The sequence below is a fragment of the Coleofasciculus sp. B1-GNL1-01 genome (genome assembly GCF_040220235.1).
In the GTDB taxonomy this organism is placed as follows: domain Bacteria; phylum Cyanobacteriota; class Cyanobacteriia; order Cyanobacteriales; family Coleofasciculaceae; genus Coleofasciculus.
The window spans coordinates 1-57,671 of the sequence record NZ_JAVJTO010000080.1 but is presented as its reverse complement, the minus strand read 5'-3'; the positions used below and the strand labels follow the sequence as shown (position 1 = coordinate 57,671).

Below are 57,671 nucleotides of genomic sequence, written 5' to 3'. Positions count from 1 at the left end.
TTTCATCGCGTCCGTGAACTTCAGCCGGAGGACTGGTGGCTTCCACGGCGGTGAAGGGTTCCAAAATTTTGTAGGTATGGGATGCTCCCTGGGGAACTAACCAAGAATCACCCGGTTCTAGGACAATTTTCTGCTCCTCTAAATGTAACTCAGCTCGACCTTGAATTACATAGCCGACGGTTTCATAATCCCGTTGGGTTTTGGGTTTGGGTTCACTCGGTTGTTCATCTTGCCAAAGGCGCATCGATAGGCTTTTACCGGACACCAAATAGGTTTGACCCATTTCACCGCTGGGTGAATGCTGGGATTGAACTTTTTTAACAGTGGTATCTGTGGTATCTGTCATGATTAATCTCCTTATGATGTAAACTGATTGGCATTGAAAGTGGACATTTGCCGTTCCCTGTTCCCCGTTCCCTTAAACTGCTTTACAAAAGAGGTGGCGGCTCTTGATTGCGCCAACTTCGCAGCCGAAAACCGAGAGTTAACAGGAGTATCCCGAAAACGATCGCATAACCTCCGATTAGCCAGATAATTGCTAACGCACCTGCAAGGGGCCAGATCGTTAAGAGCAAACCGAAAAGCACAGAAGCAACACCCGCGATCGCTAATAGCCACTCGTTGCGAATTTCTTGACGCATTTGAATCGCTGCAATAATCTCAAAAATACCCGTGATAATTGCCCAGGCTGCAATTACGTACAGTAGGAGTAAGGCAGTAAAATTGGGCAACACAAAGACAACGATACCTGTGGCGATGCCGATTACCCCTTCTAGCAACAGCAGCCACCAGCGCGGATCGGCTCTCCATTCTCGTAAGCCGACAATTAGAGCAACCACCCCACCTACCAACGCAAACGCCGCAAACAGCACGATTAACACGTCCAGGGTAATCCGGGGCCAAATCCACACCGCCAAACCAAACAGCAGCGCGATCGCACCCCGTAAACATATTGTCCACCAGTTTCGAGCCAGTAGGCTTCCCATGCCTTCTCTCCTGTTTCAGAGTTATACCAAGTGGCATTCAAAGATATAACGTTCTCTCCCCCAGCTCCCCCATCCTGTTTCAGAGTTATACCAAGTGGCATTCAAAGATATAACGTTCTCTCCCCCAGCTCCCCCAGCTCCCCCGGCTCCCCCAGCTCCCCCGGCTCCCCCAGCTTCCCCAGCTTTTCCTATCTACTACGGAAAGAACGCAACTCGGTATTAGCGGATTGTCTGAGTTTCTTTGTTCTTTAACCCCTCTTTTTCGTGATCCAGACGCAGTTCCCCGGCTGGAGGTTGACGCAGGGATTCGGGGGTTTGTTGACCCACGGCACCTTTAGCAACCGTTACTCCCCCATCCACTAGCCAAAGCGCCCCGGTGACATAGCTGGCTTGTTCCGACGCCAGAAATGCACAAACATTGGCAATTTCCTCCGGTGTACCCCGTCTTGCCATTGGCGCCGCCATAACCAGAGTTTCCTCCATCTGGGCATCCATCGGACCAGTTTCTTTGTGCGTCCAAGCCGTATCAATCGCACCGGGACAATAACAGTTTGCCCGCACTCCATACTTGGCTTGTTCCACAGCTACCCCTTTAACAAAAGCGTGCATCCAGCCTTTGGTTCCGCCGTAGGGAGAGTTTTTTGCCACTCCATTAAATCCGGCTTCTGAGCCAGCACAAACAATGTTACCCCGCGTTTTTTGCAAATGAGGTAGGGCATATTTGGTCATCAGGAATGCCGATCGCAGATTCATCTTCAGGGTTTGATCAAATGCCTCTATCGGATACTCTTCCGTGGGCGCCGTTGCCAGAAAGACACCTGCATTATTCACCAAAATATCCAGCGTCCCGTATCGGTTAATCGTCGCTTCCACACAGGCTTGAGCGGGATTCATGTCCGAGACATCGCCTTGATCTGCGATCGCTTCCCCACCAAAATCGTTGATCGCTTTTGCCACTTCTTCGACTGGATCATCCGGTAATCCGTTAACAACAACCTTAGCGCCTTCTTTGGCAAATTTATGCGCGATCGCTTCTCCGATACCTGTTCCCGCACCCGTCACAATGGCGACTTTTCCCTCTAGGAGTCTACTCACAAGCCTAACCTCTTCCCACGACTAATTTTTACTTCTGTTCCTGTTGTCTTCTGGAATCCAGGGTCTCTACATCTATCTGTGGTAGGGTTTCAGTTTCGCAGAACTTGGTCAATGTCTAGCATTGCGTGTTAATTATTGATAGAATTTTTTTCAAATAAACAAATAAAATTGATCAGAAACTTTCTCTCCATGGTTATAAAATTTACAAAAAGTAACGTATAATTATTTTTAGTCAATCCATTTTTTCAGACAAGGAAAGCAAGAGAGAGTTGAGCGGGTTAGCGTATTTCGGCTAACCCAAACAAATCGCCAATTCTTAACCGCCAACAGCCGCCAAGGTAGTCGGTTCAGCAGGCGTAGCTTCTTGTTCTCCCAGACGATTGTGATACAGGCTGGCTAAACGCTGTTCATAGTCTGCCAAGTCGGTTTCAATCTGAGTAAACAGGACAGTTGACGTAGGATCTGTAAATTGTTTCCGCAGATTATAGGCATCGACAACACCCGTTTGAATGTCACCCAATGCATGGCGTAAAATTGATAAACTATCGTTGGGTTGCAGCCAATTTTGTAAGGCAGCATAGGCATCTGTCGCTACTTCCGGAATCGATTCAAACGCCTGCAAATCTCTCAACCGATTCTCCAGCATGATAATATGATGCTGTTTATTTTCGATAATTTCTTGCAGTAGCGATCGCAACTCTAAATCGGTGGCTTTTTGGGCATAATACTCAAACACTTTTCGCCCATATCGTTCCCCAGCTAAAGCAGTATTTAATCCATTCACAATATCAAGCTTGCTACTTCCTCCCCACGCTTCTGCCAATTGCCACCATTGAGCCGTCAGATCCGTTTCATCCGGTAATGCTTGATCTGGAATACCTAACCCTAAGCGGGTGAGAATTGCCGTGGTAAATATTGCCAAATCACCAGGTTGACGAGAGGTAATCAGATTCCCATCCACGACTAAGGGTTCATCCACATAGTTAGCCCCAGCATTGGTCATATCCTTGCGAATCGAGAGAAACCCGGTGGCATTTTTGCCCTGAAGTAAATCCGCTTCAATTAACACTTGGGGACCATGACAAACCGCCGCGACGAGCTTATTCAACTCCATTGCTTTCTGTACAAATTGTACGGCATTGGGATTATTTCGCATCGTATCCGGTGCCATCCCGCCGGGAATAATCACGGCATCGAAGGTGTCTGGACGGGTTTCGGTTACGGTACCATCAGGTTTAATCGAAACTTTGCCTTGTTTCCCCTGATAGGTGTCATTCATGCGCGAACCCAGAACCACAACCTGCGCCCCCGCTTGTTGCAGTGCTTGATAAGGAATTTGAAATTCGGCATCTTCAAACTTCTGGTCGATCAGAATGGCAACTTTTTTGGGCGTATTATCGGTTATCATCATTGGAATTGTTAACGACTTTATTACTTGATCGAAGGTAGAATTTTTCTGGGGTATTCTTTCAGCCACGAAAATTCTACGGGCTAAACAGGTAGTATTGATAAGCATTTTCAGCTTAGGGATGACTCATAGAGATGTCATCCCTCAAAAGAAATAAATTAGGATTCGCTCTGGGGTAATAAACTGATCTGCCTGCGAAAGGTTAAGCTGTGAGTGCGGATAGTCATATACAAGACAATATGGAACCTGAAAACATTAACCAATCTCAGTCCAACCCCCTATCAGAATCAGACACACGTAAGGAAACCAACGAAATAGAACTGACGTATGAGGGACTGAGCGATCGCGACACGGCTGATGGTAGACTGATTGAAGAATCAAGAACCCGTATGGCAAGCGGTGAACCCACCACGAGCGATGTTGATGCCAACCTCTACCAGGCAAAAGTAGGCGGCGAGGAAGCCGTTGGTGGTTTAACACCGACACCCGATCAAAATGTGACCCAAGAGATGGAGCGAGCCGTTGGTGTCGAAGGCGCTCAAAAAGAACCGGTGCAAGTCACCAATAAGCTAGAACGACGGGATGAGCAGCGCTGGGAGTTAGATCCCAAGTCCTCTGAAGACTATCAAGAACACGGGAACTAGTGCAAGAAGGCTCCAAGGCAAAAGGCAGTTCAAGTAGGTTGGGTAGAGCGATAGCGAAACCCAACGGGCTAACCGTAGTTAAGCCGGATTTAGTCTAATTGACCCAAATTTAGGATTCAGCACTAATCGTATGAATCTTGAGCAAATTAGTCCCGCCTGAGACTTTTGTCGGAATCCCAGCGATAATCAAAATTTTATCTCCTTCTACCACTAAATTCCGTTTGAGTAACTGAGTTTGGGCTTGATTCACTAACTCTTCAAAGGACTCAACTTCTTGCTCGAGTAACAATGGTTTTACCCCCCAAACCAAATTCAAATTGTGGTAAACTTTCCGATTAGGCGTCAGAGAAATAACAGGGACTCCTGGACGCTCAGCGGCGGCTAATTTGGCGGTGTGACCGGTACTGGTGAAAGCAGCAATACAGCGCAAATCCAGAATTTTATCAATCGTGTTGAGCGCTTCACTTAGGGCATTGGCTTCATTGGTTGCGGCTGGGGGATAGTTAACAAACTTAATTTCCGGTTCCACATCTGTGGCAATACGGGCTAGCATCGTCACCGCTTTCAGGGGATATTTACCCACGGCTGACTCCCCAGAAAGCATCACCGCATCGGTGCCATCGATAATTGCATTCGCCACATCACTGGCTTCAGCACGAGTTGGACGGGGATTATTAATCATACTATCGAGCATTTGGGTGGCTGTGATTACCGGAATCCCCTTTTGGTTACAAATCCGAATAATTTTCTTTTGCAGAAACGGCACTTTTTCCGGACTCATTTCTACACCCAAATCGCCCCGTGCTACCATGATTCCATCGCTCTCATTGATAATGGCTTCTAAGTTCGCGATCGCTTGAGGTTTTTCGATTTTGGCAATCACAGGTAGGGATGAGGCATTGTGTTGCTGGAGAAATCCTTTGAGAGTACGAATATCTTCCGCAGAACGAACAAAGCTTAAGGACACCCAATCAACCCCTTGAGCAATGCCAAATTCTAAATCTTGTTGGTCTTTGTCTGTCATCGAGGGTAGGCGATTTAGGCTCAATCCGGGCAGGTTAACCCCTTTACGGCTTTTGAGTATCCCCCCTTCGACAACTTGACACTTAACGGTATTGCCCTCAATGTCCTCAACCCGCAGTTCCAAGAGTCCATCATCCAGGAGAATCTGCACTCCAGGTTCCGCTTCTTGAGCCAGGTGGGGATAGTCGATAGCCACCGTTTTCGGTTGATGATTGAATTCAGAAACGGGAACTAAGGAAATGGATTCTCCTTGAACCAAGTTAAGTCCTGCATCGGGCAGTTTCCCGACTCTAATTTTTGGTCCTTGTAAGTCTTGGAGTAAGGTAATCGGTGTATCTAAGTCCTCTTCAATAGAGCGTAGCAAAGAAATGGTATGAGCATGGTCATCGTAGCTACCATGAGAGAAGTTCAACCGAGCCACATTCATGCCCACTTGCACCATTTGCTTGAGGATGTCCGGTGAATTACTCGCAGGACCAATGGTAGCAACGATTTTAGTGCGATTGCTTAGAGGTTTCATTATCAATTATCCCTAAATTGTGGTAGGGGCACGGCATTGCCGTGCCCTATTATCTTATTTATCTCGTCCCGTCTATTCACGCTGGTTTCATCGTCACAATACCATAAGCATCCGTTGCCAGATAATCTTGGGCAGCCTGTTGAATATCGTGAGCCTTGACCGCTTGAATGCGAGCCGGATAATTTAAGGCTGGGGTTAAATCCCCTAATTGGGAGTGATAATAGCCATATAGACTGGTGCGATCGCTCGGTTTCTCATTACTAAAGGTAAAGCGATTCGCCACTTGGGTACGAATGCGGGCAATGTCCGCCGCCGCGACAGATTCCGTTTGTAACTGACGAATATGTTCCCCAATCGCTGCTTCCACAATGTCCAAGTTCTCTGTGGGAAGCTGGGCAGAAATATAAAATATCCCCTGTAATTGCTGAGTCATATTACTCACCCCAATATGAGTCACCAGTTTACGGTCTTCGCGCAAATCTCGCACCAACCGCGACATCCGCCCCTGTCCTAAAATAGCGGCTAAAACATCTAATGGATAGGTACTCTCCAACTGTTTTAATCCCGGTACTCGCCAAACCATGACCAATCGCGCCTGCTGTAATGTCGAGTCTACGTACTCTCGGCGCACAATATCGGTAAACGGCGCTTCTGGCTTATAGGTGAGACGGGAGGTATAGTCCGAGTCATGCTTAACCCCAGCTTGAGCAAATCCCTGCGCCACCGTTTCAATCAACTCCTCCACGGGTAAATTACCTACCGCGACGGCTGTCATCGTCTTGGGCTGATACCAGGTGTTATGAAAATCCCGCATCTGCTGAGAAGTTAAGCTTTCAATCACAGCAGTTGGTCCAAGTACCGGGCGGCGGTAGGGGAGGTAATCAAAGCTGGTTTCTAACGCCCGCCGAAAGGTGCGACGACGGGGACTATCTTCCGAACGCCGAATTTCTTCTAACACCACTAGCCGTTCCCGTTCAAAGGCGTCATCGGGAATCAGGGGATTTAACACCACATCCAGTTGCAAGGGCGCGAGTTGGGCGAAATTCTTGGGTGCTGTGGTGATGTAATAATGCGTGTAATCATGACTCGTTGCCGCATTAGTCACCGCACCACACTCTTCAATCAGCCGCTCAAACTCGCCACTGTTCAAGCGTGGTGTTCCCTTAAAAACCATGTGTTCGAGAAAATGTGCCATCCCGTTAATCGGGTCAGGTTCAACGGCGGAACCCACATTCACCCAGACATTCAGGTTAACCGCATCGACAGGCATCTGCTCTGCCACAATGGTTAGACCATTGGGTAATGTCTCAATAGTTGGGGCATTTAGAGGTGGAGTTTTGAGCAGAGTTGAAGTCATCAGTCAATTACTCGCTTACTTTGCAGGTGTGCCATGTCTCTCTATCTTAATGGGTTTGTCCGATTCCATCCTGTATACAACTGATGCTTCCCGATTTGATAGAACTGGCGATTTATTTCCTAAGCAAGAGGAGGCGATTGAAATCGCTGCTACACAAACAAAGTCCGCCTGCGCGGACTGGGTTATAACGGGGGTCGCTAATCCGAATTTGGTCTTAATTATTATCGCGGCTTTCTGCATTGACGGAAACAGCATTTGGCGTTGATTCAGGGGGGTTACGGTTAAATTTTATGGCAATTCGTGAGAAATTTTGGCTTATTGGGTATTCTTTCCTAGGATATCTGAATTACTCTAAGCCAGCCGCTATATAGGTTTTATGGGTATGCTCTTGAGGGTGCGATCGCGCTGATCAACCCTTTGAGCTTTTATGGCTCAATTTTTATCGATTTTCAATTACTATACTCCTTACCTCAATCGCTTTTTATCTCTATTTTATTTCTTTGAAAAGACTGCCGAGAAGGGCGGGTTTTGCAATTAATAGTATCGGTGATGTCCAAATTTAAAGGCTAAACCCGCCCCTACAAGCGCTCTTATAGCAGTACCAAGACAGGTTAGGACATTTTTATCTGTTCCCTGTGACACACCGAGCGTGTTACCGAGCGTGTTACTGAGCGAAGCCGAAGTAAGTCGAGGTAAGCGATGCCCTGAGCCTGTCGAAGGGTCGAGGTGTTCCCTGTTCCCTCTTGGAATCAACTGATGTCCTTTCCGTACCTCGTAGCGCTATATGTGCTTCATTTTCTGCAAATGCGATCGCATTTCGCCATTTACCCCAGCGTCAACATTTCGGCTGCAAAATTCACCGCCAGTGGTAGCATCTTCAACCACTGCAAACCAAGTAGAGGTTCAGATATACCTGACCCCGCTAACACGGGAATAATATATTCCCTTTCATCCAGGAAAACCCTACCCTCATATACATCAAAAAAATCCTCCCCTTGTACCATTCGCATCGCACGTTCACCTTCAATCATCGACCAACCCAAGCTTTGGACATCTTGAGCATCAAGCGCTAAGTAGCCCGTTGTAAAGCCTGTATCTAGTAACACATCAATGGGGTATCGTTCTGTATCAGCGCCAACTAAATCAATTTCAAAGATCAGTTCACCAATCTCACCAAACTTGCCTGAAATCATATCTTGCCACAAGTTCCGGTTTCGTTAAGGCGCATGATTCCCACCATACCGCTTGGGTATTTTTGACGCGCTTTTTGCATCGCTATGTCTTCATCCGGATCAATAAAATAATCCCCACTGTTTGGCTCAATAATCATAAACCAGTTGTAATGATCTTGGATAAGTGGAGGACTGACTTGAGCGAAAATCTCTCGATAGCGCTTTATCCGGGCATTTTTTTCCGCTTCCCGTCTGGCTAACTCCTCTGGGGGTATCGTATATTCCGGAAATATTCTGCCTTGACGACGAGGACGAACGGGTTTGGTGTGAGTCATCGGTTTAATGCTTAGAGAGTCACGAGGATACGACTATTTTACAAGACTGTCAACCAGCCAAATGGATACTCCCCGCTTTAGCAAAGCGAGTGCATAACAACGTTTTAAGCATCAAGCGTGCAAGTTAGGGTGAATGTTACTTATTTAAGGCTGGTGGGGTATGTTTGGTGGGCAATGCCCACCCTACTTAGCACAGACAGATAGGAGAGAACGATTATTATAGATGATGGCAACAGAATTAATCGATATCGGTTTCCTCCAGTCAAAGTAAATTCTTATGTCAGTTTTTAGTAAAATTCTCAGTGTAATTATCGCCGTAATTATTGGCTGTGGCGGTGTACTTGGCGTATTTTATGCCATGAATTACCTAGCCAACACCTTACCTCATAAATGGCGATCGCGAATTCTGCCTTGGATCTATCTCGCCCCCGCCCTGCTGGTGCTGACGGCGTATTTGATTCTACCGACGTTGAATACAATTTACATCAGTTTTCTGGATCGGCGATCGCAAAATTTTGTCGGCTGGGAGAATTACCAGTTTGCGTTTACCAGTGAGGCGATGCTGGTGGCGTTTCGCAATAACCTGTTATGGCTGGTTCTGGTGACGGGGTTTAGTGTCGGGTTTGGCTTGATTCTGGCGGTACTCATGGATAAGGTACGCTATGAACCCCTCGCCAAGTCGCTAATCTTTCTACCCATGGCAATTTCCTTTGTCGGCGCGAGTGTGATTTGGCGGTTTGTCTATGCCTTTCGTCCAGCCGGAGCAGCGCAAATTGGTTTGCTTAATGGTATCATCACCAGCCTGGGATTTGAACCCGTGGGGTGGTTAGTGGAACGTTCGATTAACAATTTTGCCCTGATTGCGATTATGATATGGTTGCAAACGGGTTTCTGTCTGGTGTTGCTTTCCGCTGCGGTTAAAGGGATTCCCAAAGATATTATCGAAGCCGCCCGCATGGATGGCGCGAGTGAGGTACAAATTTTCTGGCGGATTACCATCCCGATGATTCGTTCCACCTTAGCGGTGGTGACAACAACGGTGGTGATCATGGTACTGAAGGTGTTTGATATTGTCTTTGTAATGACGGCTGGGAATCAGGGTACCGAAGTAATTGCCTCGCGGATGATTAAAGAAATGTTTAACTATCGCGACTATGGCAGGGGGAGTGCGATCGCGGTTATCTTATTACTGGCAATTGTACCAATCATGGTGGTTAATATCCGCCGCTTCCGTCAGCAAGAAACAAGCCGATGAAATCTAAACGTCGCCGTAAATCGAATTCTGTGAAACATCTGTCTCATCAGTTACAAAATGCCTTTAATAGCCTTCCGGTTCACTTGAGTTTAATCGTCATTTCCTTAATTTGGACATTACCCACCGTTGGCTTATTGATTAGTTCCCTACGCCCAAAGGATGATTTATTAGAGAGTGGCTGGTGGATGGTGTTTCAACATCCCTTTGATTTTACCCAATATCAGTTAGGGAATTATATCGATGTTTTGACGGCGGAAGGAATGGGACAAGCATTTCTAAATAGCTTTACCATTGCCATTCCCGCTACTGTTATTCCCATTGCGATTGCCACGTTTGCGGCTTATGCATTTTCTTGGATGGAGTTTCCAGGGCGTCAGTTGTTATTTATTTTAGTCGTAGCGTTGCTGGTTGTTCCCTTACAGATGACGCTAATTCCGGTACTGCGATCCTATAATCACTTGGGATTATCGGGTTCGTTTTTGGGTGTGTGGTTAGCCCATACGGGGTATGGGATGCCGTTGGGGATTTATTTACTCCGGAATTATATTGGTTCTCTACCCAAAGATTTAATCGAAGCGGCGGCGGTAGATGGGGCGTCGCATTTGACCACATTTACTCGCTTAATTGTACCGCTTTCCCTGCCCGCGATCGCCTCCTTTGCCGTGTTTCAATTTTTGTGGGTATGGAATGATTTATTAGTCGCCTTAGTCTATCTGGGCGGAACACCGGATGTCGCCCCCTTAACCATGCGCTTAACCACGTTGGTAGGTTCTCGCGGCGAAGCGTGGCATTTACTAACAGCCGGGGCATTTATCACGATGATTGTACCCCTGATTGTATTTTTTGCCCTACAACGGTATTTTGTCCGGGGGATTTTAGCAGGTTCGGTTAAGGGGTAATGTTATTTGTCCTTTGTCATTTGTCCTTTGTTAGTTTCGCTTGCGCGAGTATGACGTAGCTTGCTTCTTGCGATAGCGAGTATGATGAATGACGTAGCTTGCTTCTCGCGATAGCGAGTATGACGGATGACAAATGACGAATGACACTAAGTAATGAGAATTAAGGTTTGGCTAAGACAACTATGGCGATTCTTAAATCGCGAAAATATCATTCGTCTGCTGCTGATTATCATTATCATTGTTGTCCTTAGTTCCCTGGGTATCTACTGGCTAGAACCTGATGTATCCTTCGTCGATGCGCTGTGGTGGAGTATTGTGACTATCGCCACTGTTGGCTATGGGGATATTGCCCCCGTTACCATTGGTGGGCGACTGATTGCCATCATTGATATGTTTTTTGGTATTGGCGTGTTAGCCATATTCAGTGGTTCTCTTGCCAGTATTCTCGTAGACAGAAAAATCCGCAAGGAGTTGGGAATGGATTCCTATACCTTTGAAAATCATATTATTTTATGCGAATGGAATTCTCGTTCACGAGTGATTCTCCATGAATTACGCCTAGACCCCAAAACCCAAGATGAGTTAATTGTTTTAATTTCCGATATCGATAGAAAACCCATCGCGGATGATAATTTATATTTTATTCGCGGTGAAGTGTCTGATGAAACCCTAAAGCAGGCTAACTTAGCTAAAGCGAATACAGTGATTATTTTGGGTGACGATGAGTTAACCTACACTGCCCGTGATGCTAAAGTGATATTATCAACGCTAACCGTCGAGAGTATTAATCCTGCCGCTTATACGATTGTCGAATTAGTGAATGAAGCCTATGTCTCAACCTGTAAACGAGCTAATGCAGATGAAATCATTGTTAGCAATGAGTTAAATAGTCGGCTGATTTCCCAAGCCGCCCTGAATCATGGGATTACCAAAGTTGTGTCTGATTTGTTAAGCTTTCAATATGGCAATCAGCTTTATAAAGTCCCCCTACCTAAATCGAAAATTGGGCATTCTTTTATTGACCTGTCAATTTATATGAAACAAAACTATCAAAGTATTGTTATGGCAGTGCAGAAAGGCGACGAAGGAGATGTAATTTCCAATCCACCCGCTGATTATCAGTTAGAGGCGGATGACCATTTAATTGTTATCGCCCCAGAAAAACCACGACTTAGACAGAGGCGTTGAGCGACCAAGACTGTCAAACCCCCTTCAACCAATAAGCTATACTATTTATACATCAATTATTTATAGTTTAAAATCCTAGACTTGGGGTCTCTACAGCTAAATTACCAAATCAGGTTCTAAAATGGCTAGTGTTGTTTTTGAAGACGTCAGTAAAAAATTTTCTGATTTTATCGCGGTCAATGATTTAAACCTGACCATTGACGATGGTGAATTTCTCGTCTTTGTCGGTCCCTCTGGCTGCGGAAAAACCACCTCCCTGCGGATGCTAGCGGGACTTGAGGATATCACCGAAGGCAGTATTTATATTGGCGATAAGCGAGTCAATGAGATTCCGCCCAAAGACCGGGATATTGCCATGGTTTTCCAATCTTACGCCCTGTATCCTCACATGTCCGTCTATGAAAATATGGCATTTAGCCTAGAGTTACAAGGGAAGCGGAAAGGCGAAATTCAAACCCGTGTTGAAAGTGCCGCCAAGCAATTAGGAATTGACCATTTACTGTACCGAAAACCCAAAGAACTCTCCGGAGGACAGCGCCAGCGAGTGGCGGTGGGTCGCGCTATTGTGCGTAATCCGGCTGTATTTTTAATGGATGAACCCTTATCCAATTTAGATGCGAAATTGCGGGTACAGGCGCGGGCAGAAATTAATAAATTGCATAACGAATTAGGCACCACGTTTATTTATGTCACCCATGACCAAGTGGAGGCGATGACTATGGGTAGCCGGATTGCGGTGATGAATCATGGCGTTTTGCAGCAAATTGATACCCCCCAAAAGCTGTACAATTATCCGAATAATGTCTTTGTCGCGGGGTTTATTGGCTCCCCAGCGATGAATTTTTTTGAGGCTAAATTAATCAGCAAAGAGGATAATTTATATGTAAAAACCGACTCATTTGAACTCCATATACCTCCAGACAAAGCCCTATTTTATCAACATTATGCTGGGGAAGAGGTAATCTTTGGCATTCGCCCAGAAAATATCCATGATCCTGACTATATTCCCCCAGATATTCGTCCAGCTTCTATCAAAGCGACAGTATCCGTTACGGAGATGATGGGGAATGAAATCATTGTCTATTTAACGACGCCAAGCAATCACGAATTTATCGCCAGAGTCGATCCGCGATCGCGCATGGCTGTGGGACAATCAATTAGTGTGGTGTTTGATCGGTCTCAGTTTCACCTGTTTGACAAGCACAGCCAACAAGCGATTACCTGATTCTCGGTTCCCTTGAACAGGACAGGGGGAACGTCTGTATAGAGGCAAAAACTGATTATGTCTAATCCATTGGTCAATCTCCAAATCAACAATTTTCGCTGTCTGGCGAATGTTCCCATTACCACCAATCCCCTCAACGTTTTATTTGGACCCAATGGATCAGGAAAATCAACGTTTCTAGATACAATCTGGTTTGTTCGAGACTGTGCAATTCGAGGAGTGTCCTTAGCGGCTTCTGATAGAGATCATGGAATTGGTTTACTGTGGGATGGTGCTGAGGATGGAGAAACGATATCGATTACTATTCAGACTCACTCCGCTACCTATCAAATTACGTTTGGTTATTCATCGGGGAGGATAGAACCCTTTGTGGGAGAACAGTTGTATACAACTGATGACAATATTTGTTTAATTGACCGCAAAATAGGAAGTGATAAGGCGTCGTTTTATCAGGTTGGACGAGGACAATCCCAATACATTTCTCTCAAAGATCCCGAAAAACTGGCTTTAACGCGGTATGTAGACTGGGAAGATAGTGCATCAGCGGCGGCTGATATTGAAAACTTACTGCGCCTTGTCCGTCGCTATGACTCCCGTTCTGCGTCTCTATTTAAACTGAAACGATTGGGTTCGGAATCCGATTATGGCGATAGATTACAGGATCGGTGTGAAAATTTATGGTCAGTCTTGCGAAATTTACATGATCGGCGAGTGATTGATGACCGATATGACACGATTATTCATTTCATGAAAGAAAGTTTTCCATCGTTCAATGGTTTAACCTTTGAGCAAACAGGTCGATATACAGTTTATACTAATTTTTTAGATGAAAGGCGTCAAGGTTTAATTCGAGCATCAGGCGTATCCGATGGTCATCTTCAGATGCTGATTAATCTCACCGCCTTGTTTTCTGAAGGGTCAAACCGATATTCATTAATTTTACTCGATGAACCGGAACTATCCCTTCATCCTTGGGCGTTAGCGGTTTTAGCTAAAGCGGTGAAACTGGCGACCCAAGAATGGAATAAGCAAGTTTTTATGGCTACGCATTCTCCTGTATTAATTAGTCAATTTGAGCCAACGAATATATTAGCAGCGGAACTTGACAGGCAAGGAAAAACGGTGATAAAACGGGTCAGTGAGATAGAAGATATTCAAGATTTACTAGAAGACTATGCCACAGGTTCGCTGTATATGGCTGAGATGATTGCACCTCAAAGTAAGTCTCCGTTTGAGGAGGAGAGGTGATGAGTCGTCAAATTAATACTGAGGGTCAGCCGTATCATTATTTTCAATTCGGATTGCTGGTTACAGGCGAAACAGAAGCCGAACATCTGCCTAAATTATTTAAATCTCTAATGGAATCGGGTTGGTGTACGTTTAAAGTCCTGCGCCGTGTTCCTCAACTTCCGCCCGACTATTCACAGAAAAAGAAGAAAAAACTTAAAGCGACTGGAACGAATAAAGGAATTCCGGATAAATATATTCAACAAATTGCCTGGGAAGCGAGAAAACATTTAAACAGACCAGATACTTATGTCATCATGGTGGACGACCTAGAGCATGATCGTAGGCAACAAGCACAACAGGTTTTTGAGCGATACCGAGAAATCCTTGATACGCTTCCGGCGACCCAAAGAACTCGTGCTTCTGTTCATTTTTTGGTGAATATGCTAGAAGCTTACTACTTAGCTGATGCCAATGCTATTAACGCCGTCCTAGGAACATCTTTAGCCGATTATCAAGGGGATGTGGAAGATATTCGTCATCCTAAAAATTATCTTGGAGATCTATATCCTAATTTCAAGGAAAAGGAACATGGTGGAAAGATACTTCAGCGACTTAATGTCGAACATGTTTTGTCTTGTCCGGATACCTGTAAATCTCTAAGGACTCTATTCAAATGGTCTGTTTTGTGTATGGGACAACCGTTGAGTGATCAGTATCAACTTCTTAATGGGAAAGTATTTGATATCACGCGATCGCAACTTGATTATACTGATCAATGAACCCTAATATCCCTGATTGAGTAAAGGGCGACCCGATCTTATTGAAAGGACTGGTGTTGTTAATTGATGAAGCGGGTCGCCCCTACAAGCTTTTATAGGTTTCTTCTATCCAGAAGGGATGCGATCGCGTTCGTAGGACACACCCTCATTCACAAATGACAAAGGACAAATAAGATAAGACGAATAACAACTATCAAGACTTCCCACTCCCCATCAGATAAAGCAGCGCCATGCGTACCGCTACACCACTGGTAACCTGTTGAGAAATTAAACTGAATTCTGGATCATCCATTAACTCGGAACTAATTTCCACGCCGCGATTGACGGGTCCGGGGTGGAGAATTTTGACTCCAGGATGGCAAAGTTTTAAGCGATCGCGTGTAATTCCATAACGCTGATGATATTCTCGCAAACTGGGCAATAGATGGGCTGTCATGCGTTCTTTTTGCAGCCGTAAGGTCATGACAAAATCGGCATCTTTCAGCGCAGGTTCAACTTCCCAATGCAAGAATAGCCGCCGATTGGGGATTGGGGATTGGGAAAAATTCTCCCCCGGCTTCCCCGGCTTCCCCGGCTTCCTCTGCTCTCCAGTTCCCTGGACATATTCAGTAAACTCCTGGGGGACTAATGTCGGTGGACCGGCTAAATGAACCTCAGCGCCACTGGCGGTTAGACTCCAAATATTAGAACGAGCAACCCGTGAATGGATGATATCCCCGACAATGGCAATTTTTTTGTCGGCTAAGAGTTTCAAGCGAGGATACTCAAAATCCAATAGGGATGTAATTGTAAATAAATCCAGCAACGCTTGGGAGGGATGTTCATGTTGACCATCGCCTGCATTCAAGATACCGACATTCGTTTCCAGGCGATCCATTTCCTGGGCGATCGCATGGGGGACTCCCGCTTCTCGATGGCGAATTACCATCATATCAGCTCCCATGGCTAAATAGGTTTTTGCGGTGTCGAGAATGGTTTCTCCTTTGGTCAAGGATGAGGTTCCTGGTGCAAAATTCAATGTATCTGCACTCAACCGTTTGGCGGCGAGTTCAAAACTACTGCGGGTGCGGGTTGAGGGTTCAAAAAACATATTCGCCACCACCTGACCTTGCAAAGCCGGGACTTTTTTCGTGCGCCGAGAGAGAACTTCCCGACAGCTAGCGGCGGTTTGTAAGAGGGTATCGTATTCAGCCGATGTAAAATCTTCCAGGGAAAGGACATGGCGGCGAGTCCAAGTGGCAGTAGCCATAAGAATAAGAATGCAAAATGGATAGAGAGGGGCTAACAGTTACTATAATCTTCATTCCCCTCCCACGACAAATAAATAGGGGCTGCTGAATCGGTGTTGTGGTGGGGTTAGAGAGCAGGGGAAGCTGGGGAAGCTGGGGAAGCTGGGGAAGCTGGGGAAGCTGGGGAAGCTGTAGGGGAAGGTTTTCACCCGGATGTGACTCAGTGTAATCAGTGTCACTACCCTCTCACTTCCCCACCCCACTCTTCCCAATAAATCTGTGAAATCAGTGTTTTGACGAATGACGAATAACAATCCCCACAATTTTGTCTGACTACTGAAATCTTTCCTTTGAGGGAAGTTAGTCCACTTAATTATCCTTAATAATACTACTAGAAAAGAAAATTCTAAAATTATATTAGATGAACCCAGCCGTCGTCGTTTTGCTATCCCCAACTACTTCTGTAAGTAGTCGGACAAAAGATACTCTACTAAATTTTGTCAACAAGCCTCAAACCCTTACAAAGGACGAAGGACAAATGACGAATGACGATCTCAAAGGTTCATCACTGCGATAAACGAACAGTGAGGTATTCTGATGGAAACCCTAGCCTATACCCATTTCTCCGCCCAAGCCGATGACAAGATTCCCCAGTCCCAGTTCAGTGCTGATGGGTCTGTTTTCGAGTCAGAGGTTGACTGGAAACCACCGAGTTTAGCCTGGATTCAGGGACTAGCCTTAGCGATCGCACTGTCTTCCTTAAGCTTAACCAGTAGTGCTTGGGCGGCGGTGGTTGATACGAATGGTAGTCCGCTAAATGTGCGATCGGGTCCCGGTTTAGGGTATGGCGTGGTTAGCACTCTTGCCAATGGCACTACCATTAATCTCAGTGGTCTTGATGCCGATGGCTGGTCTCAACTCAGCAATGGTAACTGGGTTGCTTCTCGCTGGATAGCAGGTGAAGGTGGCGATAGTGGTGTTCCATCCGCTGTCTTGCGCCCTGGTAGTACGGGGACAGCGGTAACCAATCTGCAAAATCGATTACAAGAGGTTGGGGTTTATAACGGACCCGTCACTGGCTATTATGGTCGCCTCACCGAAGTGGCTGTGAGAAGGGTTCAGGCGTCTGAAGGATTGACGCCGGATGGGATTGCGGGACCGACGACGTTAACCGCTTTATATGGTGAGGATGGCAATGGTGGAGGTGTGACTCCGGTGACGAATACCGCCGTGGTTAACACCAATAACAATCCCCTCAACGTGCGATCGGGTCCCGGTTTGGGGTATCGTGTGGTGGGTACGGTAGGGGATAACCGCAGGATTAGCCTCAGTGGTCGTAATACTGATGGCTGGTCTCAACTGGCGAATGGCAACTGGGTCTCTTCTCGCTGGATTGTTGGTGAAGGGGGCGGTGCAACTCCAGCAAGGGATACCGCCGTGGTGACGACGAATGGGAGTCCCTTGAATGTGCGATCGGGTCCCGGTTTAGGGTATCGGGTGGTGGATACTGTAGCCGATGGCGCCGCGATCGCAACTACGGATCAGACGGCGGGGAACTGGATACGTCTGGCTAATGGTGGCTGGGTGTTTTCGGGATGGGTTGCAGCGTAAGTGTCTTATGTCATTCGTCATTCGTCATTCGTCATTTGTCATTCGTCATTCGTCATTCGTCATTCGTCATTGTTAAAATCCAATCAGTTAGCTGGGTTGGATGGCTATGATTAATCCTGTTTCTCTCTTGCTTACGTTGTGCCGATCGCGTTTGATATTCGTTCTTTTCGCCTTGCTTGTCTGTAGTGGTGTTCCCTCTCAAGCGCAATCTGAACCGGATAATCCATCCCCTGGATCTGAGATGCGATCGCCAACGGATGCGGTTACTCAGCAATTAATCGGAGAATGGCAAGCCACCGATCCGGCATCGGGGGAATCCATCCGGTTAATTTTTGCCCCCGATAACCAATTATTTTTTATCTTACCCGCTCAAGATGGGTCGGCTGTGGCAATCGAGGTAGACTACCAAATTCAAACGGCGACTCAACCGATGCACCTGGATATGGCACTCACACCGGATGAAATTGCCTTGACTATTTTTGAGTTAACCCCAGAGGGAAAGCTGCGCTTAGAATTTAAAGATGTTACGCCGGGACAACCTCGACCCACGGCGTTTAGTGATACGGCGTTACTCTTGGCAAAGACTTCGGATGATACCACCGTACCCGAAGATATTTCCGTGATTGAGTTGGAAACCAGCGCCAACCGATCCAGCCAAGCGATTCCGATGCAGTATATCAGCCTCTTAAATCGCGCCCAGCAGGTGTATTATCTCGAAAATCGTCAATTTGCCAATACCCTCGAACAGCTAGAAATTGCCACAAACCTAGAAACGTCCTTATATACATACCAAATTGTGCCATCCCGCGATCGCGCTGAGAGTGTGGCGATTACGGCACATCCCAAAGATGAGGGACTTCCCAGCTACATTGGTGCGGTATTTGTCACTACCGTTGATGGGTTTGAGACAACCGTTTCTGGGATTTGTCAGAGTGAACAACCCGCTACCTCACCGCCGCCGATGCCAATTCCACCTTCAGCCGATTCTACAGAGATTCAATGTCCCGCCGGATCTCGTCTGTTGCAGTAGGGGCTTGGTTACCAATCCCCTACTTTAACTTGGTAACCAAGCCCTTTAACCAATCCTCTCGGTGTTTCCCCCCCATCTCCCCCTATGGTTACCGTCGCTGGCTGTCGGATTCTTGCCCAAATCTATGAAAGTAGTAACTCTTTAGTCTATCGTGGTATCCGAGAATCGGATCAGCAGTCGGTGATTCTCAAAGTTCTCAAACAAGATTATCCTACGCCCGCAGAAATTAACCGCTATCAACAAGAATATCAAATCACGCGCTCCCTCAACTTTGGCGGTGTGGTTCAGGCTTATAGCTTAGAACCCCATCAAACCACCCTGGTGATTATTTTTGAAGATTTTGGCGGTTCCTCGTTAAAAGTCTTACTCCAAAACCGGGGATTTACGCTCAAAGAATTCTTAAGTATCGCCATTCGCAATACAGAAAGCTTAGGCAGGATTCATGCTTCCCATATTATTCACAAAGATATCAACCCTGCCAATATTGTTTTTAATCCTGAAACGGGACAACTGAAAATCATTGACTTGGGCATTGCTACCGTTTTATCCCAAGAAAACCCAATTCTGAAAAATCCCTCCGTCTTAGAAGGCACATTAGCCTACATGTCACCGGAACAAACCGGGAGAATGAATCGGGCGCTGGATTATCGTACTGATTTTTATTCCTTAGGGGTTACGTTTTATGAATTGCTAACCCATCACCTTCCCTTTGAAACCGAAGATCCCCTAGAATTAGTCCATTCTCATCTGGCGAAAGAACCGATTCCGCCTCACCAAATTAATCCGCAGATTCCGCCCGCCCTCTCTGCTATCGTGATGAAATTATTGGCAAAAAATGCCGAAGATCGCTATCAAAGTGCCTGGGGGCTAAAATCTGATTTAACCATTTGTTTAATGCAATTAGAAACCAAGGGAAAAATTGAACTGTTTTCCCTCGGTCGCCAAGATGTTTCTGAGCGATTTCAAATTCCCCAAAAACTCTATGGTCGAGAACGGGAAATTAAAAGTTTACTGGACACCTTTATTCGGGTTACTGGACGTAGTTTATTCGGAGACTCAACGCCAAACTCAATCAGGGCGGGTGTTGAACAAAAGTTATCGTCAGCGGCAACACAAGATTCTCTAAACCCGCCCCTACACAATCGAAACTCCCCCAAGGAGATGATGGTTGTATCTGGATATTCCGGTATAGGGAAGTCAGCGCTAGTACATGAATTATATAAACCCATTACTCAACAGCGGGGCTATTTTATTCGCGGCAAATTTGATCGATATCAGCGGGATATTCCTTACTCAGCCGTGATTAAAGCGTTTCGAGACTTAATCAAACAGTTGTTAACTGAAACCACAGTCCAACTAAGCCGATGGCGCAAGCAACTCTTAGCCGCTTTAGGGGTGAATGCTCAACTTATTATTGATGTCATTCCGGAAGTTGAACTGATTGTAGGTAAGCCCGTTCCAGTTGCCAGTTTGCCCGCGACAGAATCGCAAAATCGCTTTAAATTAGTTCTGCAAAAGTTCATCCACGTCTTTGCCAAACCTGAACATCCGTTAGTCATTTTTCTCGATAATTTACAGTGGGCGGATAGCGCTTCGTTGAAACTCATGGAATGGTTGATGAACTCCTCGAATCAGGGTGAGGCTGATTCCCATAGTGGGGGGCTGTTTGTTATTGGTGCTTATCGTGATAATGAGGTGAGTGCATCCCATCCCTTACGGTTAACATTCAACGCTATCCGGTCAAGCGGAACAATTATCCATCAGATTGTTTTAGCGCCTTTGGGATTAATGAGTATTATCCAATTGGTAACAGAAACGCTCAAATGTTCCCCTGATCATGCCCAGCCTCTGGCTGAATTAGTCCAGTTGAAAACGGACGGCAACCCTTTTTTTATCAATGAGTTTTTAAAATATTTGTATCAAGAAAAAATCGTCACTTTTGACTCTTCCGGGGGAAGGTGGCAGTGGGATATAGCCAAAATTCAAGCCCAAAATTTCACTGATAATGTTGTCGCCATTCTAGTCAATAAGATTCAAACCTTATCGCCAAACGTGCAACGGGTTTTACAGTTTGCTGCTTGTTTGGGCAATTCCTTTGAACTCAAACCATTAGCCTTAGCGTTAGGCGAATCGCAGTCCGAAACAGCAGTGCAGTTATGGCAGGCAGTTGTTGAAGGATTGATTGTGCCTTTGGGTGAATCCTACAAGTTAATCAGTCCATCTAATACTACTGAAATTCTGTTGCATAAACCTCAACATTTAGCCTCGAATCCTGCCTCACTAAGCAGCGATATAGAACATCAAAATTTTACCATTCAATACAAATTTGTTCACAGCCGAATTCAGGACACTGCTTATTCTTTGATTCCTCAAGAAGAATGCAAAGCGATTCACCATACGGTGGGTCAGTTATTACTGAGAAATACGCCAGAAGACCAGTTGTCAGAGGCTCTTTTTAATATTGTCAATCATCTAAATATTAGTATTGAGTTAATCCAGTCTACTGAAGAACAGAATGAATTAGCTCAATTGAATCTTTGGGCAGGTCAAAAAGCCAAAGCCGCAACCGCTTATGAAGCGGCGATGAAATACTTGGCAATCGGTCGAGAACTTCTTCCTCCAGACAGTTGGCAGGCGCAGTATGAGTTGAGCCTAAACTTGTCTATGGAAGCCATCGAAGTGGCATATTTATTGACTGATTTTGAAACCGCCCAAACCCTAACCAATGTTGTGCTAAACCAGGCGAAAACTCTAATTCATAAGGTTAAGGTTTATGAAATTCAAATTTTATTCGATAGTTCTCAAAATCAAATGCTGTCCGCTATCAAAACAGCAAAGCAGGTTTTAAAGCTACTAGAAATACCGCTAACTAAAACGCCTCCTGTTTATCAAACGGTTGAGGCATTAGCCGATTTGCCAGACATGACTAAACCCACTCAATTGGCAGCTTTGCGAATTTTGATGTCCGTTATGGCACCTGCCTATATTGCCAAACCATCTCTGTTACCGTCGCTTATTTTCACTATGGTGAATCTCTGTATTCGCTATGGAAATTCATCGCTAGCGGCTTATGCTTATAGTGTTTATAGTTTGCTGTTGTGTGGCAAACAAGAAACAATTGATCAAGGCTATCGCTTTGGTCAATTAGCCTTAACCTTATTAGAGCGCTTTGATGCCAAAGATGTACAAGCCAAAGTTCAGCAGCAATTTAATGCCTTTGTCCGCCCCTGGAAAGAACCAGCCCGAAAAACGCTTAATCCGTTACTCGATACAATTCAAAGGGCGATTGAACAGGGTGATATCGAATATGCTTGTCACTGTACCGTCAACTATTGTACCTATTCATTTTTCGTCGGACTTCCCTTAGCTGAGGTCGAGTCAAAACAAGCCCAACACCTGGAATTAAATCATCAATTTAAACAAGATTATCAGATTAACTATATCACGATTTGGCGGAACTTATCGGTATGCTTGATGGAGGTTGATCAGTATCCAAATTTAGACTTGACTGTTTTTGACCAGGTTCTGCCGGATTTATTAGAAGCGAATAATCAGCTTTCAATTTTATCCGTTTATTGGGCGAAATTATTCATTTATTACTTATTTTACAACTATGAAGAAGCAGAAACTCAAGTTTTTTTGGCGGAAAAGTATAAGGGAAGCGTTAAAGGCTTATTAAATAGTGTTTTAGCCAATTTCTACTCGTCTTTGGTTCTGTTAGCGGTGTGTCATTCAGCAAGTCCCAGCAAACGCCGACGATATCTGAGCAAAGTAGCAAGACAGCAAAAAACGATGCGAAACTGGGCGGAACATGCGCCTTGTAACTTTCAGCATAAATATGACTTAGTAGAGGCTGAACGGGCGGGAGTTTGCGGTAAAACTATTCGAGCAATGGAGTATTATGATCGGGCGATTCAGGGGGCAAAAAAACAGGGCTATCTTCATGATGAAGCTTTGGCGTATGAACGAGCCAGTCACTTTTATCAACGGTTAAGTCGGGAAGAAATTGCCCAAAACTATTTACAAAAAGCTCACTATGTTTATACGCTGTGGGGGGCAATGGCGAAAGTTAAACAGTTGGAAGAAACTTATCCCCAATGGCTATTTACCCGAGTCAATGGCAATGATTCAGGCGGAGTGTCCCAAAAAAGTTCGATAGTGACAACAACGACGCAAAGTCGAAATAAATCTTCAGAATTTCTTGACTTAAACACCGTCATGAAAGCCGCGCAAGTGATTTCCGGTGAGATTGTCTTGGATAAATTACTGGCAGCGTTGATGAAAATTTTAATTGAAAATGCGGGAGCGCAAAAAGGGTTTCTTATTTTAGAAAGCAAAGGAAAATTAAGGATTGAAGCCGAGGGACAGGTGAATACTCTCGGTCAACCTGATGCAGAATGCGATCAAGTTCAGGTTTTACAATCGACTGACATTGAAGAAAGTCAAATTTTATCGGTTACTATTATTAATTATGTAGCTCGAACTCAGGAAATTGTTGTCTTAAATGATGCCCTAAATGAGGGACAATTTACTCAAGACGCCTATATTCAGCAAGAACAACCGAAGTCAATTCTCTGTGCGCCGTTGATTAATCAAGGAAAACTCAGCGGAATTGTCTATTTAGAAAATAATTTGACGACGGGAGCATTTACAGCTAGCCGATTAGAACTGTTGCGTCTCCTATCCGCGCAAGCCGCCACATCTATTGAAAATGCCCGTTTCTATACCAGTTTGGCAGAACTGAATCAGGCGTATGAACGGTTTGTTCCGCGTCAGTTTCTCCAATTTTTGGATAAGGAAAGTATTGTCGATGTCCAGTTGGGTGATAATGTTCAACAGAAAATGTCGATCCTATTTTCGGATATTCGCGCCTTCACGACATTATCGGAAACGCTGACACCGGAGGACAATTTTAAGTTTATTAATGCTTATTTGTCGCGCATGGAGCCAGCGATTACTGACCATAATGGCTTTATTGATAAATATATCGGTGATGCAATTATGGCATTGTTTAGTGGTCAGGCTGATGATGCAGTTAAGGCGGGAATTGCTATGCTACAACAACTGAGGATCTATAATCAACATCGACAAAATTCTGGCTATCCTCCTATCCGGATTGGGATTGGGATTAATACGGGAGGGTTAATGCTAGGAACCATTGGTGGAGTCTCGCGCATGGATAGCACGGTGATTAGTGATGCGGTTAATTTAGCCTCTCGCATTGAAGAGTTAACCAAATATTATCAAGTCCCCTTATTAATTTCTCATCATACGTTTTCCCGTTTATCTGATCCGACTAATTATGCGATTCGCCTGATTGACAAGGTGAAGGTGAAGGGGAAATCGGAATTGGTAACTGTTTATGAAGTGTTTGATGCCGATTTACCTCAGATTAAAGCCGCTAAATTAGCCACGTTACAAACCTTTACCGAAGCCTGGTATTTTTATAACATGAAGGCGTTTGCTGAGGCGAAAAAACGCTTTGCTGAGGTGCTGCGGGTCAATCCTCAAGACCAAGTGGCTAACATCTATCTAAACCGTTGTCAATAGTAATAGTTATCGGTGTGTTTGATTGATAGAAACCACTCCCCTAAGTCGGTGGAAAAAATTGAAAATTTTGAAAGATTTATCATATCATGTAGGGGCGGGTTTAGGGATTAAATGAGTAGACTCACCTTAAACAAGACAACGAAACCCGCCCTTTTTTTAACCCTGAGTGGATTTGGGATTGAGGTTATCGGTTAGGTTCAATACGGGGGAAGGGTGGGTTTTGTATGACATTTATTGATTTGCCCGCCAATTGAGTTCCTAAACCCGCCCCTACATAGAATTGGCTGTTGTCAGTTGCAGGTTAAATCCCAGCGACGGCGAAACCCAGCGGGATATAGGATTTGCTAGGTTACTTTGCAAGAAGGAAGGGCGGGTTTTGTATGACATTTATTGATTTGCCCGTCAATTGAGTTCCTAAACCCGCCCCTACTTCCGTTTCAATCAGGTCTAGCTGACAACATTGAATTTTCTCTACCGTTAGGACGTTGCTCATATCAGCGAATTGGCATATTATAGGAATGCTGTAATACAAGTAATACGTTAGTATAACACAATAAGGACTTTGAGCGAGAGAGGCAAAAGGATTGAATTCTTCAGTTCTGTCTAGTATCGCTACCTTAAAGCTACAGAGGCAACTAGGTTCTGTACAAAAGTCAAAAGTGCTGAACTGTCAAGCTTTCCGGTGAATGCGACAGGTGGGAAACGTTCGCCGTGAAGGTCGAGTGAATGCTGTTCAGACGTTTGGCAAAACCATACTAATTCAATAAAAACATCTTTTTTAAGTTTTTCCCTAAACCTATTTAACTCGTTTATCGATTGAATAGATTGGGTGCATCGCTAATTGGGGTTGAACGGCATAAAAAAGGACTAGATTCTGCTTTAAATCTGTAGGGTTTATTTCCTTAACTTTAGCGATCTCCAAGCGACTCTCATGTCAATGCGATCTCTCAAGCGCCTAATTGACAACGGTTTAACAAATGTGCCTCTACGAACGGTATTCGTAGTCCCCTTTCTGGTGCAAATTTTTGCCACAGTCGGAGTGATTGGCTGGTTATCGTTTCGCCACGGAAAGCGGGCGGTGAATGAGGTATCAACTCAATTGCAAGATGAAATTACGGTTCATATTGAGGATCGGTTGGAGCGATATTTAGCGATTCCCCATCAGATTAATCAGAGTAATCAGGATGTGATTCACTTAGGAAGCTTGACCCTAGATAACTTACAACCCTGGGAACAGCATTTGTGGCGGCAAGTGCAACGATTTGATTCGGTGAGTTATGTTGGTGTGGCGAATGAACAGCGCGGACTGATTGCGGCTGGACGGCGAAATCGGGATCAATTGGTGATTATCCAAGCGAATCCTGCAACAGATTTTGATTTCTATACTTATAGCACCCACAGTGAAGGCGATCGCAAGACCCTGATCGAGAGTAGCAAAAACTACGACCCCCGGCTGCGACCCTGGTATAAAGCCGCCTTGCAAGCGGGTAAACCCACCTGGAGTGATATTTTCCCCCTTTTTGGCGAAGGCGATCGCACGTTGCTAATTAGCGCCATTCAACCCGTTTACGACAGCAATCAGCAGGTTCAGGGTGTCTTAAACACCACCCTACGTCTCTCCACAATTAGCGATTTCCTGCAAACGATAAAAATCGGTAAATCGGGACGTCTGTTTATTATGGAACGTTCTGGATTATTAGTCGCCACATCCACCCCAGAACCGCCCTTTCAACATCACCAAACTCAAATCACCCGATTAAACGCCAGCCAAAGTCGTGACCCCTTAATTCAAGCCAGCGCCAACTATTTAACGCAACAGTTTGGCGACTTCAAGGCAATTAAAGAGTCCCAGCGCCTAGAATTTAAGCGTCAAGGACAGCACCAATTTTTACAAGTCATGCCCTTACAAGATAGCCACGGATTAGACTGGTTAATTGTCGTGGTTCTCCCTGAAGCTGACTTCTTGGATCACATTCATGATAATACGCAATCGACAATCCTACTCTGTCTGGTTGCATTACTCATCGCCACGGGAGTTGGTGTGGGTACCGCCCACTGGATTATTCAACCCATCCAGCGCTTAAATCAAGCCGCCAATGCTATTGCTAATGGGGAATGGGAGCAAAAAATTGAGGTTCATCGTAACACTGAACTGGGTAGTCTTAGCACCGCATTTAATCAAATGGCGGATCAATTAAACCAATCATTTGCCACTCTCAAATGCCAGAATCATCAGATGAACCGCTTGAATGAGGCATTGGCAAAAAGTGAGAAACAATTAGCTCAAATTTTAGAAACCGTACCCGTTGGTATCGTGGTGGTTGATGCTCAGGGGCAATTCCATTATACCAACGATAAGGCACAACGGTTTATGGGGAAAGAGTTTACGCTAGACGCGATCGCGGATAATTTTTGTGCGGTTCATCACTGGTATATCGCCGGAACCGATCAATTTTATCCGACCGAAGAGTTACCGATTGTTCGAGCTTTACAGGGACAACGATCTATTGTACATAATATTGAAATTCACCAAGACGACCAGATTATTCCGATTGAGACGTGGAGCAAACCTATCCTTGATGAACAGGGTGAAATTATTTATGCCATTGCCGTTCTTAACGATATCACCGATCGCAAAAAAGCCGAAGCAGAACGGATGCGTTTTACCCAAGAACTGGAATTCAAAGACCATCAAAATGCCGCTTGGCAGCGCCTAGACAAGCTCAAAGATGAATTTATAGCGAATACCTCCCACCAACTCCGTACTCCTCTCCATGGCATTGTCGGCATTGCTGAATCCTTAATCGATGGTGCTACCGGAGAGTTACCCTTACAAACCCGGATCAATTTAGGTACAATTATCGCCACCGGGCGGCGCTTATCCAACTTAGTCAATGACATTCTCGATTTTGCCAAACTCAGACACCAAGACATTCAACTCCAGCAACAGCCCGTGGGAGTACGAGAAATAACGGAGGTGGTTCTCCGACTCAGTTATCCGCTGATTGGTGATAAAGAGTTACAACTGATTAATGCTATTTCTCCGGACTTACCTATCGCTTATGCGGATGAAAATCGGGTGCAGCAGATTTTGCAAAACTTAGTGGACAATGGGATTAAGTTTACTGATAAAGGAACGGTCAAAATTTCGGCTCAATTGGTAAGTTCAAGGCAGAAGTTAGAGGGCAGAGGTGCAGCAGTGCAGTGGGACAAGGTAAAGTTGAAGGAGTTAACTCAAAACCATGTCCTTGAGCGCAGCGAAGGAGTAGTCAGCGTGGTTTTGGAATCAACGTTATCGTCAACGGCTGGCGCGAATTTTATCAACCCGCCTCTACAAACCCGGTTCCCTATAAGCGAAGTGGAGGATCAACACTATGTCCTCGAACAAAGTGAAGGGTCAACATCCAGTCAGGACGGATTTTGTACAAACGTTACTATCAATAGCGAAAACACAATCCCTAAACCCGCCCCGACAAACCATGTCCTAGAAGCCAGTGAAGGGTCAACATTCCAAATGCTAGCCATTACTGTCTCTGACACAGGAATTGGCATCCCCAAGTCTCAAATAAACCGTATTTTTGAATCCTTTGAACAAGGGCAGGGTTTTCTAGGGCATCAGTATGGCGGTACAGGGTTAGGGTTAGCCCTGACGAAAAAGCTAGTGGAGTTGCATGGGGGAACGATTGAGGTGCAATCAACCTTAGGCGTCGGCTCTCAGTTTACGTTTACGTTGCCAATTTTTGACGGACAAATTCCAGACGTTAAGCCCGATCCGATTGAGTCAATCGTGACAATACCTAAGACAGTTTACAGTGCCAATTCCTTTGTGAGTGAACCTCTTAGTGTCGGTACGTCTTGTCCCCTATTACTGACGCTTGATCAACCTAGCTTAACCCTAAAACAACACCAAGATATCCAGGATGACGAATCTTTAATCAACCCGTTTAAGATTTTAATCGTTGATGATGATGCAGTGAATCGCCAGATACTCGTCAACTATTTATCCTTAGAAAATTATCAACTTGCCCAAGCCGCCAATGGTAGGGAAGCGTTAGATATCATTAACAATGGTTTTCAGCCTGACTTAGTTTTACTTGATGCGATCATGCCCCGCATGACTGGGTATGATGTTTGTAAAAAACTGCGTGAATTCTATCCCCCTACTGAACTGCCCGTGTTAATGTTGACGGCAAACGAGCAAGTGAATGACTTAGTGGCAGGCTTTAGTGTAGGCGTGAATGATTATTTGACGAAACCGATTGCCAAATACAAACTTTTAGTCAGGATTAAAACTCATCTACGTTTATCAACAATTGCCAAAGAAAATGCCCAACTTTACGCAGCGGTGCGGGAAAGTGAGCGGAGATTGATGCAATTTTTAAATGCTGTACCTGTGGGGATTTTTATCCTCGATGCCAAGGGCAAACCCTACTATGCTAATGAAGCGGCTAAACAGATTTTGGGCAAAGGTATTGTGGATGCTGTTACCGTTGAAGAATTAGCTGAGTTGTATCAAGCCTATCGCACCGGAACGGATCAACTCTATCCCACCAACCAAATGCCTATTTTTCTGGCATTGCAGGGAAAAACGTCTACCGTTGATGATATTGAAATTCACCGAGGGGATCAGGTTATCCCGATTGAGGTGTGGGGGACTCCCATCTATGAGGAACAGGGGGAAGTGGCTTATGGGATGGTTGCCTTTCAAGATATCCGCGATCGCAAAAAAGCGGAAGCGGAACGGGAAGCCTTTACTCGTGAGTTATTTCAACTCAATCAAGCCTACGAACGGTTTGTTCCGGGTCAATTTCTCCAGTTTTTACAGAAAAAAAGTATTGTGGATGTGCAACTGGGGGATCACGTTCAACAGGAAATGTCTGTTCTCTTTGCCGATATTCGTAACTTTACAGCACTGTCGGAACAGATGAATCCTAGTGAAAATTTTAATTTTATCAATGCCTTCTTAAGTCGCATGGAACCTGCGATTCGGGAACATAACGGTTTTGTCGATAAATATATTGGCGATGAAATAATGGCGCTGTTTAGTGGCAATGCGGATGAAGCAGTGCAGGCGGGAATTGCCATGTTTGATCGGCTTAATTTATATAACCAACATCGGGCTAATTATGACTATGCACCCATTGAGATTGGGATTGGGATTAATACCGGGGAATTAATGCTGGGAACCGTGGGTGGATTTTCCCGTATGGATAGCACGGTGATTAGTGATGCGGTGAATTTAGCCGCCCGCCTGGAAGAATTAACGAAAATTTATCAAGTACGGCTATTAATCTCGCACCATACATTCTTGAGGTTGTCGAATCCCGGTGATTATGGGATGCGTCTTGTGGATAAGGTGAATGTGAAAGGAAAAGCTAAAAAAGTAACCGTTTATGAAGTCTTTGATGCTGATCCGCCGGAGATACGAAAAGCAAAGCTGACAACGAAAACGGCATTCGAGGAAGGGCTAATGTTATATTATCGCGATCGCCTCTCAGATGCGGCTCAACGGTTTAGTGAATGTTTGCGGGTTAATCCAGAGGATAAAGTGGCGCAACATTACCTCAAACGTTGTCAGCATCGGATGCGATGATATTCGGGTTCATGGTTCATAAACGTGGGCTAAAAACTCTGCCACTTGTGCGGGATATTGCCCAATGGCAGTTTCATCAGAAAGGACAATTCCATCAAATCCAGCCTGTTGGATATCATATAAATGTACCACTTCACTCCGGGTAGGTTGGGGAAAATGGGTCATATATTCTAATACTTGACCCGCCAGAAATTTTGGGCTGGATAATTGAGGAAACTGGGAAATAAACGCGGCTTGTAATTCTCCTAGCGCCTTCAATCCCGCCTGCGCCCCCAGATCCCCACGACAGAACCACAATTCATCAAAGCCTTGATCCAGTTGACTAAGATGACGCATGGCTTCAGGGCGTTCAATTTTGGCAATTAAATAGCGATCGCCTATTTGCTGGCGAATCGGTGTTACCTCTTTACCATCTAAGACAAAAGAACAGGCAAATTGAACAAAGGGATAGGTTAACCCCAACTCAACCGCCCTCTGATCGTGTTGGTTTAATTGGCTAAAAGGGATAGGATGATTCACCCGATTAATCCCTTTATAGGAACTTAATCCGCCATTGGTTAAAACTTTAGCCGTTGCACTTTTAGGCTGAATCGCGATAACTTCGAGTTGAATTCGGGCATCATTGAGCGAAAGAATATCACCGATACTTAAGGCTTGGAATACGTTTTTGTCAGGAATCGGTATCTGTGTGATATCATCAGAGGATTGACCGAAAAATAATCTGACTTTTTCAGGAAGATAGTCACAACTGGGATAGCTGCCAACTCGCATTTTCGCGCCTTGTAAATCTAAAACCAGGGGTAAGGTTTTACCGTGTTCGGTGAAGATTTCGGTTAAGCGTTCTAACCATTTTTTTAAGCCTTCTGCTGTTAAATGCGCTACATTCAGCCGAAAGCGATCGGCGGTTTGGGACAACTGAGTAATCAGGCGTTTGTTTTCACTAGCGGGTCCTAATGTAAATACTGTTTTCATCTATTTGTATGTAGTGGCGTGGCACACCTTATTGCTTCTAGCATTTTAGCTATGCTGCGCCGCCATCGTGGGAAAAATTTAAATGCAGGAAACCAACAAAACTTAAGATTATTATCTGAAATATTGATAAAATAATATATTTCCCTGTTAACATCGGTGGGTTACGGCGGATACGGCATTAAATGGTTATCGCTTCGATCGAAATTCCGCCTAACCCACCCTACTGGCTACGGGTGTGACATTAGTGAACTGACACAGTACGATCGCGAATCAATGGGGATGCGGTACGATAGGGCATTGGCTTGTTAAAATTTTTGTTAATTCTCGTTTTAGAGTGTCATGGCTGATACCGTTCTCGACGTTCGCAACCTGCAAGTCAAATTTAAAACCGATGAAAAGCAAGTCCTCGCTGTTGATGGGATTAGTTTTCAAGTGAAACGGGGGCAAACCCTGGGTATTGTCGGGGAGTCGGGTTCGGGGAAGTCAGTCACCTCACTGGCGGTGATGGGGTTAGTGTCAACGCCGGGTAAAATTACTCAGGGGGAGATTTATTTTAAACCCAAAGCCGATCGCGCTCAACCCATTGAGTTGCTGACGCTGAATCCCGAACGAAAACGCTTGTTTCGGGGGGGTCAAATTTCGATGATCTTCCAGGAACCGATGAGTTCCCTCAACCCCGTCTACACAATCGGGTTTCAGCTTATCGAGGCGATTTTACAGCATCAGGACATCTCCCAAGGTGAAGCACGGCGTCAGGCGATCGCACGGCTGCAAGAAGTGCGGCTGATTCCCAGTGATCAGGAACTTAAGCTGGAGTATGAACAGGAAAATCCTGACGACACCGCCACAGATCGCGTGATCAGCCAGTACCTGAATCAGCGCAAGCAGGAAATGCTCAAACGCTATCCTCACGAACTATCCGGGGGTCAATTGCAACGGGTGATGATTGCCATGGCAATTGCCTGTGATCCGGAGATTCTGATTGCGGATGAACCCAGTACCGCCCTTGATGTTACCGTACAGGCGGCAATTCTGGACTTGCTGCGGGAGTTACGGGATCAGCGCGGAATGTCGATGATTTTCATCACCCACGACTTAGGCGTAATTGCTGAAATTGCCGATAGCGTGGCGGTGATGTATCGAGGAAATATTGTTGAAAGTGGCGATGTTTGGCAGATTTTTTCTCATCCCCAGCATCCGTACACGAAAGGATTATTAGCCTGTCGTCCTACATTAGAAAAACATCTCAAATACTTACCCACTGTGGCTGATTTCATGGAGGAGATAAAAACTGAGGAGGGTAAGGTAGACATTCGCGAAAAATCTCCAACGTTTGATCAGGAAAATGGGGCAAAGGTTCAGCGAGATAATCTTGCCATTGCTGACGCCTCAGCCTCTCCCCTACTTGCCGTTGAAAATCTCCGGGTGGGGTTTCCGGTGTCCAACGTATTTGGCAAAACCAAACGCTATATTATGGCGGTCAATGATGTGTCCTTTGAGGTGTACAAAGGCGAAACATTGGGACTGGTGGGGGAATCAGGGTGCGGTAAATCAACCCTTGCCCGGACATTATTGCGTTTAATTGAACCGATGGGGGGTAAGGTGACCTTTGAAAATGAAGATATCACCCATATTAAAGGCAGGCGCTTGCGGCAAATGCGGCAAAAGATGCAAATTATTTTCCAAAATCCCTTTAGTTCTCTCGATCCTCGGATGAAGATTGGGGATGCGGTGATGGAACCATTGGTGATTCATAAATGGGGAAATAATGCCAAATCCCGTCGCGATCGCGCCGCTTATTTGTTTGAGCGAGTGGGGTTAAACGCCGACTGGATGAACCGCTATCCCCACGAGTTTTCGGGGGGACAACGCCAACGGGTTTGTATCGCTAGGGCGCTAGCACTTGAGCCTAAGTTTATTATCTGCGATGAATCGGTTTCTGCCTTGGATGTGTCGGTACAGGCGCAGGTACTGAATTTGCTCAAGGAGTTACAGAGTGAGTTAAAGGATGAGTTGAATTTAACCTATATCTTTATCTCCCATGACTTGAGTGTGGTCAAATTTATGAGCGATCGCATAATGGTGATGAATAAGGGCAGAATCGAGGAAATCGATGCGGCGGAGAGTATCTATCGGGAACCACAAACGGAGTACACGCGCCAGCTTATTGAATCAATTCCCACGGGAAGCTTGGATCGGATTCAGCAACAGCAAGCAGGGCGAGGATTAAGTCCTTGGTCTGATATTAGCGACTTATCGGATGGAAACAAACCCTCGGCTAAATTCCAGTATCAGCTTTATGGCATGGTTCAGGGAGATTGGCAAGTGGCGAAGCGATTATTGAATCAGGTGAAAAGCATTAATCCGGGACATTCCGAGGATTGGTATTGGCAAAAAGTCATTCGGGATTTGGAACGCGATCGGCAATAAGTCAGTTAGTGGAAATAAATGCCACATTACTAAGTTGTGTAAACAGTTCTCAAACCCTTACAAATGACCAATGACAAATGACCAATGACAATCCCCATCATGGCAACTGCTGAATTTAATTTTCTGGCAGAATTGAATTATTTTTTGCCCCCAAATAAACGTCATGTTAGCTTTTCCCATGAGTTTAAAGGACGAACCTCGATTAAGGATATGATCGAATCGCTGGGGGTTCCTCATCCGGAAGTCGATGCGATTTTGGTGAATGGAGAATCGGTTGATTTTTCCTATATTGTCCAGGATGGCGATCGCGTCACGGTTTGTCCAATTTCAGTATTAGATGAAATCAATCCTAGCATTCGGGTGAGTCCCCCTGAACCCCAGGAGTATCGGTTTGTCTTGGATATTCATTTAGGGAAATTAGCGAATGCGTTGCGGTTGTTGGGGTTTGATACCCTTTATCGCAATGACTACGCTGATCCAGAGTTAGCCCAAGTTTCGGCGGATGAGCAACGGATTCTGTTAACTCGCGATACCCGATTACTGATGCGTTCTATAGTGACTTATGGGTATTATGTGCGCTCCAAAAACCCGGATCAACAAATCGTTGAAGTTTTGCGCCGCTTCGATTTATTTGATGCTATTTTACCCTTTCATCGGTGTATCCGCTGTAATGGCGTATTAGAACCTGTTGAAAAAGAGGCGATCGCGGATCAGTTACCGGAGAAAACACGACAATCCATTGATGAATTTCATCGCTGTCAAACCTGTGATCAGATTTATTGGCAAGGGTCACATTTTGAACGGATGCAACAGTTTATTGAACAAGTTCTAGCCGCAAAAAATTAAGGAAGAGGTTGGCTCAACTCATATTGGTGGTGAATCTGCTATTTTACTCAAGCGGCAATTTTCAAGATTCCCCTGTAATTGTTTGAGTAGTTCATTGATAATGCGTTTAGCAATATTCCCTGTTTCTTTCACCGTCTGCAAACGTGCTAAAACCTTCTCATCAACACAGACAGGGAAATCTAATTCTACCAGATTGAGCGATCGCAACGAATCCGCCGCCGCTAGCGTTAACTCGTCATTCTCGCTTGCAATCATATCCAGCAACAACGGAATTGCCTGATTGATATCCCCCCAGTCAAGAATTTCCGCACAGCGCACCTGCCAAAGAATTGAACGATTTTTCCAGCTAGTATGAAGTGTATTCCAATCTAAGTGTGTCAGTTGTTTAACCAGATCACAGGCGTAGAACTCAGCATCATCATACCAATAGTCGTCGGAAAACTCTTGGCTCAAATACGTATCTAGCTTTTGGAACATTGTCATAGTACCACCGCCTTAGAATTGGATTGGTTGACCGCCAGTAGGATAAGAAGAGATCACATTGCCCAAAGTATCATTGATTACTACCCAGTCTACGCCATCAATAGTTTGTCGATGCAAGGTTGCTCGATCTTGTAAACGAATAGCTATGGGAGCAGTACGAGCAACTTGATTAGTCGCATCGATAATCTTGTCATCACTCCAATTATCTGGTGCTAAGGTAGACTTCTTGCGCTTAGAGATATTACCATCTGGAAATTGTTTAATCAGCCTTACCGTTGTTGTACCATCTGGGTTGTTACTCAGAATTTCGACATTGAAATCCGAACGGCTTTTAATTTTGGGTGAGTGTGCGCCTATCAGTTTATTAGAAATACCACCGGGGGAGTTGGGATTCAGCACTCGCTCCCCATAGAGGATTTTTTCTCGCATTTAATAAATATTACTGAAAATTGGGTAAAAATCAGCGGCAGACGGAGAGCTGGTAACAACCCCACTCTAGTCTTCCTTATCCCCTAACAGGAAACCTAAAATGAACCGATTACTGATTATATACCGTTGTGATCGCACAGGCTAAAACTGAACCAACTCAGCCTAACAGTGTATATCCGTTGAAATATTGAATAACGCCCCATTGTCCATTGGTTAACCATTGCGGATCATCTTGATTCAATCGCTTAATTTGATCCGGTTGTAATCCAGCGGCGACTTCAGCTTTAAAGGTACGTAGAGCGGCAAATGGGGCGGGAAAATAGCAAACAATGTCTTCCCAGGGCGTCGTATAATCCCATTCGCGATCGCCCAGTAAGCGGCGATAATTGGCATCTCCTTTAATCATCACGAATTGGGATTGATTTAATTCACTGCGCCATGATTCTGGCATATCCCAAAAGGCAAGGGGGGCTGTCCAATAGGAATCCTCGCAGCAGATGATGTCACCGTTGTCAATATAATTCTGGAGACGTTTTCCTAAAGATTGGACATCCTGATGGCTATGCTGACAGAGAACATTAATGGTGTGCTGAACATCCTTAATCATGGCATCAGACACAAATACCGGATGAGGCTTCAGATGCAAGTAAACAGGTTGAGCGATTCCACTGTTCACTAAAAAGTCAGCTACACATAAATCACAGAACAACTCAAACCCAGCATTATCCACAATTAAATCAATGCGAACGCCCTTAAGATGAGCAATGTGATCAGCAATTTGGGGGGTATGATCAACTAAAAGATTTGCCTGTTCGCGATAGGCTTCAATATTCATCCGCTGACTCTCTCCCGCGTCAGTGGGAAACAGGCTTAAATCAATGCGATTTCCCCAAAGGGCAAAATAAAAGAGGGCGATTAAATCGGTACGGTTCCATTTCCCTTGAGCATCGACAAAGGTGTTAATTTTGCCACTCATTGTCTCAATCGCGGACATTACCTTTGCCAAACTGCTGTGTTTTTGGGGTTCAAAGGGATCGACTCGGTGCCATTTTCCCGGTTGAAAATAGTGGGTGGCTTCTAAAATGCGACGGTAGAGATAGACTTCTGCGGGATACCAGGGGATATCAATCCAGCGTTTTCCCTGGTAGGGTGACATATAGGTATTCCACGCCTCTAAATCGGGTTGAGTTTCATCCTCAAGCGATCGCACGATTCCGTAAGGCAATTCCTGACGCAGATTCTCTAGATTCTGAGTAATCGAGGCGGGATAGTTGTTGGATGCGATCGCCCGTTCAATAATCGTCACCCAGCGTTGCGTCAGTGTCTGGTGAGCAAAGGAACCCTCCTCTGACATCATCAGGGGTGGAGGGATGGGGATACAGGGTTTAGTCGGGGACATGATGGTGCGATCGCGCGTCTTTCAACCGATTTGATTATAACCTTCGTAGTTGCGCTGTCTTAACCCTTACTATAGTATTTAATCCATTAAGCTGTCATGCATTTAAATTGGGTATTAGTAGCGAGCAAGATGCTCAATGTAGCGGGCAAGATGCAAAGCCTGCGGCATGGCTTCGCTAAAGCCTGCGGCATGGCTTCGCTAAACGCACTACGGCAAGGATTTCCCCCTTATTGACATTAAGGTTTAAATGCCGAACAGCTTATCTCCCCTGGGATATATCTGTATGAGTCAAGCCAATTATCCCTCTGATAATACCCAGCCAGAACAGATTGAATTACTCCAGCGTCTTCTAATGGAGTATCAACGAGCGGGAGAATATGCCACGGGAGAAAATCTTGAACAGTACACAACAATTTTAGAACAGCTTGGTATCGCGTATTTGCATCAGGGAAAACCGGAAGCCGCCAGGGAGTATTTAGAGCAAGCACTGAAATTGAAGCCGGATGATTTAGCCTTTCATGTCAAGGTGCTTAAGCATTTAGGTGAGACGTATCAGCAGCAACGCCAATTTGATGCGGTAATTCAGTGTTATGAGCAATCTTTAACCTTTTCCCAGACATTGGCGGATCGGCAGAGTGAAGCGACGGTATTATTTGATCTGGGTACGATTTACCTGAAATTGAGACAATTTCAACAGGCAGAAGCATTTTATCAGCAATGCTTAGAGATTGCTCAACAGATTGATGATCGCGACAATCAAGCATCCACCTATCACCAGTTAGGAAACATTGCTGTAAAGTTACGGGAGTATGACCAGGCAAAGCGCTACTATCAGCAGGCTCTAGATATTTACCTGGAATTTAGCGATCGCGACAATCAAGCTAGCATTTATCATATCTTAGGAAACATTGCTGTAAAGTTAGGGGAATATGAGCAGGCAAAGCGCTACTATCAGCAGGCTTTGGATATTTACAATGAATTTAGCGCTCACTACAATCAAGCATCCACCTATCACAATTTAGGAAATGTTACGGTAAAGTTACGGGAATATGAGCAGGCAAAGCGCTACTATCAGCAGGCTCTAGATATTTATCTGGAATTTAGCGATCGCGACAATCAAGCATCCACCTATCATCAGTTAGGAAACGTTACAGTAAAGTTACGGGAGTATGACCAGGCAAAGCACTACTATCAGCAGGCTTTGGATATTTACAATGAATTTAGCGATCGCGATAATCAAGCTAGCATTTATCACAACTTAGGAAACGTTACAGTAAAGTTACGGGAGCATGAGCAGGCAAAGCGCTATTATCAGCAGGCTTTGGATATTTACAATGAATTTAGCGATCGTTACTCTCAAGCTAGCACTTATCATAACTTAGGAGTGGTTGCCGAAGAGTTACGGGAGTATGAGCGGGCAAAGCGCTATTATCAGCAGGCTGTTGATATTCAGATAGGATTTAGCGATCGCTACAATCAAGCTAGCATTTATCACAACTTAGGAAACGTTACAGTAAAGTTACGGGAGTATGAGCAGGCAAAGCGCTATTATCAGTCGGCTTTGAATATTTACAATGAATTTAGCGATCGCGACAATCAAGCTAGCATTTATCACAACTTAGGAAACGTTGCTGTAAAGCTACGGGAGTATAACTGGGCAAAGCACTACTATCAGCAGGCTTTGGATATTTACAATGAATTTAGCGATCGCTACAATCAAGCTAGCACCTATCATAACTTAGGAGTGGTTGTTGAAGAGTTGGGGGAGTATAACTGGGCAAAGCGCTACTATCAGCAGGCTTTGGATATTCAGAATGAATTTAGCGATCGCTACAATCAAGCATCCACCTATCATCAGTTAGGAAACGTTGCTGTAAAGTTACGGGAGTATGACCAGGCAAAACGCTACTATCAGCAGGCTTTGGATATTCAGAATGAATTTAGTGATCGCTACTCTCAAGCTAGCACCTATCACAACTTAGGAGTGGTTGCTGAAGAGTTGCGGGAATATGAGCAGGCAAAGTCCTACTATCAGCAGGCTTTGGATATTCAGAATGAATTTAGCGATCGCGACAATCAAGCATCCACCTATCACCAGTTAGGAAACATTGCTGTAAAGTTACGGGAGTATGACCGGGCAAAGTCCTACTATCAGCAAGCTCTGGATATTAAGATAGAATTTAGCGATCGCTACAATCAAGCTAGCACCTATTATCAGTTAGGATTATTGGCACAAGAACAGGAAAACTACGCCGAAGTCACGGATAATTTCCTGACAGCCTTAAAGATATTCATAGAGTATCAGGATAAATATTGGGCTGACGTGATGCGAGCAATCTTATGACGTCTCCTGGATTGAAAAGGGCACGATGATATCGTGTCCCTACAAGAATAATGTGTCTGGCAAATAGAAACGGATATGATGATATCTTATGAACACATCTACACTGGATTTAGAAGTCGGGGATCTACCGGGAGTTGGCAAGAATTATCTTTTTCCTTAGGATATGGTTCAAAGGATTCTAGCTAGAGATATCACTCTTGAATCACAGTTCAGGGAATATGTCAATTGTAGGGGCGGGTTTAGCCGTTTAATTGAAGGATTGACCGATAACTTCAAAGGCAAAACCCGCCCTTCATCGTCAAATGGTAGGGGACTCAGGCTTGCGCTTGTGTTAACGTTCGGTCAAATCTGCTCCTACACCCCGATGTGCTAGGGTACGTCTCTACATTGTGGTGAACAGCGCAACGGTGAATTAGCGCTAAAGCGCTCACTACGAACAACGACGAACCTTGCTTGAGTCAGTAATAGTGATTTTGAGGTAAGGTTAGAAATCAGATGGCAACGGGAGAGCAATAGGCAAAGGACGTTCTGATGAAGCGCATAAATTCGGTGACTTTGGCATTCCTATCGTTAAGTACGGTCGTCTTTTCGACTATCCTATTGTCTGTTGGCGTTATCCAGCCTCAATCTATCGCCCAAGATGCGCTAGTATCTCAAGCGCTTTCTGATGCTGAGGAAGAAGAGTTGGAACAGTTGCGGGAGGAACAGCGTATCCAAGAACAGGTGCAGGCGGAAGCTAATCGCGCCTTTAGTCGCACCACCACCCTGTTTAATGTCCTCTTGGCGGTTTTGGCGCTGCTGTTAATTGCGGCGATTGTTGGCTTATTCCTGTTGCGACGGGCGGTAATTCGTGAGGTGGCGGATTTGGTGCGGGCGCATCTGAATGAATTAACTGACTTGGAAGGGAAGATTAATCAGGCGAATCAACAGGTACAAGCGATTCTGGAACGTACCGAAGATTTAGCTAATGATTTGAATCGAGAAGCTGATGACTTCTATGAAGATATTGGCATGAAGCAGAAGGAGTCATCCCAGCTTCTGAGTGAACTCTCGGACTCTCAACAACAAGCACTGCGGGATTTAAATACCCATATTAAAGACGCCCAAAAAGCCCTGGCTCAAACCGATAACGAGTTTTCTGATCATTTATCCCAACTGCGTTCTCAGGTTGAATCGGAACAAACGGATACCCTGGAGAACCTGAAACAATTAAGCGCCCAATTTCCCCCGGAACTGGCGAAATTGCAACAGGATACCCACGCCGAAAAAGATCGGGTGGTGGAAAACCTGAAAAACTCAGAAACCGCGTTTAGTAATCAACTGGCGGAACTGTTTAACCAAGCCCAAAGCCAACGGGATGCAATTCTCCAGAGTTTAGAACAACTGAGTAGCGAATTTGCTCCAGAACTCGCCAAACTGAAACAGGCGGCTGAAACGGAAAAAGCAGCAATTATCCAGCGCTTGCAAAAAACAGAAACCCAGTTTGGCAAGCAATTAACCCAACTGCAAAATGAGGCACAAAAACAACGGGATAGGATTCTCCAGAACTTAGAAAAACTTCAGACGGAGTTTACCCCCCAGCTTGACCAAGTGAAAGGGTCACTGAACGACCAAAAAGCGGCGATTTTACGGAATTTGCAACAGGCGGAAACGGAATTTAAACAGCAATTAACCCAACTGCAAACCACCACGAAACAAGAACGGGAGAACATTCTAGAGAATCTGCAACGCCTCGCCTCAGAGTTCTCACCGCAATTGACACAGATCAAAACCGAAGCCGAACAACAGGCGCAACAGCAGCAAGCGACAGCCTTTGAAGATGTGGAACGGTTACGCCAAGAGGTGACGCGCCAACTGGAACAATCTCAAGCGCAAATTCAAGGAGAGATTGATCAAACCTTGGGCAATTTGAAAAAATTAGAACAGGAGGTAACCAGTCAGCTTTCAACCACGCAATCGGGGGTACAAGAAAACCGCGACCAAACCCGGCAACGTTTGAGTCAAATCCAAAGCGAGTTTACCAGCCAATTTTCCCAATTCCAGTCGGCGATTCAAGAGCGAAAAGATCAGGCATTCCAAAGCCTGGAAAAACTGGAGTCTATGTTAACCGATGAGTTGACAGATATCCAATCTGATGCTAAGCGACAAAAAGAGGAAATCCTGCAAAAGTTGGCAGAGATTACGCCCACAGAAATTGCCGAATCTGCCTTATCTGATGTCCTGCAACAAATCCAACCCCTGACGGAACAACTGGAACGATTGAATGAGAATCATCCAGAGTTTTTCTTGAATATTAAGGATTATATTAATCAGGGAGATAATTTATTTGCCCAAGGTGACTATGAAGAGGCGATCGCACGGTATGATCAAGCCTTAGAACTACAACCCGATAACTCGAATCTATGGCATCAGCGCGGTGTCGCCTTGTGGGAATTACAACGCTACCAAGACGCGATCGCATCCTTGGATCGGGGGCTAGAATTCGCCCCAGAAGCCCCGGATACCTGGTATTATCGCGGATTAGCCTTGCGGGAATTACAGCGCTATGAAGGGGCGTTAGTCGCGTTTAATAAAGTGATTCAAATCCAGCCAGAGGATTATAAAGCCTGGTTGAATCGGGGAATGATGCTAGGGAGATTGAAACGCCGGGAAGATGCGATCGCATCCTTTGAGCAGGCGTTGGAAATCAAACCCGATTACCATGAAGCCTGGGTGAATCGCGGTGTGGTACTCGGCGCACTCCAACAACACGAAGAGGCGTATAATTCCTTTGACAAAGCCGTGCAAGTGCAACCCGATGATGGGGTAGCCTGGTTTAATCGCGGCTTAGCCTTGGCGGTATTGGAACGGTATGAGGAGGCGGTAACCTCGTTTGAGAAGGCGATCGAACTCAAACCAGAGTCTCATAAAGCGTGGACGTATAAAGGTAATATGTTACTCAAGTTGAAACGAGAGCAGGAAGCCTTAGAGAGCTATGATCAGGCATTAGCCATTCAACCCGATTATGCTCCAGCTTTTTATCAGAAAGCCATCGGCTATGCTCACCAACGTCAGGCTCACTTCAGTATCGACAACTTAGAGAAAGCGATCGCCCTAAATCCGGCGTATCGTCAGGAAGCCAGAACGGATTTGGACTTTGACGCGATCGCAGAGGATGATCGCTTCTGGAGATTGATTGAACAATAAACGATTGAGACATTAAATCAAATGATAATCCAAGCAGAAGAACAAAAAATTTATACCCCTAAAGAGTACCTGGAGTTTGAAATTAACTCAGAAGAACGACATGAATTCATTAATGGCGAAATTGTATTGATGACTGGCGGAACCCCAAATCATAATCAAATTGCTCTAAATCTGAGTGGTGCGCTAAATTTCGCCCTGAAGCGTCAACCGTATCGAGTGTTTGTCACCGATCAACGGCTCTGGATTCCTCGAAAACATATCTACACCTATCCTGATGTTATGGTCGTTCAGGGTGAATTGCACCTACAAGAAGGGCGACAAGACACGATCACAAATCCTTTAATCATTGCTGAAGTGTTGTCAAAATCTACCCGAAGTCATGACAAAGCTGCTAAATTTGACGCCTATCGCACGATTCCCAGTTTTCAGGAATATCTCTTAATTGACCAATACACGATGCACATTGAACACTATTTCAAAACCGAGCGAAAACGCTGGACATTCTATGAATATGATGATGCTAATGAAATCGTTAATCTAAACTCGTTTTCATTCCAAATAACTCTAGAAGAAATTTATGACAAAGTTGAGTTTGAATCAGCCACAGTGTAGTTAAACTATCGATAGTGTAACGAATGACGAATGACGTAGCTTGCTTCTCGCGAAGCGAGTATGACGAATGACGAATGACGAAGGACAAAAAAATGACACCCGAACAAAAACAAGAAATCACCGAACTACGCGATCGCAACTTAACACCGAAACAAATTGCTCGCAAATTAGGATTACGGGCGGCTGAAGTCACCGCCTATATCAAAGAACAGGCGGAAGAAAAAACACTTGCCCGTGCCGCATCGGGAGAACTAGATCCCGTTGTCGAATGCTTTGTCAACGCCAACTGTGCGGACTATTATCTCCACGAAAACCCTGATCCAATCGAAGAAACCGAGGCAAATATTGACCGAGGGTTAGCCTTAGTCTGTATTACCCGCAAAGCCAAGTATGACCGATTCACCGTTTGTACTTACCTACTCGATGTATGGTGTCTCGGCGTCAAAGATACCATGGGTCCGCGTCAACTGAATTCAGTTGAATATAAACAGATGCTAGACTATGCCTATCAAGGTTTTCCCGAAGGTCCTCAAAAAATTACCCTTGAACAAGCCCAAGCCCTAGTGTATAGTGCCGTAGACTATGCCGACCAATTAGGATTTAAACCCCATCAAGATTTTCAGCAATCGCGATTTCATTTAGGCAAGTGGAGTGGTCAACCCAAAATTCAAATGGGTCGCAATGGTAAACCCTTTTATATTAGTGGTCCTTACGATAACCCAGAAACGATTATCAACATCTTGCGAAAAAATGTCGGTGAAGGAAACTTTGACTACATGACCCAGTTATTTGATGATTCTGATGAATCAGGTTCATTCACTGACTCGTTGTTAACTGAAACCTTGTTAAAAGAGCTTTTATAAAGCCTATTTTAAGTAGAATGACACTGAATTGAAAGTTTGTAGTAAGCGCTTTAGCGCTTCTGACACGCTTCGTACCTACAATGACCAATGACCAATGACCAATGACCAATGACCAATGACCAATGACCAATGACCAATGACCAATGACCAATGACCAATGACCAATGACCAATGACCAATGACCAATGACCAATGACAATCCCCACCTGCATAAAACGTGAACCACTACTTTGCCACAGTCGCCCGTGGATTAGAACCCATTGCGGCGCAAGAACTTGAATGCCTAGGGGCGCAGGAGGTGCGTCCGGATTTTACGGGGGTGCATTTTCAGGGGGATACGGCGTTAATGTATCGGGTGAATCTCTGGGCGAGAACGATTTTTCGGGTACTGGTTGTTTTAGCTGAATTTCCTTGTGCGAATGCGAAACAACTGTATCAGGGAATCCAAACTATCCCCTGGGCGCAATACCTGAAACCCCAGCAAACCCTGGCTGTGAATGCAACTGGAAAGACGAAACAGCTTAATCATAGCCACTTTACCGCCCTGCAAGTCAAGAATGCGATCGTTGATCAACAACGCAGTCAGTTTGGTAAGCGGTCGAGTGTTAATATAGAAAAGCCTGACTTGTTAGTCAATGTTCACATTCATCAAAATCGATGTATTCTCAGTTTAGATAGTTCAGGAACCAGTCTACATCGACGCGGCTATCGATCTGCAATGGGGCTTGCTCCCCTGAAAGAAACCTTAGCGGCTGCATTGTTAGAATTAGCAGAATGGCGTCCGAATTTACCATTATTAGACCCTATGTGTGGTTCCGGAACGATACCTTTAGAAGCTAGTTTAATCAGTTTAAATATTGCGCCAGGATTGTTTCGAGAACAGTTTGGATTTGAGCGGTGGTTAGACTTTAATCCCATCCTTTGGCAACACCTGCTCAACGAGGCAAAAGCCTGTCAGCACAAGGAATTAGCTGCACCCATTATCGGATGCGATCGCGCGGCGGATATCCTCAACCAAGCCCGGAGTAATGCCCAGGATTGTGGCATTTTTGACCCGATTACTTTTGTTCAACAAGACCTTGCTCAACTAGAACCGCCAGCCGATCGCGGGATAATTATCTGCAATCCTCCTTACGGAGAACGGTTAGGCAATGTTCAGGAATTGGGAGAGTTATATAAGTTACTCGGTGATATTTTTAAACAACGGTTTAAAGGCTGGACGGCATTTATTTTAACCGGGAATAAGCAGTTGGCAAAGCGAGTCGGATTGAAAGCATCGCGCCGAATTCCAGTGTATAACGGATCGATTCCTTGTACGTTTTTAAAGTATGAATTGTATTAATTTAAGATAACGAGTCTGAGGCAATATTGGATTAAGGGCGCAAGGATGGTGCCCCTACATTTTCGGGGAACTTATCGATGTCGAATAGATCGAATGATTAAACCGATGGGAAGTGCGATCGCAACGGCAATGATAATATGAATCAGGACGTTGAAACCATTGTAGGTGGTACATTTCACCACACCTGCACTGGGACATACAGGTGTATCAGAGTTGGTTTGATTCTGGATCAAGGTTTGGATGGGTTGGGAATCGACTTGGGAGGATATCCCACTCACGGCTAATCCGGTTCCGACTACGGCTATCCACAGTTCTAGGTTTTGCAGCTTCTGGTCTAAAGTGCGATCGCGTTCTGCTTGATCTAAGTCTACGATACCTCGCACGGTTTCCAGCATTTGTCCGAATAAGTCTTGTCCCGGTGACAGATAATTGATATCGGTTTGGATTTGCTGTTTCCAGATGTGGCTTGCTTTGAGGAATTCGTCCCAGAATTGGGGGATATTGCCGATAGCTTTGATTTGAGTTTGACATTCTTCAAGATTTGTGATGTTGGTTTCCATCGCCGTCTGGTGGGCGCGTAAGTCACGCAAGCATCGGGCGTAGTCGAGGGAGGTTGGGGGGATTTGGTTGAGTAGATTTTTCAGGGCGTCAAGGCGGGTTTGGGGGTTGGTGGTAAGGTTGGGTAAGGTTTGGATTTGTTGTTCTAACTGGCTGTAGAGGTGTCGGGCGTCGGGGTAGCGTTGGCGGGATTGGTGATTGATGTAGCGGAGTTTGTGATGGCAACAGAGGAGTTGCAGCAGCCAGTCGTAGGCGTCTGCAGCGAGTTTTGGTGTGGGAGATTGGGTGTTATTTAGGGAAATAAGGATGTGGTATTCTTTAGCGGGGTTATCGGGTTCGCTGGGTTCTTTAGCCAGGTACTCGAACAGGTGACTTCTGAAGAGGGTGTCTTGATGCTGGAGGCTGGGATTGAGGGAAGTGTTGGCGAGGAGGGCGGTGGCGCATTGTTCGGCGAGGCTGGCGCAGTCGGTTTGGGCGTCTACTTCGGCGTATACCCACAGGGTTTGTCCGAGGGAGGCTTGGATAGTAGCGGGGAGGAGAGATTCGGGGCGGAAGTGTTGGAGTTGGGGGATGGTGATGTCGAGTTGGGGAGAATCGGGGAAGAGGGTGAGATCAATGGCGTAGGTGCCATTGATGCGAACGGATTGCAGGTTGGCGTTAATTTTGAAGCCATCGGCGGTGGGGATACTCCCTAAGTTGATTTTGGGGGGGTTGGTTAGCTGTAACCAAGAGGTTTGTTCGGGTTCGTTTTCGGGGATGTAGGTGTTTTTGGTATAGCAGATCAGTTGAGACTTGAGGGTATTCAGTCCAGGAAAATGTCCCAGGTTGGTTAGATTGTCCCATAAACAGTCAGCATCTGGGTCAACCTTATTCGGTGCGTCAGTTAAGGTATGGCGCAGATGAAAGGCATAGAGGCTGAGGTAAAAATTCTTCACGGTTGCGGCGGTTGCGGTGGGGGCGGTGGAGGTTGAGACAAGGGAGTATTCTTAATCATAAGATTGTCCTGTAGTATTTTGGAAGATTCGCTAGGTTCACCTGGTTTAGTTGGAGATTCGCTGCCAGCAAACCCTTTTTTGCCGTCTACATTAGATTCAGCAAATGGATTCTCTTGTGCCAATCGAGCATCATAAGCTTGGGAAATTTCCGAATGAGAGGGTATTTCTAACCACTCATCTAACCGTTCCTCAGCGGCATCTTTATTATTACTATTTTTGAGTTCCTCAGCGAGGACTTCCAGTTCATCTTTATAGGCTGAAAATAATCCAGCTTCTTCCTTGATCCAATCAAAAAAAGGTTGAACATTTTCGGGATAATTAGACATTGGTTAAACTCCTTGTCCAATAGCACAAAAGGCTGCCCAATGATCGGGAGACTTATAGGGGGTGGCATTTCCCCCTTGTTCTGTTTCTATTTTAGACAACTTCCCGCGCAGGCTTACCCGCCACTTCCGACTTAGTTGTTGGGATTGTTTCACCCAATCGAGAAAACCGAATACTGTAGTATCCCTGAGCCAGCGTTGGGCTTCGTTGAGGGCGATTGTAATCGTATTGCCTGGTTTTGCCAGTTCTTCATAGAATTTAATCATCAATAAGGCGGTAGAAAATTGGTTGACAGACCACAAACTACTGACAACACTAGGACTCCCTGCCACCAGTAAACCATTGGGTAATCCAATATACTCATCACTGCGCCTGAAATCAACCATGCCAGTTTCACAAGCAGAAAGAGTGACGAGGCGGCACTGGTTGAGGTTGAAGTGTTCTAATATTTCTGCCAAAGTCAGGGTGCTATCTGCCAACTCTAAACAAGAATCTAAGGGAGACTGGCGATTGAAACGTCCGTGACAAGAGAAATAGAGACAGTGAGCTAAATTTAACTTGTCCCATACCTTGATGTCTTGGGTGTTTTCATCTTCGATTAAGAGTGCCGATTTTTTGGCGTCTGAACCCGCTAGAATTTGATAGCTGGAAAAGTGTTTCCGGATGGCTTCAACTTCCATATCGGCACAAACTAGATTTCTCTCTGGATCATCTCGTCGGGGATTTTGAATGCCGAAGAAGTGCTGAAATTGACGGCGATGAGATGTTTGCTGTAGGAGTTGGCAACTTGGCGCATAGCGAACCCCTTTGGGGAAACAGTCTAAAAGATAAGGATTAGTGCGGGATTGAATAAGTGGTGTTTTCGGGCTAACGGGTAGGGCATGAATCGGCAGTAAGTGCAGGTAGAGATGGGGAACTAGGATGAGCTGATTACAGGGTTCAGGAATGTGGGAGAGAATGTGATCAATATGCAGAATGTCCGCTAGTTTTTCCAGGCGAGACTCTAGTTGATGTTGCCACCATGAACTATTTTTCCGGTAGTAGAGGCGTAGATAGGCATTTGTCCATTTTATTAATTTTTTCAGATCGTCAGCGGAAGACTTCCAAATGATTGGTTGAGGATTGTGGCGGGTGATGATGAAGGCACGAAAACAATCCTCAAAGATATACCACTGGATAATTGCCGTTTGGTTATCTAGGAGAGTTTGGATTTGGTTAAAACGAATGGGTTCAAAGGGGAAAAGCTGATTATATTGCTGACGCAGTTGATTCAGGTGGGTGTAATTGGGTGTGGTATCAGCAGCAAGGCGACGTTGTTCGACCTCTATTTCCTGTCTTAGCTGTTGCAGTTGATGGCGTTCAGCTTTGGGAATCTTGCCTTTTGGGTATAGGTTACGGGTGGCGAGGCGTTCTAGCAGATTCCGGGTTTTGCTGCGTTCGATGTATTCCCAGGCTTGGGTATTGTTGGCTAATTCTAGACAGACTTCAATCATATTGCGATAGAGTGTATTCCATTCTTCCGCTAGTTTCTGTTTATCGGCATCATTAGCCGTACCTAAACTAATCTCGACTCTCTGGGATTCGACGGTATCAATCGCTGCGGCAAAGGCATGATAGGCGTTGTCCCATTGTTGAGCGTCTCGGTAGGCACGTCCTAGGTTAAATTGGGTTGTAACATGGTTTTGGGGTAAAGCTTCACGGGTGTAGACTTCAAGGGCGGCTTGAAAGGATGCGATCGCAGTTTCGATATTCTTAGCACCCCCTCCCCGGATTCTGTTTCTGTAGGCAGTCCCCAGATTATTTTGCGTCATTGCCCAGTTGTTAGGAAAGGCTTGACGGGTGTAGACATCTAGGGCGGCTTGAAAGGATGCGATCGCAGTTTCGATATTCTCAACCCTCTCCCCCCGAATTCTTCCACTGTAGGCAATCCCCAGATTATTTTGCGTCATTGCCCAGTCGCTGGGAAAGGCGTCACGGGTATAGACGTCTAGGGCGGCTTGATAGGATGCGATCGCAGTTTCGATATTCTCTGCCCTCTCTCCCCGGATTCTCTGATAGTAGGCATTCCCCAGACTATTTTGCGTCATTGCCCAGTCGCTGGGAAAGGCGTCACGGGTATAGACGTCTAGGGCGGCTTGAAGAGATGTGATCGCAGTTTCGATATTCTCTGCCCTCTCTCCCCGGATTCTCTGATAGTAGGCATTCCCCAGACTATTTTGCGTAGCTGCCCATTGGCTAGGAAAGGCGTCACGGGTTCTGACTTGAAGGGCGGCTTGATAGGATGCGATCGCACTTTCCATATTCTCAGCCTTCTCTCCCCGGATTCTCTGATGGTAGGCATTCCCCAGATTATGTTGCGTTCTTGCCCAGTCGCTGGGAAAGGCGTCACGGGTGTAGACTTCCAGGGCGGCTTGATAAGATATGATCGCAGTTTCGATATTTTCTGCCCTCCCTCCCCGGATTCTCTGATAGTAGGCAGTCCCCAGATTATGTTGCGTCATTGCCCATTGGCTAGGAAAGGCGTCACGGGTGTAGACTTCCAGGGCGGCTTGAAAGGATGCGATCGCAGTTTCGATATTTTCTGCCCTCTCTCCCCTGATTCTCTGATAGTAGGCATTCCCCAGATTATATTGCGTACCTGCCCAGTGGCTGGGAAAGGCGTCACGGGTTCTTACTTCAAGGGCGGCTTGATAAGATATGATCGCACTTTCGATATTCTCTGCCCTCTCTCCCCGAATTCTGTCAAAGTAGGCAGTCCCCAGATTATTTTGAAGGGTTGCCCAGTCCCTGGGAAAGGCTTCACGGGTTCTTACTTCAAGGGCGGCTTGAAAGGATGCGATCGCATTTTCCATATTCTCTGCCCTCTCTCCCCTGATTCTGTCACAGTAGGCATTCCCCAGATTATTTTGAAGGGTTGCCCAATTTTTTGAGTGATTCTCGCGGGTAAAGAGAGTCAGTGCTACTTGACAACCTGTAATCGCGATTTCCAGGTTAGTGGCTTGACTCCCTAGAGGGAAATCCTGGATCAGATTACTGAATCCGACAATATCTACAGCAATGCTTCTAGCTTGTGCGGGTTTCACCTCTGCCAGTTTTGCGGTTGCCCAGTTATACAATATCCGGGCAAAGTTATCATCCAATAGATGCAGGTTTTGCTGGAGGAGGGGATAGACAACTTGCGGATTACCTCTACTATCTGACGTTGCTTGTAATACTTCAAGCAGAAAGCGCAGTTGAGCTTCAGGAGTAGCCGTTGAGTCAGATAATCCCAAAAATTCCCCTAACTGATTCGCCATTCCGATTAAAAACTGTGCCGCATTTTCATCGCCCCTCTCTGCTAACGCTTCCGCCACCTGTGCCATGGTTTCCACCAACCCGGCATCCACTAACTCAGCGTTATCCTGTAAAATCTGCCCTTCCTCACTATTGGGACAGGTTAATAGGGCAGTAATCAGGGTTAGATAGGCGTGTTGGCGTTGTTCATCCATGGGGGAATTGAGACAGGAGATGCTAACTATGGTATAGCAAAAGACAGAGGGGGAAACCTCTCTCCAAACCTCTCTCCTGCAAGGAGAGAGGCTTTGAATTCTTGCCAGTGTGGGGTGATGGGGTGACGGTAAGCATCATGATGGTAGAGACGTTCCGCCGGAACGTCTTAATATGACGCCAATAGACCCTCGACTAAGGACGCTCTGAGCCTCGCCCATGACGCTTTGAGCCTCGCCCATGACGCTTTGAGCCTCGACTAAGGACGCTCTAAGCCTCGCCCATGACGCTTAGAGCCTTGACTAAGGACGCTCTAAGCCTCGCCCATGACGCTTAGAGCCTTGACTAAGGACGCTTTGAGCCTCGCCGAGGACGCTTTGAGCCTCGACTAAGGACGCTTTGAGCCTCGCCGAGGACGCTTTGAGCCTCGCCGAGGACGCTTTGAGCCTCGACTAAGGACGCTTTGAGCCTCGAACTCGACTCAGGACGACAGATACAGATGCGATCGCACTATACAGGGTGCGTTACATTTCATTAACGCACCCGACAAGATCTGCGATCGCACTAATTCTGAAATGATGTTCGTATCTAATAAATAGCAGTAATCCATATCCGTAGAGAGAAACCAAGGCGCGTCTTTTTAAACTTCGATATCGTCTAGGGGTAATACTCCTGCGTCAACATTGGGAAAGTCTTCATCTAGGGGTTCGAGAGTGGCGAGAACACAGAGGAGGGATTTTTTCTGGTAGGGTTCGATAATCAGTTTGCCGTCTTCTTGGCGGATGGTGACATCTGTTGTAGATAGAGTTAAGTCTTGGGGAATGGTTAGGGTTTGGGTATTTCCGGTTTGAATCAGTTTGACGTGATATTCGGTGGTCATAGTAATTCTTTTCCTATCATTTCCGGTTGCCAATTAAAACATTCACGGCATTTTCTTCTCCTCGTCTAATAACTAGGGTATAGCCAAAGCGTTTCGATGTAGACAGACGTGTCTAACTGTTGGGGTTGTTTCTATAAGAATTTGAGTCATCTTTAGACGACTTGCGCTTTTAGCCTCGAACTCGACTCAGAACGACAGACACAGATGCGATCGCACTTAAAGTTGACACTGATGGCTCAAATTTTCCCCCTCATCCCCTAACCCCTTCTCCCGTGCAAAAAAAGCGAAGCATCCGCTGTCTTCCCCCCTCTTCGTAGGGGGGAACGAGGGGGGTGGGAGAAGGGGAACCAGATTCTCTTACTCCCCTCCCCCTTGCCAAAAAAGCGAAGGAGGGAACGAGGGGGGTAGGGGGGAACCTGACAGGTGTAGGTTTTTTATTTTATGGTTGGGACAAGACAAGGAGGACAAGGAAGGAAAGAAGACAAGGGGGAAAAACCGTACAAAATTCGGTTCGGTCAAACTAACTTCTAAAAGCCGAAACGCCCTATTTTTCGTTCTCACTCTTCCTTGTCTACTGGTCTACCTGTCTTCCTGGTCTTGCCTAAACCCCAATCTTAAAAAACCTACCCTTGTGAGTAGGGGGGAACGAGGGGGGATGGAAAGGGGTTAGGGGTGAGGGGTTGAGCTTAAGTTGACACGGATGGGCACTAAAGTACCTACTACAAAACCCGCTTAAGTCATCGTAAAAACCATTATAGGATAAAGAATTGAGGTGAAAAACGTTAAACCCGAAAATGGCTCACTATATCATCAAGCGTCTACTCAACCTGTTACCTGTTCTCCTGGGTATTACCCTATTAGTCTTTCTCTTCCTCCACCTAATCCCCGGTGATCCTGCAACAGTTCTGCTAGGAGAACGCGCCACCCCTGAACAGGTAGAAGCCTTACGGGAACAACTCGGTTTAAATCAACCCCTACCCCTGCAATACCTCACCTTTATCAACAATCTACTCCATCTCGACTTCGGCACCAGTATTATCAGTGGTATTCCGATTATCGATGAAATTAAAACTCGCTTTCCCGCCACCTTTGAATTATCCTTAGCCGCTATGATAGTCGCCGTCATTCTGGGAATCCCGGCTGGCATTTTAGCGGCGGTTTACAAGAATCGTCCTGCCGATAACATAACCATGGTTGGCTCATTACTAGGGGTTTCCATGCCTGTCTATTGGCTGGGATTACTGTTAATTTACCTGTTCGCCATTACCTTGAACTGGTTTCCCCCCAGTGGACGGATTAGTATTGAAGCCGGATTAACCTTTCAACCGATTACCGGATTTTACCTTTTCGATGCGATTCTAAAATTGGATGTAAACCTATTAAAAGATGTCCTATCTCACCTCATTTTACCCGCTCTAACTCTCGGCACAATTCCCTTAGCCATTTTAGCGCGAATTACTCGTTCGTCTCTGTTAGAGGTTCTCTCCCAGGACTATATTCGCACTGCTAGGGCAAAAGGCATTCCTGAACATTGGGTGATTCTTCGCCATGGATTAAAAAATGCTCTGTTGCCTGTGGTGACAATTATTGGGTTGCAATTTGGTACACTTTTAGGCGGTGCTATTTTAACCGAAACTATCTTCTCGTGGCCCGGAATCGGTTCCTGGATTTACGAAGGAATTTTGGCACGAGACTATCCTGTTGTTCAAGGTGGCGTCGTTGTCGTCTCAGTTATCTTTGTCCTAGTTAATCTTGTTGTTGATATTTCCTATGCGCTAGTTGATCCGAGAATTAAGTATAAATAGCTAGTAACGCTAGGCGGAAGTCAGTTGTAGAGACGTTGCATGCAACGTCTCTACAACTATCTTTTCGGTTGCAACCTGATGTAACTAAACCCGCCCAGACGCGCCATGGCGCGTCTCTACAATAGTTTCTAGACTTCCCGTGAAAAGTCAGATAAGTTATCAGGCATCAGAGGAGATATTTTGTATCTATATGTTACCGTTTTTGAAAAAAATTCCCTATTCCTTGACAAAGGACAAATGACAAAGGACAAATGACAAAGAACAGACAAAGGACAAAGCAATGAAAGCCGTCGTCATGACTACTCCGGGTAAGCCAGAGGTGCTGCAATTGCAGGACGTACCCGAACCGAAACTGCAAACCGAGAGAGACATATTAGTACGACTCCACGCCGCCGGGGTTAACCCCATCGACACCAAACTGCGAAACCGTGGCACATTCTATCCCGACGATATGCCTGCCATTTTAGGCTGTGATGGGGCGGGTGTCGTGGAAGCCGTAGGGTCTGCTGTCAGCCGATTTCAGGTTGGCGATGAGGTGTATTTCTGTGCGGGCGGATTAGGAAAATCGGGTACAGGGAATTATGCCGAACTCACGGTTGTTGATGAACGTTGGGTCGCCCGAAAACCCAAATCCTTATCATTTACAGAAGCCGCCGCCGCGCCCTTAGTGCTAATTACCGCCTGGGAAGCCTTATATGACCGAGGGCGCTTAGAAGCCGGACAAACAGCGCTGATTCATGGCGGTGCGGGTGGTGTGGGACATGTTGCCATTCAGCTTGCCAAAATCAAAGGGGCTGATGTTTGCACCACGGTGAGTTCCCAAGAAAAAGCCCGATTAGTGCGACAATTAGGTGCAGACCAACCCATCCTTTACACACAAACCGACTTTGCCCAAGCCGCCTTAGATTGGACAGAGGGAAAGGGTGTAGATGTTGCCTTTGATACCGTTGGCGGTCAAACCTTTTATGACACCGTTCCCGCCGTGAAAGTCTACGGGGATTTAGTCACCATCCTCGAACCTGACTATAGTATCGGGAAATTGAAAACAGCGCGATCGCGAAATCTGCGGATTAGCTTAGAACTCATGCTAACACCGACACTCCAAGGATTAGTAGCCGCCCAAGAACACCAAACCGAGATTCTCGAACAATGCGCCCAATGGATAGATGAAGGCAAACTAAACATTCACCTCTCTCAAACCCTTCCCCTCCCCGACGCCGTTAGCGCTCATCAAGCTATAGAATCAGGATCAACCACCGGAAAAATCGCCTTGCAGATTGCATAAAAAATAGTAGCTCGGCACACCTAAGGGAGCTGCGTAAAAATAAAGTACCAGTGAGGAAAGCTGAATTCATGAACTTAGCCAAACTTCCTTGGTACATTATTAAGTCGCAAGTCCCTAATTTGATGGATTAGCATCTCTTGCTCCCCTCTCCCAAGCTTGGGAGAGGGGTTGGGGGTGAGGGCTGTAGCCTAAGTTGACACCAAGACACCAATCATCAGGATAAATCATAAGCCTGTCCTCAAAAGTCTCGAAGGGTCAATTGTCTGGGCTTCCTGTAGCTAAACCCGTTCTTATTCGTAAGTCATAACTCATTACTAAAAATGGACACAGAAAATCAACTGCTTCAGCAATATAGCCAAAATCAACGCAACTTTTCCGGCATAAACTTACAGGGTGCAACACTAATCGCTGAAAGACTCCAAGACGCGAACTTCAGCCATGCTGATTTGAGCAACACACTTTTATTTGGCTCAAACTTAAGTCAAACCCTATTCCTAAATACTAACCTCAGTGGCGCTATCTTAGTTGCCACCAATTTAACCGATGCCATCCTAATAGAAGCCAATTTAATTAACGCCAATCTCAGCGGAGCAAAACTCATCGGCGCTCAAGTAATCGCAGCTAAACTAACTGGTATTACAATAGTTGGAGCGAATCTGAGCAACGCCAACTTGATTAACGCTGATTTGAGTCAGACCAATTTATATAAAGCAAACCTCAGTTGGAGTGAATTGAGCCTGACAAATTTAAGTGAGGCAAATTTGAGTGAAGCCGACTTAAGTCATGCGCGTTTAGTCGGCGCTAATTTGACTGGCGCGAATCTCAGTCAGGCTAATTTGCAGGACGCTAATTTCAGTGGGGCTAACCTGAGTGGAGCTAACCTCAATGATACTATATTAAACTTAAATTCGCCAGAATTATTAGCAGAAATTTTACAACAAGCGGCTGGGGACGATACAGAAAAGCAAAACCTGGCTGAATTACTACTCATGTATCGCCAAGGATGGGACTATTTAGTCACCCTCAATCACCCCTTAGCAGAATGGGGAATCGAGACAATTAAAACCATAGCCTCATCTGAGCAAAAATTTCCTGAATAGACCTGTTTGTAGTAAGCACTTTAGTGCCATAAAATGCTTGATTTTCAACCCATAAAGTCATTCCTATTGTAGGTTTCTATACTATCGTGTCCTCCTATTTTGCATGGGGAAACCAGAGGATGCTTCGCTTTTATTGCACGGGGATTTAGGGGGATCGACAATGTACCGCATAGCAGAGCAAACTGCTGTATAATCTAGTCCGCGCAGGCGGACTTGGTTTGTGTAGCAGCGATTTCAATCGCCTCCTCTTGCATGGGGTTTCTTTAGATACCATCAAACCCAGCCCCTGATTTCTACATCGGTCAAGATTCTCCCCAACTTAAGAGATTCACTTTTAGTCGCTTGTAAAATATGTTTCATCATCACAGGTTCTCCCGCATCAGCAGCTAAAAACGCCGCATTTAAGGCAATATTGCGGATATTTCCGCCCGCCATATTCACCTTACCCAACTTTTTCATATCCAAGTTTTTCGTTGGTGTCTCTTCAGGAAAAATGTGCTGCCAAATCTCAGTTCTAGCCTCAGCATCAGGAAAGGGAAATTTAACCGAAAAATTAATCCGACGCAGGAACGCTTGGTCTAATGATTCCAACAGATTTGTCGTCAAAATTGCCAACCCTTGATAGGCTTCCATCCGTTGCAATAAATAACTCACTTCCACATTCGCATGGCGGTCATGGGAATCTTTCACTTGAGTTCGTTTGCCAAACAAAGCATCCGCTTCATCAAACAGTAAAATCACCCCACCCGTTTCCGCTGCATCAAAAATTCGCCGCAAATTCTTTTCCGTTTCGCCAATATATTTACTCACCACCGCACTCAAATCAATCCGATAGACATCAAGGCGTAATTCCTTTGCCAATACCTCCGCCGCCATCGTTTTCCCCGTACCACTGGGTCCAGAAAATAGAGCGCTAACCCCTAAACCACGTCCTCCTTTTCCCGCAAATCCCCACTCTTGATAAACTTTCGCTCGTTGTCGAACATGAGCCGCAATCTCCTGTAATGTATTTTTTTCTCGTTCAGGTAAAATCAATTCCTCCCAAGTCGCTACAGCATCAATCCGTTGTGCTAAATCATCTAATCGGGGACGCGCTTGAGTGCGACAGAAATCCCATAAGTGAGTTTGCAATGGAGAAAAAGGATTCTCTATTTTTGGTTTTGAGGTTTGGCTTTTAGATTTGCGAGTACGCCTTGAAGAGGAAGCAGGTTTCTCCGGTTCTTTCTCCTTAGGTTGCTCGGTTTTGACTGGAGGAAACTCCATCCCTTCCAGCGATAAACAAGCGACTTGAATGGCTAGAGGATTGAGATTAAAATGAGATACTAGCGTATCGAGTTGTCCATTTAATTCTGACGCCGTTGAACCGAGATACGACTCCCAAATTAACTTTTGTTCCCTGTGACTTAGTTGACCCACATCCAACGTAATCATCGGGCGCTGGTTTTGTGGTTGTCGTTCTTGAGTGCTAAGAATTAAAGGCAGATTTAAATCTTCAACGAACTGAGAGATAGCCAACTCTCGCATCCCATCGGTTTGATTCAATTCATCACAGGTGAGTAAAAGGGCGCTGTTGGTTAATATAGCTTCCCGTAAACACCGCTGTTTTAATTGATAGAGTTCATGGGGATTAAGGGGAAGTTGGGACGCTGAAATGAAGTTCAGATGCAAACCCAAAGCACTACAGCCAGCAGCAGCAATGGTATGTTTTGCGCCTAGTTCAGCACCACACAATTGAACGATAGGAAAGATAGATGTCGGTGTTTTCTGAGACCAAGTAGCGATGAGTTGCTCGGTGAGTTTTTGGTAGGACGGGGGAAGAGAAGATGGAGGAAAATGGGGTACAGGTTTGAGGAGACCAATCAAGTCATCATCCTCGCAGGGTTCACCTAATAGATAGCAGAAAATGCGCCGATTAATGCGTAGAGGAGAGTGAGAGAGCGTTTGACTATCACCACTTTCAATCAGTCCCCAGTATTCTAAGGGAGATTTGGAAGAGAAAACACGTAAATTAGCATCACTAAATGTAGCAAACGCTAAATTCAGAGTCGGATGATTTTGGTCTGGATGACCATGAAATTTGGCACACAAGACTTTAAATTTTCTGTCTAATTCCATCCCGACGCACAACAAGAGGATATATTGATCAAAGGGAGAAAGCTTACAGATTGTGCAGAGCGTCTCTAAGGCTGAAGGCTTATTTTGT

The 57,671-nt window shown here is 45.4% G+C and carries 40 protein-coding genes (1 of these 40 running past the window's edge); 21 read left to right on the top strand and 19 right to left on the bottom strand.

Going from position 1 to position 57,671, the window contains the following annotated elements:
- From RID53_RS19505 to RID53_RS19490, 4 genes are all read right to left on the bottom strand, one after another.
- Nucleotides 1-346, bottom strand: the 5' portion of a protein-coding gene (locus RID53_RS19505; protein WP_446389668.1) for a cupin domain-containing protein. Its footprint begins 8 nt before the window's first position; only the first 346 of its 354 coding nucleotides appear in the window; its start codon is at nt 344-346; the stop codon falls past the left edge of the window.
- Between the two features lie 82 nt (nt 347-428).
- Entirely contained in the window at nt 429-986 is a 558-nt protein-coding gene (locus tag RID53_RS19500) for an HdeD family acid-resistance protein (protein ID WP_446389667.1), read from the bottom strand.
- 219 nt (nt 987-1,205) lie between these two features.
- On the bottom strand, nt 1,206-2,081 hold the full coding sequence (locus tag RID53_RS19495) for an SDR family NAD(P)-dependent oxidoreductase (protein ID WP_446389666.1): 876 nt from the start codon (nt 2,079-2,081) through the stop codon (nt 1,206-1,208).
- A 316-nt stretch (nt 2,082-2,397) separates the two neighbouring features.
- Nucleotides 2,398-3,492 carry a DJ-1/PfpI/YhbO family deglycase/protease gene (locus RID53_RS19490; protein WP_446389665.1) on the bottom strand — a complete coding sequence of 365 codons (1,095 nt, stop codon included), beginning with the start codon at nt 3,490-3,492 and terminating at the stop codon, nt 2,398-2,400.
- A gap of 236 nt (nt 3,493-3,728) precedes the next feature.
- Between RID53_RS19490 and RID53_RS19485 the strand changes: the two genes are divergently transcribed.
- Complete coding sequence (locus tag RID53_RS19485) at nt 3,729-4,133, top strand: DUF6335 family protein (protein WP_446389664.1); 405 nt, start codon at nt 3,729-3,731, stop codon at nt 4,131-4,133.
- Nucleotides 4,134-4,242: 109 nt separating this feature from the next.
- On the opposite strand, the gene pyk is transcribed toward RID53_RS19485, so the two are convergent.
- From pyk to RID53_RS19465, 4 genes are all read right to left on the bottom strand, one after another.
- The gene (gene pyk, locus RID53_RS19480) at nt 4,243-5,676 is read right to left on the bottom strand and encodes a pyruvate kinase (RefSeq protein WP_446389663.1); all 1,434 of its coding nucleotides are present in this window, start codon (nt 5,674-5,676) and stop codon (nt 4,243-4,245) included.
- A gap of 76 nt (nt 5,677-5,752) precedes the next feature.
- Nucleotides 5,753-7,033, bottom strand: coding sequence for a M16 family metallopeptidase (locus tag RID53_RS19475; RefSeq protein ID WP_446389662.1), 1,281 nt, complete (start codon nt 7,031-7,033; stop codon nt 5,753-5,755).
- A gap of 824 nt (nt 7,034-7,857) precedes the next feature.
- Nucleotides 7,858-8,226 carry an aspartyl protease gene (locus tag RID53_RS19470; protein ID WP_446389661.1) on the bottom strand — a complete coding sequence of 123 codons (369 nt, stop codon included), beginning with the start codon at nt 8,224-8,226 and terminating at the stop codon, nt 7,858-7,860.
- The gene (locus RID53_RS19465) at nt 8,223-8,540 is read right to left on the bottom strand and encodes a hypothetical protein (RefSeq protein WP_446389660.1); all 318 of its coding nucleotides are present in this window, start codon (nt 8,538-8,540) and stop codon (nt 8,223-8,225) included. The genes RID53_RS19470 and RID53_RS19465 overlap by 4 nt, the downstream gene beginning before the upstream one ends.
- Before the next feature lie 277 nt (nt 8,541-8,817).
- Between RID53_RS19465 and RID53_RS19460 the strand changes: the two genes are divergently transcribed.
- The 6 genes from RID53_RS19460 to RID53_RS19435 all read left to right on the top strand — a co-directional run bounded on the left by RID53_RS19460 (nt 8,818) and on the right by RID53_RS19435 (nt 15,116).
- Nucleotides 8,818-9,795 carry a carbohydrate ABC transporter permease gene (locus RID53_RS19460; RefSeq protein WP_006098732.1) on the top strand — a complete coding sequence of 326 codons (978 nt, stop codon included), beginning with the start codon at nt 8,818-8,820 and terminating at the stop codon, nt 9,793-9,795.
- Nucleotides 9,792-10,694: a carbohydrate ABC transporter permease gene (locus tag RID53_RS19455; protein WP_446389659.1), complete on the top strand. Its 903-nt coding sequence runs from the start codon at nt 9,792-9,794 to the stop codon at nt 10,692-10,694. The genes RID53_RS19460 and RID53_RS19455 overlap by 4 nt, the downstream gene beginning before the upstream one ends.
- Before the next feature lie 153 nt (nt 10,695-10,847).
- Nucleotides 10,848-11,882 (top strand): potassium channel family protein, encoded by a 1,035-nt coding sequence (locus tag RID53_RS19450; protein ID WP_446389658.1) that lies wholly within the window; start codon nt 10,848-10,850, stop codon nt 11,880-11,882.
- Between the two features lie 121 nt (nt 11,883-12,003).
- A complete protein-coding gene (locus RID53_RS19445; RefSeq protein WP_446389657.1) occupies nt 12,004-13,107 on the top strand; it encodes an ABC transporter ATP-binding protein in 1,104 nt (367 codons plus the stop codon).
- A 57-nt stretch (nt 13,108-13,164) separates the two neighbouring features.
- Entirely contained in the window at nt 13,165-14,355 is a 1,191-nt protein-coding gene (locus RID53_RS19440) for an AAA family ATPase (RefSeq protein WP_446389656.1), read from the top strand.
- A complete protein-coding gene (locus tag RID53_RS19435) occupies nt 14,355-15,116 on the top strand; it encodes a DUF4276 family protein (protein WP_446389655.1) in 762 nt (253 codons plus the stop codon). Before RID53_RS19440 ends, RID53_RS19435 begins: the two co-directional genes overlap by 1 nt.
- A 193-nt stretch (nt 15,117-15,309) precedes the next feature.
- On the opposite strand, the gene RID53_RS19430 is transcribed toward RID53_RS19435, so the two are convergent.
- The gene (locus RID53_RS19430) at nt 15,310-16,365 is read right to left on the bottom strand and encodes an aspartate carbamoyltransferase catalytic subunit (RefSeq protein WP_446389654.1); all 1,056 of its coding nucleotides are present in this window, start codon (nt 16,363-16,365) and stop codon (nt 15,310-15,312) included.
- Between the two features lie 577 nt (nt 16,366-16,942).
- On the opposite strand from RID53_RS19430, the gene RID53_RS19425 reads away from it, so the two are divergent.
- From RID53_RS19425 to RID53_RS19410, 4 genes are all read left to right on the top strand, one after another.
- The gene (locus RID53_RS19425; RefSeq protein WP_446389653.1) at nt 16,943-17,956 is read left to right on the top strand and encodes an SH3 domain-containing protein; all 1,014 of its coding nucleotides are present in this window, start codon (nt 16,943-16,945) and stop codon (nt 17,954-17,956) included.
- Between the two features lie 106 nt (nt 17,957-18,062).
- Complete coding sequence (locus RID53_RS19420) at nt 18,063-18,986, top strand: type IV pilin-like G/H family protein (RefSeq protein WP_446389652.1); 924 nt, start codon at nt 18,063-18,065, stop codon at nt 18,984-18,986.
- Between the two features lie 84 nt (nt 18,987-19,070).
- A complete protein-coding gene (locus RID53_RS19415) occupies nt 19,071-24,536 on the top strand; it encodes an AAA family ATPase (protein ID WP_446389651.1) in 5,466 nt (1,821 codons plus the stop codon).
- Between the two features lie 931 nt (nt 24,537-25,467).
- Nucleotides 25,468-30,129: a response regulator gene (locus RID53_RS19410; RefSeq protein WP_446389650.1), complete on the top strand. Its 4,662-nt coding sequence runs from the start codon at nt 25,468-25,470 to the stop codon at nt 30,127-30,129.
- A 9-nt stretch (nt 30,130-30,138) separates the two neighbouring features.
- On the opposite strand, the gene RID53_RS19405 is transcribed toward RID53_RS19410, so the two are convergent.
- On the bottom strand, nt 30,139-31,101 hold the full coding sequence (locus RID53_RS19405; protein WP_446389649.1) for a pyruvate kinase: 963 nt from the start codon (nt 31,099-31,101) through the stop codon (nt 30,139-30,141).
- A gap of 339 nt (nt 31,102-31,440) precedes the next feature.
- On the opposite strand from RID53_RS19405, the gene RID53_RS19400 reads away from it, so the two are divergent.
- Nucleotides 31,441-33,531, top strand: a complete 2,091-nt coding sequence (locus RID53_RS19400) for an ABC transporter ATP-binding protein (protein ID WP_446389648.1) — start codon at nt 31,441-31,443, stop codon at nt 33,529-33,531.
- A 99-nt stretch (nt 33,532-33,630) separates the two neighbouring features.
- Nucleotides 33,631-34,377 (top strand): Mut7-C RNAse domain-containing protein, encoded by a 747-nt coding sequence (locus tag RID53_RS19395; protein ID WP_446389669.1) that lies wholly within the window; start codon nt 33,631-33,633, stop codon nt 34,375-34,377.
- A gap of 18 nt (nt 34,378-34,395) precedes the next feature.
- On the opposite strand, the gene RID53_RS19390 is transcribed toward RID53_RS19395, so the two are convergent.
- From RID53_RS19390 to RID53_RS19380, 3 genes are all read right to left on the bottom strand, one after another.
- Nucleotides 34,396-34,860 (bottom strand): hypothetical protein, encoded by a 465-nt coding sequence (locus RID53_RS19390; protein WP_446389647.1) that lies wholly within the window; start codon nt 34,858-34,860, stop codon nt 34,396-34,398.
- 12 nt (nt 34,861-34,872) lie between these two features.
- Nucleotides 34,873-35,289: an EndoU domain-containing protein gene (locus tag RID53_RS19385; RefSeq protein ID WP_446389646.1), complete on the bottom strand. Its 417-nt coding sequence runs from the start codon at nt 35,287-35,289 to the stop codon at nt 34,873-34,875.
- A gap of 157 nt (nt 35,290-35,446) precedes the next feature.
- Nucleotides 35,447-36,688 (bottom strand): damage-control phosphatase ARMT1 family protein, encoded by a 1,242-nt coding sequence (locus RID53_RS19380; RefSeq protein WP_446389645.1) that lies wholly within the window; start codon nt 36,686-36,688, stop codon nt 35,447-35,449.
- 247 nt (nt 36,689-36,935) lie between these two features.
- On the opposite strand from RID53_RS19380, the gene RID53_RS19375 reads away from it, so the two are divergent.
- From RID53_RS19375 to RID53_RS19360, 4 genes are all read left to right on the top strand, one after another.
- Nucleotides 36,936-39,032, top strand: coding sequence for a tetratricopeptide repeat protein (locus tag RID53_RS19375; protein ID WP_446389644.1), 2,097 nt, complete (start codon nt 36,936-36,938; stop codon nt 39,030-39,032).
- Between the two features lie 531 nt (nt 39,033-39,563).
- Nucleotides 39,564-42,218: a tetratricopeptide repeat protein gene (locus RID53_RS19370; RefSeq protein WP_446389643.1), complete on the top strand. Its 2,655-nt coding sequence runs from the start codon at nt 39,564-39,566 to the stop codon at nt 42,216-42,218.
- A 21-nt stretch (nt 42,219-42,239) separates the two neighbouring features.
- On the top strand, nt 42,240-42,830 hold the full coding sequence (locus tag RID53_RS19365) for a Uma2 family endonuclease (protein ID WP_446389642.1): 591 nt from the start codon (nt 42,240-42,242) through the stop codon (nt 42,828-42,830).
- Nucleotides 42,831-42,904: 74 nt separating this feature from the next.
- Nucleotides 42,905-43,693: a DNA-binding response regulator gene (locus RID53_RS19360; protein WP_446389641.1), complete on the top strand. Its 789-nt coding sequence runs from the start codon at nt 42,905-42,907 to the stop codon at nt 43,691-43,693.
- 50 nt (nt 43,694-43,743) lie between these two features.
- Here the strand turns inward: RID53_RS19360 and RID53_RS19355 are convergent, their stop codons facing one another.
- Nucleotides 43,744-43,905: a hypothetical protein gene (locus tag RID53_RS19355; protein ID WP_446389640.1), complete on the bottom strand. Its 162-nt coding sequence runs from the start codon at nt 43,903-43,905 to the stop codon at nt 43,744-43,746.
- A 5-nt stretch (nt 43,906-43,910) separates the two neighbouring features.
- On the opposite strand from RID53_RS19355, the gene RID53_RS19350 reads away from it, so the two are divergent.
- The gene (locus RID53_RS19350) at nt 43,911-45,035 is read left to right on the top strand and encodes a THUMP domain-containing class I SAM-dependent RNA methyltransferase (protein WP_446389639.1); all 1,125 of its coding nucleotides are present in this window, start codon (nt 43,911-43,913) and stop codon (nt 45,033-45,035) included.
- A 71-nt stretch (nt 45,036-45,106) separates the two neighbouring features.
- On the opposite strand, the gene RID53_RS19345 is transcribed toward RID53_RS19350, so the two are convergent.
- The 4 genes from RID53_RS19345 to RID53_RS19330 all read right to left on the bottom strand — a co-directional run bounded on the left by RID53_RS19345 (nt 45,107) and on the right by RID53_RS19330 (nt 51,278).
- Nucleotides 45,107-46,528, bottom strand: coding sequence for a hypothetical protein (locus RID53_RS19345; RefSeq protein WP_446389638.1), 1,422 nt, complete (start codon nt 46,526-46,528; stop codon nt 45,107-45,109).
- Entirely contained in the window at nt 46,525-46,914 is a 390-nt protein-coding gene (locus tag RID53_RS19340; RefSeq protein ID WP_446389637.1) for a hypothetical protein, read from the bottom strand. The genes RID53_RS19345 and RID53_RS19340 overlap by 4 nt, the downstream gene beginning before the upstream one ends.
- 3 nt (nt 46,915-46,917) lie before the next feature.
- Nucleotides 46,918-50,400, bottom strand: a complete 3,483-nt coding sequence (locus RID53_RS19335; protein ID WP_446389636.1) for a CHAT domain-containing protein — start codon at nt 50,398-50,400, stop codon at nt 46,918-46,920.
- A 638-nt stretch (nt 50,401-51,038) separates the two neighbouring features.
- Complete coding sequence (locus RID53_RS19330) at nt 51,039-51,278, bottom strand: antitoxin (protein WP_446389635.1); 240 nt, start codon at nt 51,276-51,278, stop codon at nt 51,039-51,041.
- 794 nt (nt 51,279-52,072) lie between these two features.
- Between RID53_RS19330 and RID53_RS19325 the strand changes: the two genes are divergently transcribed.
- The 3 genes from RID53_RS19325 (at nt 52,073) to RID53_RS19315 (ending at nt 55,468) form a co-directional block, all read left to right on the top strand.
- Nucleotides 52,073-53,083, top strand: a complete 1,011-nt coding sequence (locus RID53_RS19325) for an ABC transporter permease (RefSeq protein ID WP_446389634.1) — start codon at nt 52,073-52,075, stop codon at nt 53,081-53,083.
- Nucleotides 53,084-53,363: 280 nt separating this feature from the next.
- Nucleotides 53,364-54,368, top strand: coding sequence for a zinc-dependent alcohol dehydrogenase family protein (locus tag RID53_RS19320; protein WP_446389633.1), 1,005 nt, complete (start codon nt 53,364-53,366; stop codon nt 54,366-54,368).
- A gap of 320 nt (nt 54,369-54,688) precedes the next feature.
- Nucleotides 54,689-55,468 carry a pentapeptide repeat-containing protein gene (locus RID53_RS19315; RefSeq protein WP_446389632.1) on the top strand — a complete coding sequence of 260 codons (780 nt, stop codon included), beginning with the start codon at nt 54,689-54,691 and terminating at the stop codon, nt 55,466-55,468.
- A gap of 273 nt (nt 55,469-55,741) precedes the next feature.
- On the opposite strand, the gene RID53_RS19310 is transcribed toward RID53_RS19315, so the two are convergent.
- Nucleotides 55,742-57,671: ATP-binding protein (locus RID53_RS19310; protein ID WP_446389631.1), on the bottom strand; the 1,930-nt coding region annotated here is incomplete at its 5' end.

Bases quoted from the DNA above. Each gene is read 5' to 3' on its own strand.
- RID53_RS19430 (WP_446389654.1), bottom strand. From the start codon at position 16,365: ATGGCTACTGCCACTTGGACTCGCCGCCATGTCCTTTCCCTGGAAGAT.
- RID53_RS19485 (WP_446389664.1), top strand. From the start codon at position 3,729: ATGGAACCTGAAAACATTAACCAATCTCAGTCCAACCCCCTATCAGAA.
- RID53_RS19315 (WP_446389632.1), top strand. From the start codon at position 54,689: ATGGACACAGAAAATCAACTGCTTCAGCAATATAGCCAAAATCAACGC.
- RID53_RS19415 (WP_446389651.1), top strand. From the start codon at position 19,071: ATGGTTACCGTCGCTGGCTGTCGGATTCTTGCCCAAATCTATGAAAGT.
- RID53_RS19380 (WP_446389645.1), bottom strand. From the start codon at position 36,688: ATGTCCCCGACTAAACCCTGTATCCCCATCCCTCCACCCCTGATGATG.
- RID53_RS19425 (WP_446389653.1), top strand. From the start codon at position 16,943: ATGGAAACCCTAGCCTATACCCATTTCTCCGCCCAAGCCGATGACAAG.
- RID53_RS19390 (WP_446389647.1), bottom strand. From the start codon at position 34,860: ATGACAATGTTCCAAAAGCTAGATACGTATTTGAGCCAAGAGTTTTCC.
- RID53_RS19375 (WP_446389644.1), top strand. From the start codon at position 36,936: ATGCCGAACAGCTTATCTCCCCTGGGATATATCTGTATGAGTCAAGCC.
- pyk (WP_446389663.1), bottom strand. From the start codon at position 5,676: ATGAAACCTCTAAGCAATCGCACTAAAATCGTTGCTACCATTGGTCCT.
- RID53_RS19455 (WP_446389659.1), top strand. From the start codon at position 9,792: ATGAAATCTAAACGTCGCCGTAAATCGAATTCTGTGAAACATCTGTCT.
- RID53_RS19445 (WP_446389657.1), top strand. From the start codon at position 12,004: ATGGCTAGTGTTGTTTTTGAAGACGTCAGTAAAAAATTTTCTGATTTT.
- RID53_RS19475 (WP_446389662.1), bottom strand. From the start codon at position 7,033: ATGACTTCAACTCTGCTCAAAACTCCACCTCTAAATGCCCCAACTATT.
- RID53_RS19385 (WP_446389646.1), bottom strand. From the start codon at position 35,289: ATGCGAGAAAAAATCCTCTATGGGGAGCGAGTGCTGAATCCCAACTCC.
- RID53_RS19330 (WP_446389635.1), bottom strand. From the start codon at position 51,278: ATGACCACCGAATATCACGTCAAACTGATTCAAACCGGAAATACCCAA.
- RID53_RS19320 (WP_446389633.1), top strand. From the start codon at position 53,364: ATGAAAGCCGTCGTCATGACTACTCCGGGTAAGCCAGAGGTGCTGCAA.
- RID53_RS19465 (WP_446389660.1), bottom strand. From the start codon at position 8,540: ATGACTCACACCAAACCCGTTCGTCCTCGTCGTCAAGGCAGAATATTT.
- RID53_RS19410 (WP_446389650.1), top strand. From the start codon at position 25,468: ATGTCAATGCGATCTCTCAAGCGCCTAATTGACAACGGTTTAACAAAT.
- RID53_RS19370 (WP_446389643.1), top strand. From the start codon at position 39,564: ATGAAGCGCATAAATTCGGTGACTTTGGCATTCCTATCGTTAAGTACG.
- RID53_RS19395 (WP_446389669.1), top strand. From the start codon at position 33,631: ATGGCAACTGCTGAATTTAATTTTCTGGCAGAATTGAATTATTTTTTG.
- RID53_RS19450 (WP_446389658.1), top strand. From the start codon at position 10,848: ATGAGAATTAAGGTTTGGCTAAGACAACTATGGCGATTCTTAAATCGC.
- RID53_RS19325 (WP_446389634.1), top strand. From the start codon at position 52,073: ATGGCTCACTATATCATCAAGCGTCTACTCAACCTGTTACCTGTTCTC.
- RID53_RS19470 (WP_446389661.1), bottom strand. From the start codon at position 8,226: ATGATTTCAGGCAAGTTTGGTGAGATTGGTGAACTGATCTTTGAAATT.
- RID53_RS19435 (WP_446389655.1), top strand. From the start codon at position 14,355: ATGAGTCGTCAAATTAATACTGAGGGTCAGCCGTATCATTATTTTCAA.
- RID53_RS19365 (WP_446389642.1), top strand. From the start codon at position 42,240: ATGATAATCCAAGCAGAAGAACAAAAAATTTATACCCCTAAAGAGTAC.
- RID53_RS19500 (WP_446389667.1), bottom strand. From the start codon at position 986: ATGGGAAGCCTACTGGCTCGAAACTGGTGGACAATATGTTTACGGGGT.
- RID53_RS19490 (WP_446389665.1), bottom strand. From the start codon at position 3,492: ATGATGATAACCGATAATACGCCCAAAAAAGTTGCCATTCTGATCGAC.
- RID53_RS19400 (WP_446389648.1), top strand. From the start codon at position 31,441: ATGGCTGATACCGTTCTCGACGTTCGCAACCTGCAAGTCAAATTTAAA.
- RID53_RS19360 (WP_446389641.1), top strand. From the start codon at position 42,905: ATGACGAAGGACAAAAAAATGACACCCGAACAAAAACAAGAAATCACC.
- RID53_RS19355 (WP_446389640.1), bottom strand. From the start codon at position 43,905: ATGCAGGTGGGGATTGTCATTGGTCATTGGTCATTGGTCATTGGTCAT.
- RID53_RS19335 (WP_446389636.1), bottom strand. From the start codon at position 50,400: ATGGATGAACAACGCCAACACGCCTATCTAACCCTGATTACTGCCCTA.
- RID53_RS19420 (WP_446389652.1), top strand. From the start codon at position 18,063: ATGATTAATCCTGTTTCTCTCTTGCTTACGTTGTGCCGATCGCGTTTG.
- RID53_RS19340 (WP_446389637.1), bottom strand. From the start codon at position 46,914: ATGTCTAATTATCCCGAAAATGTTCAACCTTTTTTTGATTGGATCAAG.
- RID53_RS19405 (WP_446389649.1), bottom strand. From the start codon at position 31,101: ATGAAAACAGTATTTACATTAGGACCCGCTAGTGAAAACAAACGCCTG.
- RID53_RS19460 (WP_006098732.1), top strand. From the start codon at position 8,818: ATGTCAGTTTTTAGTAAAATTCTCAGTGTAATTATCGCCGTAATTATT.
- RID53_RS19440 (WP_446389656.1), top strand. From the start codon at position 13,165: ATGTCTAATCCATTGGTCAATCTCCAAATCAACAATTTTCGCTGTCTG.